Source organism: Bradyrhizobium sp. CFUWI (genome assembly GCF_056429085.1).
In genome coordinates this window covers 1-41,187 of sequence record NZ_JBWJZE010000032.1, presented here as the reverse complement: position 1 = coordinate 41,187, position 41,187 = coordinate 1, and the positions used below count along the sequence as shown (strand labels likewise).

The following is a 41,187-nucleotide window of genomic DNA, read 5'->3' as shown; positions in this document are numbered from 1 at the left end:
CGGGCCGAGCTCGCCGATCGTGCGGCGCGCTCGTTGCGAGATGAGGAACTGCGGGCCGATCGTGCAGCGCGCTCCCTGCGCGACGAAGAGCTGCGGGCCGAGCTCGCCGATCGTGCGGCGCGCTCGTGACGCGACGAAGGGAGTGAAATGGCCGCGCGATCGGCGCGTGAGCTGGGAACGGTGGCCGCCCGATGGTGGCGCGACTTCCAGGCGGTCTAGAATTGTGAAGTAGTGCAGTGCTCACTCCATCCGAGAAGCGAGTCGGATTCCTCCTGAATTTGGAGATCCGACCGCATATCTCGATAAGGAATACTTCGTCCGCCATCGCATCGAGACGACTAAGCGAATCCTTCTCACCGCCAGAATCGATGTGCCGGCCGTTGCTTCGCATGATCGAGGAGGACCACGATAGTAATCGTTTCTAGAGGTCACTACACCACGGAAGAGTTGAACCAGGATATCCTTTATAGGCGGGACCTTAAGCAGCACAGCTAAAGTCAGACGAAACTCCTCCGCTCGATGCGACGGAGTTCAAATTTAGGAGTTATCATGAATCCGTCGGTGGTTAACAGAGCGTGGCTGGAGACCGCGCAATCGATCGATAGCATCGCTACTCCGAGTGCAGAGGAATTTCATCGGCGATTTGTGCGTCCGGCGCTTCCGGTCGTCATCAAAGGCGCGGCATTGACCCTGGGGGCTATCGAACGTTGGACCTCCGGCTACTTAAAGGCAGCAGCAGGCCATAGGCGTGTGCCCATCGAATTCTCTCCGGATAAAGAGTTCGCTGTGCCAGAGCGAATTGGTAAAGATCAAACCCACTCGACGTTTGGCCGCTTCGTCGATTATCTGCTCTATGGCGACGCGGCAAGTCAAACGACCTATTACCTCGCCCAGATTGATGCGTTGCGGTATCTCCCTGAACTTGTGGGTGATGTCGTTCGTCCGCCGTTCGCCCCACTCGCGAAGATCATGAGGCCTCCATACTTATGGATGGGCATTGGCCGTAACGCCTCGAAGCTGCATTACGATTCCTACGATAACCTGTATGCAATGATAAACGGTCGTAAGCATATTACCTTGTTCCCGCCGGCGGATCGCAGGAACCTCTACCCATATAACGACCATCCTAAGTATCGTCACTTTAGTCGTTTAAATCTTCGCCTTCCAGATCTCGATCGGTTTCCGAGATTGTTGAACGCGCGGCCTTTCGAATGCGTATTGTGTCGTGGCGATATTCTTTACATTCCGGAGGGGTGGTGGCACTATCTTCGATCGCACGGCCTGAACGTTGCGGTGAACTGGTGGTGGATAGAAGGGCATGCCTGAGGGCGCTGGCGCAAGCCTTGTTGGCCGCATAGTTGCGGCTGAAGCTCGCATCAGATCACTCGTGAGGGAGACTTTCGTCGACCATTCCCCTATTCTTTCGGCTTTGTCCGGGGGAGGGGAGGTATGGCTCAAGTACGAGAACCTTCAGCACACGGGATCTTTCAAGGTCCGCGGCGCTCTCAACAAAATCCTGTCCCTCTCCAAAGACGATCTCGCCCGCGGCGTCATCGCCTCGTCAACGGGGAACCATGGACTAGGCGTCGCCTACAGCCTTTCCGCGCTAAAGGCACGCGGGACCATATTTCTGCCCACGACTGCCTCGAAATCCAAGATCATCGCTCTTGAGCAGTACAAATCCGTCAAGCTGCAGTTTTTCGGCGCGGATGCGGTTACCTCCGAAGCACACGCGCGCGAAGTCGCGGTCGTCCAACATCGGGCATACATCTCACCCTATAATGACTTAGACGTTATCGTGGGTCAGGGCACTATTGGCATTGAACTTGAGCGGCAATGCCCTAAGCTAGACGCAGTGTTCGTATCGGTCGGTGGCGGCGGCCTTATCAGCGGCATCGCTAGTTATCTCAAGCCCCGCCATCCTGACCTCCGGATCGTCGGCTGCTGGCCTGAGAATTCCCCGGCATTGTATCTTGCGTTAAAGGCTGGAAAAATAGTCGATGTGTCCGAGAACCCTACATTGTCGGACGGCACTGCGGGCGGCATCGAAAGTGAGGCCATCACTTTCAGTTACGCCAGAGATCTCATAGACGAGTGCGTCCTGGTTCAGGAAAACGAAATCGCGGACGCTATTCGGCTCGTGCTCGCTGGCCACAGGATGGCAATCGAAGGAGCCGCAGGAGTAGCGGTAGCCGGCTATCTGAAGACGGCAGAGCGATACGCTGGCCAGAACGTTGCCGTCGTGGTATGCGGCGGTAACATTTCCTATGAGACGCTATGCTCAATCCTCTGCTAACAGAGTGTAGCGAGACCGAACTTTGGACCACCCAGAACTAGAGTTTTGCGCCTTGGTCACGTTGGCGGGCTGGTGGCGCCGGCGTGATTTTGCAGCAAAATCGGCGGCCGATTGCCGATGGCTCCATGGGGCCGCTCCTCGTTGTACAACAAGGCTTGAGAACGCCCAAGGGACCGTATGCCGTGAGGTTCTGTACCGGCATCACCCTTGGGTAGGCCGCGAGGTTTTCGTCCATGGTGTGATCGACAAGGCGGACGGCGTTGTTTTCCGCTGCACGCTGGATGGATCGGAGACGCAGCGTTTTCTGGAGATCCCATCCTGGATGTTCGACCGCGCGGCATGTGCTCGCGGTGGCAGCCTAACGGCAGAGCCGTTTGTCAGCCTGAAGGGCTCAACGCGTTGTCGTCGCTTGTCGATTCGGCGGTCAAGAGCGCGACATCATCATTGAATGAACCGCTTTCCGGTGCATGCGGAGTCTCTCACGATCAGAATCGGGGAGAGGCTCATGGCAAGCAGGACGGCGATATCGGCGAACCCGGTTCGGCGCAACCGGCGGTTCGGCGTGCATCAGATGGACCTGTTCACGGGTGGCATAGCGCACGGCGCCGTCGGTGTACCGGAATGGCGGGAGCTGCCGAAGGAGGCGCAGGATGCGCTGGTGAACTTGATGACGCAGCTGGTGCTGGACCATGCACGAGTAAGCGCAATGCTCGCGAAGAGGGAAGACGGTCATGATCAGTGACAAGGTCCGCCCTCACCATCTCGAGCGCAAGGCGATCCTCTATGTGCGCCAGTCCTCCGCCCATCAGGTTCTGCACAATCGTGAGAGCAGCGCGTTGCAATACGCGATGCGCGACCGATTGACGGCGCTGGGGTGGTCCAAGATCGAGGTGATCGACGATGATCTTGGGCGTTCCGCTGCCGGCGGCGTCCAGCGCGCGGGCTTCGAGCGGATGGTGGCCGAGGTCTGCCTCGGCAAGGTCGGCGCGGTCTGTGCGCGGGAGGTCTCGCGCTTTGCCCGCAATAGCCGGGATTGGCAACAGCTGATCGAGATGTGTCGCGTCGTCGACACGGTGCTGGTTGACCAGGAAGCTGTCTATGTTCCGCGGCATGGCAACGACCGACTGCTTCTCGGGCTGAAGGGGAGCCTCAACGAGTATGAGCTGGACCTTTTGCGACAACGCTCGCTCTCGGCACGCTACGAGAAGGCCAGCCGTGGCGAACTGATTGCGGCCACGCCAGTCGGTTTTGTGAAGGTCGGTGATCGCTACGAGAAGGATCCGGACCGGCGTGTGCAGGACGCCGTTACGCTCGTCTTCGACAAGATCGAGGAACTCGGGACCGCGCAGCAGGCGCTGCTGTGGTTCCATGAGCACGGCCTCGACCTACCGGTGAAGCAGCCGAACGGCGACACAGCCTGGCGGCGGCCCAGCTACGCGACTCTCCACAGGATGGTCGAGAACCCGGTCTACGGCGGAGCCTACGCCTATGGTAGAACAGCCGTAGCGACGGGGTACGGCGTCCATGGCGCAGGCGCGAAGATCCGGCGGAAGGCGCGCGCCGAGTGGCTCGTCCTCAAGCCGGACGCCCACGAAGGCTATGTGAACTGGGAGAGGTTCGAAGCGATCCGTACAATGGTCTCCAGTAACGTGCCCACGAGCCGGCATCATGGCGCGCCCAAGCATGGCGAGGCGCTGCTCGCTGGGCTCATCCGCAGCCGGCGTTGTGGCCGCAAGCTGACGCTGCGCTACAGCGGTATGAAGCATCACATCCCCCGTTACAGCTGCTCGCGCGGCTGGATGGACAACGGCGAACCGCGCTGCATCGCGTTCGGTGGCTTGCGCGTCGATGATGCGATCGAAGGGGCACTGCTCGGCGTTGTCGGACCCGGCGCCGTTGCGGCGGCTACGGCCGCCGCAGCCCAAGCCAGACATCAGAGGGATCAAGTTCGCGAAGCGCTCGGCCGTGATCTCGAAGCGGCCCGTTACGCCGCCGATCGCGCCTTCCGGCAATATGACACGGCGGATCCGGCAAATCGCCTGGTTGCCGCGGAGCTTGAGACGCGCTGGAATCGCTCGCTTGCCCGCGTCGCCGAGGTAGAGAGCAAGATTGCCGCGCATGATGCGACGACCGCACCGACAGCGATCGATCCAACGATGCTCAGCGTGCTGGCCTCAGACCTCAAGTCAATCTGGTCAGGGCCGACCATCGATGCGCGGCTGAAGAAGCGCATCGTCCGTACGCTGATCCACGAGGTCGTTGCCGATATCGATGACGAAGCGTCCGAGATCGTTCTTGTCGTGCATTGGGCGGGCGGCGCTCACAGCGAGATGCGGCTGCCGAAGCGTCGACGGGGGCAGCGTAACAGCACCTCCGGTGACATCATCGCAGCCATCCGGCAACTGGTGCTGATCGCCAGCGACGACCTGATTGCGGGCCTGCTCAACCGCAACGGCCTCAAGACGGGCAACGGCAACCGTTGGACCCGTGAGCGCGTCACAACCACGCGATCTTATCATCGGATACCCGTCTTCCGGCGGGCCGAGGATAGCGTCGAGCCATGGCTCAATCTCTCCGACGCCGCCAGGCTTCTCAAGGTCGCATCCAAGACGCTGCGCTTGGCCGCAGAAGCTGGTCAGATCGAAGCCGTCCACCCTCTGCCGGATGGGCCATGGATCTTCGCGCGCGCGGCCTTGACCACGGATGCCGCCACATCCATCACCGAACGAGCGCGGCAGAACCCAAGATACCCCGCAGGATCGCATCCCGATCAACAAAGTCTCTTCTCTTCAACAACATAGACAAATGGGTGTTCTGATGCGCGGTTGTAGTCGGCCCGCCAATGTCGGAGTTCGATCCTGGCCTGGGCCAGCGAGGTGAACAGCGTCTCGTTCAACAATTCGTCTCGGAGCCGGCCATTGATGGGGAAGACGGCCCCGCTCCCTCGGCGCTGGCGCTATGCTGGCGATATCTGTACCTAACAGGAGCAATCATCATGGAAGTCGTGACAATTGGGTTGGATATTTCGAAGCACGTATTTCACGTTCATGCGGTTGACACTCAAGGTCAAGTGATCAGCCGCCAACGCCTCCGGCGCGGTGAGATCGTCTCCTTCTTCTCCTCCTGTCGCCCTGCCTGGTTGGGATAGAAGCCTGCGCCACCGCCCATTACTGGGCGCGCGCGATTCAGCGGTTTGGACATAACGTGAGATTAATACCGCCCGCATATGTGAAGCCCTATGTGCGGCGGGGAGCAAAGAACGATGCCGCTGATGCGGCCGCAATCTGTGAAGCAGTTAGCCGCCCCAATATGAGATTTGTTCCCATCAAGAGCGTGGAGAACCAAGGCTTCTTAATGCTTCATCGTGCAAGACGCCTGCTGGTCCGCCAGAGAACCATGACGGCCTGCGCCATTCGAACTCACTTTGCGGAGTTCGGAATTATTGTCGGACAGGGCCGGCAAAGGGTGGATAGTCTTGTGGATTTGTTGGATGACGAGGAACTCGCGCTACCTGCCACTGCCCGTATGGCGCTGGATGTTCTTGTGAACCAACTGAAGGAATTGGACCGGCAGGTCGACGCTATCGAGCGTGAGCTGGCTCAGATGCAGAGAGTAAATCCGATGGCGAAGTTGCTGCCCTCGATTCCCGGCGTTGGTCCCATAACGGCCACGGCGCTCGCCGCGACGGTGCCGGACCCGACCATGTTCCGCTCCGGGCGAGAATTCGCGGCTTGGCTGGGCCTGACGCCTAAGCAGAATTCCACCGGCGGGAAGGACCGGCTCGGCCGCATAACGAAGCAGGGCGACTCCTATCTCAGGCACTTGCTTGTCATCGGGGCACGCAACGTCGTTCGGTATCCAAAGGCACGGTCCCGAGTTGGAGGTGGCTGGATCGAAGCTCTGCTTGAGCGGCGTCGGCCCATGGTCGTCGCTATCGCCGTCGCCAACAAGTTGGCTCGGATCATCTGGGCGAATCTCCGCCGCCTCGAAGAACGGATCAGATCCTCGGCATCTGTGAGGGCGCCAAGGAGGACAAATCCGGCTGGTCATCGTTTCTGCGGCATCTCGTCGATCGCGGTCTCGAGGGCGTGCAGTTGGTTGTTTCCGATGCGTGCCGAGGTCTTATCGAAAGCGTTGCGGATTATCTGCCGGAGGCCCGCTATCAACGCTGCATGGTGCATTTTTATCGCAATGTCTTCAGCCACGTGCCGTCGACCCGGGTCCGCGAGGTGAGCCACATGCTCAAGGCCATTCATGCCCAGGAGAGCCGCGCCGCGGCCGACGAGAAAGCCAGGACCGTCATCGCGGATCTGCGGGCAAGCCGTATGGCCAAAGCTGCTGATCTCGTCGAGCAGGCGGTTCACGAAACGCTCGCCTACTATGCCTTTCCGGACATCCATTGGCGGAAGATTCGAACGAACAATCCGCTCGAGCGCATCATGAAGGAGATCCGGCGACGAACCCGTGTCGTCGGCGCCTTCCCCGACGGTCAATCCTGTCTCAACTTGGCGGCGGCCCGGCTGCGGCACATTGCCGGAACGGCGTGGTCGACCAAATGCTACATGAACATGCGACCGCTCTATCAGCCACAACTCTCTGAAACCGGAGCCGTCGCCTGATCAAAAGTGCGAAACATTCTGGACAGTACCCGTCCAGGGCGTCAGCTAGCGTTCAGAACCGACTAATGCCAATCATAGTCGTCAGACAGCTGCCAAGCTGGTAGCCTTGCGACGCAGCGGTTCAGAGCGATGACGCCCGCAAGCGCGGTCGGTTTAGAGTGAATGAGCACGTCTGCGTACTCCTCGAGAGCCAACCTCTTTTGCTCGCTGATCGCGTCGGCGGCATCAAACTCTGGCCCCTCGACCAGTTTTGCGGATATGGAGGCCGCGGCATCGACTTGCGCGCGCAGCTTGCGGTGATGCTCAATTACCTCAAAAATCGAATCTCGTTCAGTCAGCAAGCGGCATTTACATAATGCGATCTTAGATTGCGCCAACCAATCCTCGTGGGTGCTTGCAGTTCTTCCCAACAGATCCCTTCAGTTTCCACGCTGCCCGTCGCGGTGAGGCCCGACGTGCCGCGCACCACTGCGATTGCTTCTCTCCTGCTCCAAGAAGCGCTTTGAGCGGACGGTTCTGATTTGCGTCACCTGCAGATTCTTGTAGTTGACTGCTCGTGTTCTCCGGGCAAGAGTCGCTCTCGAGCTGACCTTATGCCAGTCGCCGGCCCAATCACAACTGGCAGTATGGAGAGCAGAGCAATGTCTCCGCTAAAAGCAATTGCCAATTGGCTGGAATCGCTAGAGTTGGACATGCAGCTTGAGGTCGCTGGCTTCGCGGCATTTTATATATTTGAGCGGTCTGATGCTCTCACGCTAGGCGGATCGGACCAGCTCGAAGCTCTTCATCGGTGGCTGAACGAGCCGGGCCTACCATCATACATCGCCGCAGACCGTGCCTTATCCTTTCGAATATGCTTCGGTAGCTTTGTCGATGATAGAATGATGGAAGCAGGGTGGAAGCGAACTGAGGAGCTAGTTTGCAAAATTCTTAAAGAAGCGAAGCGCAGCGGGAAGTTCGCGGCTTCGCGCAAGGCGCAGAGGATGCTCGCGCTTCTCCCGGCTCGGAAAGAGAGTTGGGAACGTGTTGTGAGATCCTGGAATGAATTGGCTGTGACTTGTCTAACAAACGAGACTGTACGAAGTTGGAGCGCCGCCAGCACGCGCATTGGGTTGAAGGTTATTCCAAGTAGTGGCGTTCCGATTGTTCCGCTCAGGTCGCCTCATCGAGGCACCGGTTAGTTCTGCCTGCCGGCACTATCTCAGGTGCCGCTCTGTCAGTGACTATCGTAAGCGCGTCGCTCCAGTTCTGCGTCGATGTTCGCAATGACTCTTCCAAACCTCGCGCCAATCACCGGTCTAGCATGTGGTCGGTTGTGAAGAACACGCAAGCCGTTGAGAGAGAATCGATTTTTGGCGAACAGACATGGTTCTGTTCGCAGGATTTCGGCGGGTGAGCCCGCAGTTTCTTGCAAATTGCTCTTGGGCGATCGCTGTGATTCTGTCGCGGCGGGCTAATCAACGACGGGCAATTGCAATGCGGCCGAAGGCGCGGCGGGAGAGCGGACAGAACGATCTGTTCAAGGCGAGGCTCGATCAAATCGTCGATCCGGACCATGCGCTGGTCAGACTGTCGGGCTCGATCGACTGGCGGTTCCTCGAAGACCGGTTCGGCGCGGTCTATGACGATGATCCCGGCAGGCCGCCATTGCCGACCCGCTTGATGGTTGGGCTCGCCATCCTCAAGCACATGCACGACCTCTCGGACGAAGGGTTGTGCGAGCGCTGGGTCGAAAATCCCTACTATCAGCTGCTTTGCGGCGAAGAGTTCTTCCAGCACCGGCTGGTGTTCGACCGCTCCTCACTGACGCGCTGACCACGCACTCCTGATGCTGGCGCGCGAGGCGATCGGCCGGGAGGCCTCGCCGACGGCCGGCGTGATCGACAGCCAATCGGTCAAGACCACGGAAAGTGGCGGCCCTCGCGGCTACGACGCGGGAAAGAAGATCAAGGGTCGAAAGCGCCACATCGTCACCGACACCCAAGGGCTCCTGGTCGGAGCGATCGTTCACGCTGCCGACGTCCAGGATCGCGATGGCGCGCCAGATGTCCTGTGCAGCATTCGCTACCGCTTCCCCTGGCTGCGCCATATCTTCGCCGATGGCGGCTATGCCGGCGAAAAGCTCAAGGCGGTGCTGGAAAAGATCGGCCGGTGGACTATCGAGATCATCAAGCGCTCCGATGCCGCACAGGGCTTCGAGGTGCTTCCGCGCCGCTGGGTGGTCGAACGAACCTTCGCCTGGCTCGGCCGCAACCGCAGATTGGCCAAGGACTTCGAGCGAACCATCGAAAGCGCAACTGCCTGGCTCTTCCTCGCCTCTGTCCAACTCATGACAAGGCGCATCGCAGCGATAAAAACAGCAATGCAATTTTGAGTCAGGCTCTTAGTGATGCTGCCACGCCTGACCGTCTCCCCGGTCGATCGCTCGCCCGGCACTAGGCCAAGATAGCCCATGAGCTGACGTGAGGTCTCAAAACGGCTCACGTCACCAACCTCGGTGGCAAATGTCACCGCGACGATTAGATCGACACCTCGCAGTGTTTGAAGCGCCCGCACGAGTGGCTCCAAGGACCAGGCCGAGACGAACTCTTCGATCGTGCGCTCCAGACGTTCGACCCGCTCCTTGGCGATGCGAACTGCTTCGACCATTTCTTGCAGCGCGATCTGATGCGCGGGATGATCGAACTGCTGTTCCTGAAGCCAACGCAGATAGCGCATCGTCCATCCCTTCTTGCGGGGATAGGTGCGGCCATGCTTGAGCATGAAGGCGCTCACCTGCTGGCGGTGGACCCGCAGCGCCTCAACCGCCGCCGCCCGGGCGCGGACGAGATCTCGCATCGCTTCGTGGCTTTCATCGGGAACCCACACCGCCGTTAACTCGCCGGCGCGCAGCAGCCGGGCGAGAGAAACAGCGTCCCGGCGGTTTGTCTTCACGCGATCGCCAGGCTTCCTCGGGATCAGCGATGGCGCAACCACGGTGCATTCATGGCCGAGCGACCGGATCAGCCGATAAAGGCCATAGCCAGTCGGACCGGCCTCGTAACAGAAATGCACACCACCAAACCGGCTGGCGATCCGTTCAACGACCCGGCGCATGCCGGTCGCCGACGCGTCGACCTCACCGAAGAAACGAACCTCTCCTTCCCGGCCTGTTTCCGCGATCGCGATGGCGTTTTTCAGCTTCGCGACGTCGATTCCGACAAATGCTTCCCTATAATCTGCCACGGCTCGTCCTCCTGTGATGAGGATCGGCTCGGTACGCCCGAGTAACCCTCGGACGCGCAGTGTAGGGCGAGCCACCTCACTGGAAGAGGCGGACATACGGCCTTACCGTCGAGCGGCAGCGGCGCACTTTCGAGTGGGCGCGTCGAGCGCGATACGCTGGGTGGCGCAGGCGCGAAGGACGGGCAGGGTAACGGCGAAGCCCGACGCACGCGATCCAACTCACACTTCCACGGGCATCCGCTGGTCCCCTTCAGGTGGGAGGCCTCCTGATCAGGTCGTTTATGATCAGCCAAACCTCCCAGGCCGCATTACTCAGCACCAAACGATCCCCCAAGGCTTCCATCGCGAGACTTAATCCGATTTGCGACCGTACGTTAGAACATGACAAAGACTGTCCGATTTCCGACATGCAGTCGGTCTGGTGCACTTCCGTGAAACAATATTCCTTACTGATCAAGCTTGTCGCAGTTGGCACAGGGTTTGAACAGAGAAGTGCATCCACGGGAGCCGCCTACGAAGTGGCGGCTACACTAACGCTTCTTCGGCTGTGGCCCTTTGGCGCAATGACACGAGCTGCCACATGGAATCGGTCTCAATAGCACGTCACAAAAACTGCCCTCAATGTGGCTCTGCATTGGTCCACCTCGAGTGGCATGAACGCATCGGTGCGCGGAAGGTCCAAGATCTCTGGCGCTGCTGGAACTGCAGGAATGAATTCATGAACGTTTTCACTTCTGACGATACGGATCCTCCCGCCGCTGAGATCACGAAGCTATTCTTTACCAGCCTGTTAGTCTGATCATGACGCTGAGCCGCTAACACTCGCATCCGAGCGGCGCCGGACTTGGCAATCCAAAGCAGGGCGGTGGGCAGCTTAGGCGAAAACGATTGGACCGTAGGCTGCTCAGAAATACGCTGCGCGACCTTCCCGTCATAAATGCAGTTGGAATGTCCTTATGAGGCTCGTACGTGCAATCGTCGGCTTGGCCCTGTTGGCAGTGGCATTGTACGTTATTATTGGTGAGCACTTCGCTGGAACATCGGCGGATGCTACACTCAATGCTCGGCTCTACATCGTTCGCGCCCCGATCGAAGGAGAGGTAACGCTTGCCGTAAAGAGCATCGGCGCGCGCATTAGCCCCGGCGAGCTCGTAGCAGAAATCAACGACCAACGCTTCGATACCGCGAGGCTTCTTGAGCTTGATCGCGATCGCACGAACCAGCAGATCGAGCTCAACCGTCTCGTTGGCCAGCGAGAGGCATTGTCCGCATCCATGTCTCGCTTCGATGTTCAATCAACTGATTACCAGCGCGGAAGGGTTCGGCAGATTGAGGCTCGAATTGCCGAAACGAAAGCAGCTCAAGACGCTGCGGCCACACGCCTTCGTCAAGCGGACGCAGAATTCAAGCGAGCAAACGAACTAAGCACGCGTGGTGTACAGACGGCGGCGAATTTGGATCGCGCTCGCGCAACTTACGACGTAGCGCAGCAAGAACTGGAGAGTGCGCAGCAGCGAGTGAGATATTTAGAGACGGAACTTACGTCTGCTCGCGACGGCGTCTTCATCGGGGAGTCCTATAACGACGCTCCCTCCTCGGCCCAACGTATCCGAGAGCTCGAGCAGCGGCTGGGCGAGCTAAATGTCGACAAGGAGCAGGTGAAAGCACGTATTGTACAGCTCGGCCGGCAAATCGATGCCGAGCGTCTTCGTGTCAATAATTTGAGCTTCGCTACCCTTAATGCCAGCGTCGTTGGTCTAGTCTGGGACATACTAATAGACGATGGCCAATACGCGCGGCGCGGCCAGGATCTCGTCAAGATCGCAGACTGCAGTACACTGATCGTCACTGCGGGCGTCAGCGAATCTCTCTACGACGGCCTCTCGGTGGGAACGGCCGTGCAATTTCGGTTGTTTCGAGATGATCGTATTTTCAATGGAACCATAACCCGCCTTGGCGGATCCGGTGCGGCCTCGCTCTACACCAATCTTGCTGTGGGTCCAAGTGCGCAACATCTCCAGCGCTTTGATGTCACAGTGACAGTTCCGGATCTTGCAGGAGAGGCAGATCTCGGCTGCGCGAGTGGACGCACTGGACGCGTCATCTTCACAGCTGGCCCAATCGCACAATTCCGTCGCTTTATAACGCGGTACGGACTCTGATGCTTCTGCTGTCCCCACTCGTTGCTGCCTTCGCAGGCGCTGCCTTCATAATTGGGCTTCGCCTTACCGTCTTTCCGTTGCTCAATCCGATGAAGTGGTATTGGCGCGCTCTTCTCCTGGGGGCGGCTGCCGTACTGTCTTGGCGTTATATGGTTTGGCGCTTCACCGAAACGCTGGCACCGCTCGACTGGACTGCGGACGCGCTGTTCAGTTGGGGATTCGCCATCCTCGAAGCTCTGACGATGCTTTCCTCTACCATCGCGTTTTTCATACTGTCGCGGGTGAAAGAGCGGTCGACAGAAGCAGACCAGTACTCCGAATGGTGGCTGCCTGGAGAAGCGCCGCGAGTGGACGTTTTTATCACGACTTACAACGAGCCGTCGGAAGTGCTCGAACGCACTATCATTGGCGCGACGCAAATCCGCTATCCACGGCTTCGGATTTTTATCCTCGACGACGGCGCTAGGAATTGGGTGCGGCAACTTTGCGAGCTGCACGAAATCGGATATCTCGCGCGCTCGGATAAAGAGCATGCTAAAGCGGGGAACATTAGGTGTTTAGTCCCAGGCTTTGATGGTGCATTCTTATCGCACGATTCGAAGGATGCGCTATGGGACAAGTTTTACACGGCTGCGCCACCACGACGGAGGCAGTCCGTCGAGCAATACAAAATAGTCAAGAGAGCCTGAGGGCGCTCGCCAAGCGCTACGGGATCAACCAGAAAACTGTCGCGAAGTGGAAGGAGCGCAAGACTGTCGCCGATATCCCGACAGGCCCCAGGGACACCAAGTCGACAGTGCTTTCCATCGAGGAGGAGGCGATCATCGTCGCTTTCCGGCGGCATACGCTATTGCCGCTCGACGATTGCCTCTATGCGCTCCAGCCGACCATCCCGCATCTGACGCGATCATCCCTGCATCGCTGTCTCCAGCGCCACGGCATCAGCCGATTGCCGGGGGTCGAAGGCAGCAAGCCTCCGAAGAAAAAGTTCAAAGCTTACCCGATCGGCTACTTCCACATCGACATTGCCGAGCTCCAGACCGCTGAAGGCAAGCTCTACCTCTACGTCGCCATCGATCGCACCAGCAAGTTCGCCTTCGTGCAACTGGTCAGGAAGACGGGAAGGACCTCCGCCTCGGCCTTCCTCGAAGCTCTGATCGCGGCTGTCCCCTACAAGATCCACACGGTTCTCACCGACAATGGGATCCAGTTCACTTTCCCGCCGCGCTACGCGGACGGCCCGACAGCACGATACGTGACACATATGTTCGATATGCGCTGCCAAGAAAATGGCATCGAACATCGGCTGACCAAGATCAAGCATCCCTGGACCAATGGCCAGGTCGAGCGCATGAACCGCACGATCAAGGAAGCGACCGTCCAACGCTACCATTACGATCGACACGATCAGCTCGAAGCTCATCTCGCCGACTTCATCAACGCCTACAACTACGCTCGACGGCTGAAGACCCTGAAGGGCCTCACGCCTTACGAATATATCTGCAAATGCTGGACTTCCCAGCCGGAACGATTCAAACTTAATCCGCTCCAGCAAATGCCGGGACTAAACACCTAGCACTACTTTGGCAGATTGTGTTTTCGCCGCTGTTTTTCAAGGATTTCCTTCCGGCAATATGGGCACTGCTGAGGCGGCGGCCGAAGGATGAGATCGACGATGGCGTGACGTACGGCTGGCATGGTTGGCTGAGGCGGAGGCCCGTTGATTCTTGTTTTTCCGCTCCGCGTATGCGAGGCAACGATGTTGCAGGAAGGCGTAGGCAATCATTGTCATCAGGCGTGGCGATGAAGGCCTTGCCATGATCGCCCTTCGAAGTGATCAAGTCCAAGCTCCTCCTTCAGCTGTTGAGTCGGTCCGCCTGGTTGAGCAGCTCCGTCTCCAGCGGCGCCGCATCCCAGACACCGTCCAGATGCGCGGAAAGACTTATCACCAGCATCTCGCGGACGCTAACGGGGCCCCCGACGCGTGGCGGCCAGAAGCAGTCGCTTTGGCTCAGGCGCTCCGCTTTTCCGGGCGGTTTGCCACGGCCGATGCATGGCACGACGAGGCGCGCAGGCTGCTCGCACCGCTGCTTCCGGCCGACGGCCCATCCATCAATCAGCGGCTTCGTCGCAATGGTGAGTTGGAGAAGGTGTTGTTAGTCGCGCCTGCATCGGGCCACCCGGCACGGACAATCCATAGCGTGAAAGGTATGGAGTTTCCCGGGATCTGCGTAGTGATGTCGCCGAGCACTGCGAAGGGCATCATCGATTCTCTGGCCGGTGCCGCTGCGGGCGACAACGAAGAAGCTCGCAAAATCTACGTCGGTGCATCAAGGGCGCAGCGTCTTCTGGCGATCGCGCTGCCGCGGTCGCAAGCCCCGCGTCTGCGGGATTTGATGGTAGCGATGGGCGGCGCCGTTGAGCTGTTACGCTCTAGCAGCCGCCGCTCAAGCCCTTAATTTAGTCCCGTCGCTTTCATCCACCTCACCAGAGAGCCGAGCCGTAGACCGGCGCTGTAGTGATGCGATGATGTTGTCCAACCGTCGCAGTAAGTCATCGTAAGTCAGGATGTCGATCATATTGGCGAACTTGCGCTTGATGATCTCCAGATCGAGTTGCTGGCTCCCATCTAGTGGCCCGAGTCACAAGTTCGCAATCGTAGATTCGCGTTAGATTCGCGTCGCTGTGCCAGAGAGGCGGCTGCAACAGTGACGGAGGATCTGATAGCGGCCCAGCGACTTGCACCCCTGATATTGAGCGATGATGAGCGTGCTGAGCTTCAGTCGCTGACAATGCGGCGAAAGACGGCCCAGGCGCTGGCTCTGAGAGCCCGGATCGTGCTGACCTGCGCGGAAGGCGGTCAGAACAAGGAAACGCGGCCAAGCTGGGCCTAGAGCGGGGGACGGTAGGCAAATGGCGGCGGCGCTTTGTGGAGCAGCGCGTGGCCGGGCTGCACGATGAGCCGTGCTCGGGGGCACCGCGCACCATTGACGATGGTCGCATCGAAGCCGTGATCGTGAGGACGCTGGAAAGCTGCCCCGAAAACGCCACTCATTGGAGTTCTCGCGGTATGGCAAAGGCCAGCGGCTTGTCGGTGTCGACGGTGCAACGTATCTGGCGGGCCTTCGGACTCCAGCCGCACCGGCTGGAGTCATTCAAGCTCTCGATCGATCCGAACTTCGTGGCCAAAGTGCACGACGTTGTTGGTCTTTACGTCTCGCCGCCGGCACACGCCATCGTGCTGTGTGTAGACGAAAAGTCTCAAATCCAGGCGCTGGACCGCAGTCAGCCGATGTTGCCGATGCGTCCCGGCCAGCCGGCCCGAAGGAGCCACGATTACAAAAGACACGGCACCACCTCGCTGTTCGCCGCCCTCGACATTGCGACCGGACGGGTTATCGGCAAGTGCTACGGACGGCACCGTGCCGCCGAGTTCCGCAAGTTCTTGGACGAGATCGAGGCCGCTGTGCCGCGCCAACTCGACGTCCATCTCGTCATGGACAACTACGCCACCCACAAAACCCCGCTGATCCAGAAATGGCTGGCTAAACGGCCGCGCTGGCATGTGCACCTGACCCCGACCAGTTCGTCATGGCTCAATCAGCTCGAGCACTTCTTCGCGCTTCCTACCGATAAGAAGATCAGGCGCGGCGTCTATCGCAGCGTAGCCGCCCTCAGGGCGGACATCGCCTCGTTCATCGAACGACATAACGCTGATCCCAAGCCGTTCTGGTGGACCAAGTCAGCCGACGACATCCTTGCTTCCATCGAGCGCTTCTGCCGTTACAATGCCCCGGTACAACGCGACGCGATGTTGCGAACTTCTGGTTCAGGACACTAGCGCCGAGGAACCATTCGAACGCCGATCAGGACCAAGAATGATCATGGCCTTCGGGCTTGTGACATGGATTGCCATGCCAGGCGGAAGCTTTGCAGAGTTCCTGTCGACGTAGGGGTACCAACCATGGCCTAAGTCGCGCGCGACCGTCCCAAATCATGCCTTCATAAAGGACAATCGGGAGATGCTGCCCCCTGGAGCGCATGTTCTCGAACAGCAGCTCATAAAAGCTTCTTCAGGCTTGCGCAGTTGCGCTGCCAGCGGATGGATTTTGCATGTGAGTCATTCGTTGAAGCCACATTGCCATACAGCCGTCGCGAATCGCGATCGGCATAGCGCTCATCTTAAATTCTGCATCGCAGGTAAGCGAGGCGGTTTGGTACCGGGACCGTCCAAAAAGACCGGGCCACGGGCCTTACGTTGCCCCGGATGCGCAAGCCGGAAGTTCATCCAAATATGCCATCTCCTCGCGGGTGATGCGATTGAACACCTCTGGGCACGAGATGAGCCATGATCTGCCATTCGGGCTCGCCCTCGAGGCAGAGATTACCTTCCGCGGCCGCCTTGGCACGCTCGATATGTTCGCCAACCTTGCCGTTCAAGAGGCCGTGTTGATTACTATGGCTGAGAAGGATTCGATCAGGAGAGCGTAGCGCTGCATCTCCTCCACGCTATTCAAGAGCGTGTTTAGCATGGCGCGGATATTGTCGTGCCGCGTTGCATAGTTTCGGAAGTGCCCGTTTGCGGCCGATATCACGGTAAAGACGATGGCGATCAGACGGCGATCTCTTCTGCTTCGCCGGGACCATACGAGGAGATGACTCCAAAGCGATGGCTTAAGGCCGCGATCGCATGTTTGACCGCTGGTGCGCGGACGATAGTCCATTCCCAATTGTCGCGGTAAGGCTCAAGCGCCTTGAACCAAGACGCTCTTTGCGCGCCGATCTCCGCCTTAAGATTGGCTGTTATTCGCTCTTCGAGAGAAGGAAGGCCTTTCCCTCGAAACGTCAGCGCGTCGATCCGAACCAGTTTCGGCGGCTTGTACGCGTCCTCGCCGTCCTTCAAATAGCATTTCAGGACGATCGTCTTTTTCGTGGGATGCCTGGACCCCTTCGTGGTCTAAGACAAATGCATTGCCGCGGTGCCGGCGGAATACGTCGCGAAAACTTTGCGGGATATCATCGGTCGTCGGATCGACTCCATAGAGCACCCAGATCAGGTTGCCCCCTTCACGCTCATAATGGTGGGCAGCGGGCGGAGATTTCCGTTTGGAAGGTATTCGAGAGCTGGATTTCGATCGCAACGGTGCAAGGCCTTGCATTCGATATACACGTCGGGATACCTGCCAAAGCTGTTCTCTGTTGGCGGTAGGTACTGCGCGACTGTACTGCGGACATAACGCACGTCGGCCTTGGCGAGCTCGTCAAACGTTCGCAGAGCATCCGATGGGTGTGGGATTCCTGGTGGCCCTGGTACTGGGCTGCTCGCGCCTCGTCGATCGAAAGTGATCGTGGTGCCATGGGCAGCTAGGATCTCGCCTCTGTAGTGCACAAAATAGGGAAGCCCGCGCTCGCCCTGCTTTCTTGTCTGGATAAAGACACGACTTTCGCAGCGCAGGCACCTAGCTGTTAACCCGTCCTGGCGGCCACGGGCGCCGTCCGTTAGCCGATCCCGAAGGATGCCCCATGTATCTTCGGACAAGGACAGGAGTTCGCGCGCCGACGCCGGGCCGATCGGCGGGGTAAACATGACTGCCTCGATGATGCGCCTTGGTGGGCGGTGCGTGGGAGACTCACTCAGCATTCTCCAAGGATTCCCGGAATGCATGTAACCGCCTGTCTCAGGAGGTCGGTGGTTCGAACCCACCCAACTGTACCAGCGAAATCAATAGCTTATTGTAGTCTTGCGCGAAGCAAATGGCCGTTAGCTACCAAATAGCTGCCGCGGCGACGGAAACACGTGGTGATTCTAAAAGCAGTCATTCGTAGTGACGGGGTCAAAGTTCGAGTGCTATTTGCGACATCACTCAACCTAATGAATTGCTCCCGAGTCCTTGCGTGATTCGCGGTGTGATAACGTCAGTCCCGGCGACCGAGGGCAGGCCAATTCCCCTCGCTGTCGTACCGGCTGATCGCCGCGGCCTGCAAGGCCAGCGTTCGGCCGGTTCGCAATGCGCAATCGGTATCGAGCCAAAGACGTTCATGGATAAGCAAAGGTCTCCACCGGATCGAAGTCCAGGATAGCAAAGGCAATCCACACCAGGCTGTTCTTGAAATCCGGTATCGTAAAATCCGTATTTTGCCACCGATAGGCAAGCAGTCGCGGTATCCAGCTTTGACTTTGACAGTGATCCACGCTGATGAAAGAGGAGCGCCAAAGAACAGAAAGAAGATCGAGCTCACCTCGTCCCCTCTAGAAGCGCGCGTATGCGAGCAGCGATCTTCCGTGCCTCCTCCGCCCCGGGGCGAGTTTCACGCAATCGAGTATGCCTAACACTTCCTGGGCGTCCTCAGCATCAAAAGTCGCGACTTGGCGATCTGCCAGGCTCAAAGACTGATCGGCCGCCGGGGCCTGATTGGCTGCAAGCACCGCAAGCCGCAGCGAGGTGATGTGCCGCTCGAACGTGTGTATCCGTTGGCCGGTAGCACCTTGTAGGGTGGTCGCAAGCGGTGGTAGCCAGCGCGGCCCCAGGCTGGCTACCTTTGCTCGTGAGAGGGTCACATTCTCCAGGCGCCACCAGAAAATGGCGCAGACAAGTAACCAGGGCACCTACCAGAATCGGCCGGTTCATCCTCCTCGACCATTCTCTAAGCTGGTCCGACAGCTTGCATAGATGGGAGACACCCGCATGCCCAAACGCCTGCGCATTCGTTGCATAAACAAGACTGACAGGCGAAACGCACACGAGAGAATCAAAAATGTCGGCGGGGTAAATTCAGACGGAACGCGATGGAAGCTATCCGTTAAGAAGACTATCCGAGACCTCGAAAGCCGCGAGTGGGAGTACTACGTCGAACAATCAGGCGTCACCGTCGAGGTCATCGTCGCCACCGACGGCCGACACAAGTACATCAAGACAACAGTGGACGGAATTCAACCGGACAATCTCCTTTCCCTCCCTGAGTGTCCGTGAAGCTTATCGTATCCTAGATCGCCGGTAGTGCGGGCGCAACTCGGCGCCGTTCGGCCGCGCGGCGTCAGGCGCTGTCCCCGCCACGCCCGCACTACCCTTTGAAGTTAGCGGCAACGTGACTCGGCGCTTGAAAGCCCCCGCGCTTACCCTGGGGGAAGCGCTGTCCCTGCCACATCCGTTAACCCCAAGCGCCCTGTAGCTGCGCTGGCTTACTGAAAGCTGACGAGACCGCGCGGCAATCCATAAAACGAAAAGCGGCCCGCGTGGGCCGCTTGCCGTCGAGAACAACAACTCATTCAAGGGCCCTTTGTCGCTCTCGAAGTGTCTCACCGGCCCGCACGTTTAGAGGCCAGCCAGTCTGCTAACTAAGCCGAGGCGGAACTGCTTCAGCTGGATGCAAAGCATGAGCACGGTGATCGCGTCGGGCACGGGATCAGGCGACGATTGCGAGTTGGTTTCGTTCGTAGCCCACGGGTCGCCCCGTCTCCGAATGGCTCGAAATAGAGTGAGATTGACGGCCTGCCGGCCATTCCCTGCTGAACGCATCCAGCAAGGGCTTTACGTCTGCCTCGTGCGGCAGCTCTCGGGCGCGCAAAGCAATGAGGCCGCCGCGGCGATCATGCAGCGTGCCGCGCGTCCAATGCGCTGTGATCCCTCGCTCAAGCCGCGTTCAGCGCCTGCGCGAGGTCCGCGATCAGATCGGACGGGTTCTCGATCCCGATCGACAGCCGGATGGTGGAATCGAGCACGCCGATCTTTTGGCGAATGTCGGCGGGAACGCCGGAATGGGTCATGGTCGCGGGCAGGCTCGCGAGCGACTCGGTGCCGCCGAGGCTCACCGCCAGCTTGAGGATTTGCAGCGCATTGAGGAATTTCACCGCCGCCTCCTTGCCGCCGACGATGTCGAACGAGAAGGCCGATCCCGCGCCCAGGCATTGCCGCGCGAATACACGGCCCGACGGCGAGGCCTCCTCGTGATGACCGAGATAGTGAACCCTGGCGACCTTGGGGTGGTCGCGCAGATAGCTCGCCACCAGGCGCGCATTCGCATCGGCCTTTTCCATGCGCAGGCTCAGCGTCTCCAATGAGCGGTTGATCATCCAGCACGAATGCGGATCGAGCTGGGTGCCGATGGCGCCGCGCAGCGCCTTGATGCCCTTCATGATCGCCTTCGATCCGAGTGCGGCGCCCGCAATCAGGTCGGAGTGGCCGCCGACATATTTCGTCAGCGAGTACAGCGACAAGTCGGCGCCGTGCTCGATCGGCCGCTGAAACACCGGGCCGAGCAGCGTGTTGTCGCAGGCGATGATCGGAACGTGTCCCTGGGCCTTGCCGATAGAATCGGCGATGCGGCGGATCATCGCAATGTCGACGAGGCCGTTGGTCGGATTGGCCGGGGTCTCGATCAGGATCATCGAAACCCGCCCCCTACCCATCGCCTGCTCCGAGGCCTGCCTGACGGAGGCTTCATCGATGCCGTCGGCAAAGCCGACCGCACCGATCGACAGGCGCGCCAGTGTGTTCGTCAGCAACGTTTCCGTGCCGCCATACAGCGGCTGGGAATGCAGGATCACGTCGCCGGGGCGGACGAAGGCGAGGATCGTGGTCGCGGCCATGCCGGATGAGAACAGCGCGCAGCTCTCGGTGCGCTCGTAGACCGCGAGCCTGTCCTCGACGATTTCGCTGTTGGGGTGGTTGAAGCGCGAATAGACCAGGCCCGCGCCCATGCCTTCCGGCGGCTCGCGCCGGCCCGCGACATAGTCGAAGAAGTCCTGCCCGTCTTCGGCGGTCTTGAACACGAAGGTGGAGGTCAGGAACACCGGAGGCTTGATGGCGCCTTCCGACAATTGCGAATCGTAGCCATAGGTCAGCATCAGGGTTTCCGGATGCAGCATATGGTTGCCGATATGGGTCTTCGACGGGAACGGTTTTACCATGGCTGCCTCGCTGTTCTGATGCTGGCCGCACGTTGCGGGCCGAATCGGTGGTACACCGCGGTGGTCACAAAATCGAGCCTGTATGCAGGTTCGTCAGCACCTGCTCCGGCAGCGGATTTCCAGGCAGTTCTAACTCGGCACCAGCGCTCAACTGCGTCAGTAGGTTCTCGGGTAGGCTGGTTAGCTGGTTGCCGCTAACGGCGAGAGTATGGAGCATAGCGGGGAAGCCCTCCGGCAGACTCGTCAATTGATTGTCGCTGACCTCGAGAACTGGAGCGAATCAGGGAGGACCTCCGGCAGCTTCGGCACTCATTGTAGCTGACGTCGAGAAACTGACGCGCAGGAGGAAGGGCCTCAGGAGGCCCGCTAGTCGGTTATCACTCGCGTTGAGATAAGCGAGCACGGCCGGAAGGGCGGGCAAGTTGCTCAGCTGGTTGTGACTGACGTTGAGCGACCCGAGGGTGGCGGGCAGGCTATCGGGCAGTCTGGTTAGCCGGTTGAAGGAAACGTCGATTTGCCTGAGGTCGGTCGAAAATCTGGGCAGACTGGTCAGGGACAACGATCCGAGATCGAGATGTTGATCTCTCTCGGAGAAATTTAATCGCGTTATGGCTTCTTCTCGATCCTCGAGCGGGCCCACGTCCCGTTCGGCAGCCCAATTTTCAACCGTCTGGTCTTGGTCGTCCTCCGCATGAGCTGAATCTGCCGCGTCATAGCCTGTCAGCACTAGGTCCCACTGCGCCCCGGCCTCGTTTTCCTGCCCCTCTCGTTCGTTCGAAGAGATCCCATCTCAGCGCAGAATCTGCCCTGCCTCAAAAGGATCCATTCCCTACTCCCTTGCCAGGACTGAGTAGACTCAGTTCACTACGATACGTTGTAACCTCTGGAGCACTTACCTGTCGGTGAGCTGACGAAGAAGCTATCGCCAGGTGGCGACGATCGGAGTTGGAAAGGCGGTGATGGTTGCGCCTGCCCCAAGCTGCGCGACCATTTCGGCACGATCATCATATGACAGGGACGTATCCGCGTGGAGGCGCCTGATTTCCTCCTCGCGGTCCCACCGTGCCACGCCGCCTTGGTCTGCGCGGCCGACCCCTGTCGCTGCCTGAACTGTTCGGCTGCCCGCGCCGCACACATCGCGCGCTGGCTCTCGGCGAGGTGTCGACGCTTCAAGTTCAGGCTGATGACGTATCCCAGCGGATCGTTACCATAATAGCGCGTCGGGCAATCGGTGCCGGTCTCGACGGCGGCGCGATAGCGGTTGCGGCCGTCGAGGATCTTTCTCTCGAACACGCTGACCGGTTCGCGCACGCCGTTTTCGCGGATGAGGTCGCACGCTACGATAGCGCGCGCGGCTTAAACCTGCCCGGCGACCTCACAGAACCCTCAAGATTCCCGAGTCCCGATGATTCACGGGTGGTCGGCTCTCGGAGGGCTGACCATGGCGGAGTGGGAAGACGAACCCGAACGCTGGCTGAAGCCGTTGCTGGATCGGTTGGGTCATAAGACCCGGCGGCAGATGTGTCCATTGTACGTTGCGGGATTGATCGGTCCCGGCTACCGCCAAATCGTTCAGCCGATGGCGGAGCGCCTTGCCGCGGGCAACTACGATCAGCTGCACCATTTCATTGCCGACGGTGTCTGGGATGCGACTCCGTTGGAATCTGAACTGTTAAATCAGGCCGACCGGCTTGTCGGCGGCAAGGATGCCGTGCTCGTTATTGACGACACGGCAATGCCGAAGAAGGGCGAACGCTCGGTTGGTGTCGCTCCTCAATATGCGTCCTCTCTTGGCAAAACGGCAAATTGCCAAACGCTGGTGTCGCTGACACTCTCGCGCGGCGCAGTGCCGGTAATGGTCGCGCTGCGTCTCTTTCTGCCTGAGAGTTGGACAGGCAATGTATCTCGTTTGAAGCGTGCTCGCGTGCCGATCGAACACCGAACCGGCACGATCCAAGCCGGAAATTGCTTTGGCCGAGGTTAACCGAGCGATGGCAGCCGACGTGCGCTTTGGATGCGTGCTGGCGGATGCAGGATACGGGCTCAGCGCACCGTTTCGACAAGGGCTAACAGAACGCGGCCTGGTCTGGGCCGTCGGATCCCTCGGCATCTTAAGGTGTATCCGGTTGATGTACAGCTCATTGGCCGATTACCAAAGTCCGCGGGAAGCGAAAGCACCACGTACCAGAAATCTTACCGATTGCGGCAGAACAAATGCTGACCAGAGCCAAATGGAAAAACGTGAGTTGGCGCAGCGGAAAGAAAGGTCGTCTGAGAGCCCGATTTGCTGCTGTCCGTGTCCACACCGCCGACGGCCCTCCGCAGCGGATATGGGATAAAAGGTCAGCAGCATCTCCCGGGCGACGAAGCTTGGCTGATTGGCGAGCACTGCCTCAGGGGAGAAGAAATACTATCTCGCCAACCTTCCAGCGGCGACGGATCTGCGCACACTGGCCACCACCATCAAGGCGCGATGGATTTGTGAGCAGGCGCATCAGCAGTTGAAGAAGGAGCTTGGACTTGATCACTTCGAAGGGCGATCATGGCAAGGTCTTCATCGTCACGCCCTAATGACCATGATTGCCTACGCCTTCCTGCAACATTGTCGCCTCGCACACGCGGGGCGGAAGATTAACGGGCCTCCGCCTCAGCCAACCATGCCCGCCGTATGTCACGCCATGGTCGACCTCATCCTTCGGCCGCCGCCTCAACGCTGCCCGTATTGCCGAAAACAAATCCTTGAAAAACAGTGGCGCAAACACATTCTGCCAAAGTAGTGCTGGAGGTCCCGGCTCATGGCCGGATGGGTGCGGTTCTTGATCTTGAGCCATTCGCGCGTGCGGCTCGCGATGTAGCGGCGATCGCGGCGCTTGGAGATGATGCCCTCAAGGCGGCGGTCGCAGGCCGCGCGAAAGACGTCGGGCTCGATGGCGCCGCTCTCGAAGGGTTCGATGAACATGCCGTCGGGCCGGCCGCGCAGCAGCCGGGCGAGGTTGGTCTTGCGCATCTCCAGGGGCAGCTGCCGCAGATCCTCGCCGCCAAGCGCGAGCAGATCGAAGGCATAGAGCTGCACCTGCCGGCGCGAGTGGAGCGCGTTGAAGTCGGAGACGCCGTCAACGCCGAGCACCACGGCCTCGCCGTTAATGACGAATTCCTGCTCGCGGTTGCGCAGCGCGGCCTTTACGATCCAAGGGGAGCGGTCGGTCCAGTTGTGCCCGTTCCTGGTGATCAGGCGCACGGTGCGGCCATTGAGCTCGAGGCGCAGGCGATAGCCGTCACACTTGATCTCGTGGAACCGGTCGGTGCCGTCGGGGGCGGCCTTGGCGGAAGTGGGCAGGCAGAACGCGAACGCAGGCGGTATGAGAACGAGATAGTCACGCGGCCGCGAATATGCGAATGTCGCGCTTGATTTGAGCGTCGGGATTTCGTCGGTCAGGGACCGATCACAATTGCATTGCCATACCTTGGAATTGCTGTCTGCTGCTCGCTCGCGGTTTGGTTGGTAAGCCTAGTGGTTTAGGACTGGAGCGGAAGCGCCAGCTGAACGCCGATCGCGGCCGAGCTGGCTCTTAACGAAATCCTTCAACGCGGGAGAGGTATCGAGGCTGTCGGCGGCGATGCGGTGCTCGAGCGCGATGTCGTCGGACGCGTCGCGCGACCAGCCTTCGGCCGGGTTGAAGGCGACCACGCGGAGCACCCGGTCATGTTGGCCGGTGAGCAGGTCGTCGACCAGCGTGGCATGGTCGATGCCTTCGTCAGTCTCGCGGAATGCCGCGCCGTCCCGGAACTCCTCGAGGACGACGTAAAAGTCCTTGTCGAGGCGACCGTTCGGAATGATGGACGGCGAGGCCATACGCGAGAACTCCACTGACCGGAGTCCAAGATAGGCAATGTTCGGCGGGAGGCGAATCGGAACCTGCGAATTCCTCCTCGCGTCGCCACGGTGCCAACATGGAGGAACGAGCATGGCAAGGTCGAAAAAGCAGACCTCTCGGGACAATCTCGCGTGTGCTTTTGACGCACATGACTTTGAGATTTCGGCATCCCGCGGGTCACTCAGTTCAGTCAATTTTGAGAACTCATTTTTGTGATGCATTTGGAACGCCATGTCGTGTGAAGCGATAGTCTCAGCTTACGTACGCTTAAGGAACCAGCAGGCGCTCGAAGATATGAGAGATATTCGGCACGAACTGCTGCAGTCCATGTCCCGCCCTGCAGCCAAGTACGTTCACGATGATCTCCGACTGATCGAAGATGGGCTGGAACAGCTCCGCCAGCTGCATATCAGCGCTCCTTTTGAGCGTGCTCGGCCTCCACGGCGCGGAGCAGGGCGGCAAGGCTGGGATTAGCGGGCCGATCCGTCGGCTTGCCGCGCCAGCTGAACAGCAACACGGCGCTGTTGTGCTGGCGCAGAACGTGGCCGGCGCCACTACCGAAATACTTGCTCATGGCGCTTCATGGCCGACCTCCAGAACAATAGGAACGTCCCCGTCCGGGACACTCATCCGGAAATGGACCAGTCGGAGCTGGCGAAGCTTGATTCGGCGGGGGTGAGCAGCTTCACACTTCTTGGTTTTCAGGTGGGTTGGAATAGGCTGACAGCTGCACAGGTCGGGAGCCTTCCATGGGAACAGAGCTCACTGTCCGGCATGCCAGGCTGCCTCGGCGTCGGGAGCACGAGCTCCGGGCTGCGCAGTACATCCGGATGTCGACGGATCGGCAGCAATATTCAATCGCAAACCAGATGGCTGTCATCGCCGGCTACGCAGCCGAGCATCGGCTCACGATCGTGCGCACTTATATTGACGAGGGCATCAGCGGATTGAGGATCAACAACCGACTGGGGCTCATCGGTTTGATCAACGACGTTCAGTCGGGTGCCGCCGATTTCGGGAATGTGTTGGTGCGGGACGTCAGTCGCTCGGGTCGATTTCAGGACACAGACGAGAGTGCATATTACGAGTTCATCCGCAAGTTGGCCGGTGTGAAGGTGCTCTATTGCGCCGAGGTCTTCGGGAACGACGGAAGCCCGATGTCGGGCCTCTGGAAGAACATGAAGCGCCTGATGGCAGCGGAGGACAGCCGGAATCAATCGGCGAAGGTTTTGCGGGGCAGAGCCCCATTGCAGGGCTCGGCTATTGGGTGGACGGTCAGCCCGGTTTCGCGCTGCGCGGAGAGCTGATCGACACAACCGGCAAGTCGCGGGGATTTCTCGAACATGGCCAGCAAAAGGCCTTGCAGACTGACTGGGACTTGCTGCGGGCCGGGCCACCCGATGAAATAGCGATCGTGCGATGGATATTCGAAAGCTTCGTCGGCGGAAAAGAGGACTGCTATCGCGCGCGAGCTGAGCGCGAGAGGCGTTGCCAACCATCGCGTCGTTCCGTGGAATCTTCAGATGATTGGTCGCATCCTTCGCAACGAGAATTACACGGGCAACACTGTCTACTTCCGGACATCGAACTACTTGCGAGGGCGCCGTGTGATCAACGCCAAGGCCAAGTTGATACGAGCGTTTGACGCACTTGAGCAGATTGTGTCGCGGAACGTCTTTGATGCCGCACAATGGATTATTGAGCGACAAATACGGCAACGGCTGTCCTCGGATGAGCTGCTTAAGAGACTGCGCGTTCTTCAGCACCGGCTCGGCACACATTCTCTCTCAACGCGATCAGTCGAGCAAAGGGAGCCCCAGCGCGGACCTGTACGAGCGGAGGTTCGGTAGCCTTCGCAACGCCTATGCGGTGATCGGATACGTACCTCCAGTTGACTACAGTTACCTTGAGACGCGCGGCGAGCGCATCAGTCTCATCAAGGATCTCGCCGCTGAGATCGCTACGGCCGTGCCGAATGTGAATCCCGATCTCATTGCGGAGCAGGCCGGGGGCTGCCTGGCCGTCAACGATGGGTCTTTCATATCGTTGCGTGTAGTACGGTCCTGGCAGCACTCCCAGAGGCACTGTTCCGCCTGGACGCTGCGGCGCGGCTCAAAAACCCGTCCGAGTATCGCCGTCTTGGTCAGGTTGGATGAGCAGAACAAACGCCCTCTAGACTATATTGTGGCGCCGACCGATAGCCTTCCAGAGCGGCCTCTGATCAGACCGAGGCGGTCGTGAGAAAACGGTATCGTTGTCATTCGGCCCTTTAATTGCGGTTTGTTGTCAAGCTTACATTTCTGAACTCGCCCATGGCACGGTGGTAGCGTCCGCGCCGTCGGAGCTGGTCGGGGTTGCGGAGACGGCGCGGGCGCGGCTGATACATGCTCTGCTGGCCAGGCATTGGATCGTACGGGCTGGTTGATGTCTTCGCTGGGGTCATGGTCCCTTCCGAGGTCGCGCAGCGCCTCATGATGATGTCCGGGTCGGACGCCTCAACGTCTGCAGCGGAGTACAGTCAAGCCGCCACCAGCCGAATGAACGAGGTCGCCACAACACCGTCCCAGCGGGATATCGCCAGTCCGGCAGACCGGACCAGGAACTTTACAAAATCGGATCAGGCTTCCTTCGCGCGGCCCCAGTCGAACGATGTGCCGTCGACCCAGATGCAGTGCAAAACGACGGCGATCTTGCGCGCGATGGCGACGTTCGCCTTCCTCACGCCAATCCTCTTGGCGAGCTTTATTCCCGAGGCCTTGAGGGACGACCATTTCTTCGTTCGATAAAGCAGGACGGTCGCGGCCTCAAACAGGTAAGTTCGGAGAAGACGGTCGCCCCATCGTGATATTTTGCCATTGATGTCAGTTTCGCCAGATTGGTTGCGCCGAGGTGTAAGACCCAGATAGGCGCCAGCGCTCGATGCAGATCGGAAGCGCGATGGGTTGTCGATCGTGTGGCGGAAGGTCAAGGCGGTCACCACGCCAACACCAGGAACCGTCATCAGGCGGCGCGTCGTCTCATCCGACTTTGCCAACTGGCGGACTTCGTTGTCGAAGTTGCTTTGCTGCTTGCAGATCTGTTCATGGATCGACAGAAGCGGCGCGATCACCCCGAGGAGCTGATGATCTTTGCCCAATAGCTCGCAGACCTGATTGCGAAACTGCAGTCCGATCGCGCGTGGCAACAGCAAACCGTATTCTTTGATGAGGCTGCGGACCTGGTTCTCGATATCTCGACGTATGGCCACGAGCCGAGATCTCGCGACGAGTATAGCGCGGATCTTCTGACTTTCCTCGCTCTTGACTTTGACTTCTCGATACCAGCCGACCCGCACCAGTTCGGCCAAACCTCGAGCACCATTCTGATCGCTCTTGTTCATGCGCAGGGACAAAGCCGCGTGGGCATGACGCGCGTCGATTCAGACCACCGGAAGATCAACTCTACGAAGTTCATGCCATAGTCGCCATCGCCCCGGTCTCAAATCCGATGCGCTCCGCCTGTGGCGCCCGCTTGCGAAGCAGTGCCGTGAGCGCCCCCGGGTCGGACTTGGCCTTTCCCTCGAACAAGACCTGACCTACTTCGTCGACCACACACACTGATGTTTCTTTTTGCGAGACATCCAGCCCAACATATTGCTTTATGGCCTCATCCGATTCGTGAGATTGCGGGAAGGCTTAAGATAGCGGACCTTTCGAGCCGCGGGCGCCCGACCGCAATTACGTCATCGTCTGCAATATTGCCCCCCGTATTGCCTCACTTGCAGATGTTACCCGGGTGGCGCCGTGGCCGATGACGATCCGAGGTCGACTGATGCGCGCCAAGTAGTTTTCCCCGCTTGCTCGGCGAGAGGGGCTGTGGGCGGGTCGGGCCTTACATAGCCCGAGCCGTCCACAACCCCGGGCAACGGGGCCACAGTCGCGGCGTCGCCAAGCAGCTTCTCCGCGACCAACTGCCTAGCAGTCATCCGTCGAAGCCCCCTCAGCAGACGCTGCACAATAGAATGCTGTCTCGGCCCGAACTCCTCAGGGCATTTATCACTCAGCCGGCCGACAATGGCGAGCGCAGTTAGCTGCGGCTCTTCAGCGAGCCAACCCTCGATCACAGCAATATGCGGGTCGAGCTTGGACGGCTTATAGAGCCGACGGGGGCGACGGTGCGTGGCACGCGGCTCGCCGGCAGTCACCGTCTTGCCGAGCGTCTTCGCGAACGTTGCCGCGGTCGCTGGCAGGGTGCTAGTGTGAGCGGGTTGCAGGCCGCGCGCCTGTCCGGCACGACGATCGACGCGATTGCCGAGTTCCTCTTGGGTTGCGCGAATCTCCGCCAACAGCGCGACCGGATCGAGCGAGCGATGCTGATCGCGTAGCCGTTTCTTCACGGCCGCGGTCACCTTGGGATGCGCCAATGCACGCTTATAGGGCGTCGATGGGAGATGATAGCGCTTGATCACTTTAGCCCCTTCGCGGCGCTTCTCCTTCAGCTTGAACGACGGCTGGGAGAAGTTGACGTAGAGCCGTGCCGCCGCATAGAGGCGGCCCATCATACGCGCCGTCTCGACGCCATCGAAGCGGCCATAGCCCATGAGGCGGCGGACGACGGCACCATTCTTCTGATCGACAAATGCCTGGTCGTTCTTATAGGCGCGCGAGCGAGTGACTTCGAACTTCTGTTCGCGACACCAAGGCACGACGACATCGTTCATGAAGGCGCTGTCGTTGTCGAAGTCCAGGCCGCGCAACAGCCAGGGGAACAGGCTCTGTGCGTGGTTGATCGCCTCGACGACCAGCGAACCTTCTCGCGTCACCAACGGCAGACACTCCGTCCAGCCCGTGGCGACATCGACCATCGTCAAGGTCTGGATGAACGAGCCAGCCACCGACGTGCCGCCATGGGCGACCATGTCGACCTCGCAGAAGCCAGGCGGCGCGCTGTGCCAGTCATTGAACGTGCGGATTGGGACCTCGCGCCGGATTGCCGAATCGAATCCGGCACGGCGCCGCCTGCCGCCGCTCGCTGCGACCTTCACGTCCACGAGCAGGCGGTCGATGGTTGCTGGGCTGATCGAGAGAACACAGTCACGATCCGCCTGGCCAAGCTGCAATCGGCCATGTCGCTCAAGGGCCGGCAGCAAGGTCGTGATCATCACCTTGAGCCGCTTGCCGCATACTCGATCCGACGCCTCCCTTAGCGCCGTCAGCGCGTCCTTGATCGTCGCGCCATATCTGCGTCTCCGCTTTCTTGTTGCCTCGACCTCGCCCGGTCCAACCGTCTCGCGTCGCCGGAGCGCGCGCACCGCATGCTTGCGATGCCAGTCCGTCGTCGCGCACAGCTCGTCGAGAATCCGCCCCTTTTCCGCTCGTTTGGCCAACCGGTAACGCTCCGTTACCGCCGACACCACCTCGCGCCGCGCGCCCATGCTGATCTTTCCCGCTATAGACGCCACCGAACCAATTCGATGGCACCGACCCATCATCGGCGAGAAGTTGTCCAGTAACATTCTGGATGCGGCAATGCGCCCCTACAGGGTTGGTCTGTTGCGCTGCCTGCTTCGTAACAAAGCAGGTGGTGGAGGATGCTGGTCGTGGAGACGATTGCGCGGATTCGGCGCGAGCACTTCATCAAGGGCAAGACGATCAAGGAGATCGCACGTGACCTGAAGGTGTCACGGAACACGGTCCGGAAGGTTCTGAGGTCGGGAGAGACCTCCTTCGAGTATGAGCGGCAAGTGCAGCCGCGGCCCAAGCTCGGACGATGGGCAGTAAAACTCGACGGATTGCTGGCGGCGAACGCGGCTAAATCGGCTCGTGAACAGCTGACGTTGATCCGGATCTTCGAAGAGCTGCGCGGCCGCGGCTATGACGGCGGTTACGATGCGGTGCGCCGCTACGCCAAGCGGTGGAGCAGGGAACGCGGGCAATCGACCGCGGCCGCTTATGTCCAGCTGAGCTTTGCCCCAGGCGAAGCCTACCAGTTCGACTGGAGCCACGAGGTGGTCTTGCTGGGCGGCACCGCGGTCATGGTGAAGGCTGCCCATGTCCGGCTCTGTCACAGCCGCATGCTGTTCGTGCGGGCCTATCCGCGGGAGACGCAGGAGATGGTGTTCGACGCCCACGACCGGGCGTTCGCCCTGTTCAAACGCACCTGCATCCGCGGCATCTACGACAACATGAAGACCGCCGTAGAGACGATCTTCGTCGGTAAAGGGCGTCTCTACAATCGCCGCTTCCTGCAGATGTGCAGCCACTATCTGGTCGATCCGGTCGCCTGCACACCAGCGTCGGGCTGGGAGAAGGGGCAGGTGGAGAACCAAGTCGGGCTGGTCAGGGAACGCTTCTTCACGCCGCGGCTGCGGTTCAAAACCCTCGACGAGTTAAACGCCTGGCTGCTCGACAAATGCATCGCCTACGCCAAGGCTCATCGCCACCCGGAGCTGGTCGATCAGACGATCTGGGAGGTGTTCGAAGCCGAACGCCCCAAACTCGTTCTCTATGCCGGCCGCTTCGACGGCTTCCATGCGGTGACGGCATCGGTTTCGAAGCCCTGCCTGGTGCGCTTCGACAACAACAAGTACTCGGTCGAAGCCAGCGCAGTCGGACGACCGGTCGAGGTTCAAGCCTATGCCGATCGCATCGTGATCCGACAGGATGGACGCATCGTCGCCGAGCACCCACGATCCTTTGGCCGCGGCGATACCGTCTACGACCCGTGGCATTATGTGCCGGTGCTCGCCCGCAAACCCGGCGCCTTGCGCAACGGTGCTCCCTTCGAGGACTGGGTGCTGCCCGCCGCGATCGAGCGGATCCGGCGCAAGCTTGCCAGCACCGACGACGGCAATCGTCAGATGGTCGACATCCTCAACGCGGTGCTGACTGACGGTCTGCCCGCGGTGGAAGCGGCCTGTGCCGAAGCGCTCAGTCACAGCGTCCATTCCGCCGATGTCGTGCTCAATATCCTGGCCCGTCGACGTGATACGGGGAGGTCAGCTCGCCGTTCGCGTCGGCCTGATCGTTTTGCAAGACCGATAGGCTGAATTACTGACAGGTTGAGCGGCGTTAAGTCGCTCAGTCTAGCCTATCAATTTAGGTAGGCCACTCGCGGCGGCTTTCTCGCTAAAACCGCACTTCAGCCCCCGTGGGTAAGGGTTCACGGGAAAGCTGGGTGTGGGTTAGCCTTTTGATCCCAGGGCTAACTTCACGGGGCAGTGCGGATGCGGCAGGGATAGCGCCTCTATCCAAGGCCCCCCAGCCGATAAGGGCGCCGAGTCGCATCCGCGCGGCTTTTGAGCCGACGAGGAAGGCGTATGCTCAAGGACAAATCATGGCACCAAAAGCTAAGCCTTTAAGGCATTTGCGCGCGCGGAAACGGAACCCGACAGCGCGGGACCTTGCTGAAGCGGTCCATTTCGCGACGCGCGTATCCTACAAAAGGTGGCCGACAACGGGCGTGTGGTTTGAGATAAGAGACCGGATGGTCAGAACAGCCGATGGGCAATTCTATCTTATCGAAGATCATCCCATTAAGCTTGGCGGCCATGAAGTCGCACGGCCTTACAGTCTAGCGGGCGTCTTTGCTTGGCTGCAGGATTGCCCGGAGCAGATTGCACGCACTGTTGTTATAGGCCGCCCGGCTTGAACGGCCCACACGGGTCGCATTTCGTTTGGTCGATGGGCGCGCAGTCTCGTCAGCTTTTGGTAAGCTAGCACGGATACAGAGCCGCTGTGGTTAACGGGCCGTGGCAGGGACAGCGCAATGGCACCAGAACGGTCGGCGCCGAGTCACGTCGCCGCTAACTCAATTTGGCAGTGCGGATGCGGCAGGATAATGCCTGATCATGCCCCCAGGCCGTCAGGCGCAGAGCCGCGTTCGCACTGCTTCCGGCTCACGGGCTAAGCCCGTTATGACGGTTATGCCCATTCTGCGAGCGATACGCTCCCGGTCGGCTTCTTCCGCTGCTTTGAGGCTGGCCAGCGCTTTTCCTCTGTGTATGCGTGGGCGATAAGCGCCGAGTCACGTGGCCGCTAACTTCAAATGGTAGTGCGGGCGTGGCAGGGGTAGCGCCTGACGCGCGCAGCCGAACGGTGCCGAATCGCGCCCAAGTGTGGACGATCCAAACGGCGGTGATCACCAGAGGTGAGGACCCTCGGGGAGTGTAAGTCACCGCACGCGCTGCCACTCGCTAATCTTCTCCGGTATGCCCAGGTTTGATGGGTCTCCGGCCGAAGGCCAAGAGCATGTTCCGTTCGCCAAGTCTCGGCCGCTGACGCTGGCGAAGCATAATGCCCCAATGTCTCACCACGAAACGTGACCGCAAAAGCCTTCCCAGTCGGAACGATCTGAGCCACCCCCTGCTTGAGTTTTGTAGAACCACTTCACCATCTGCAACCTTCCATAGAACGTGTAGTGGTTCACGTCGGAATGTACCTCGATGGCGCGAGGGCGCTCGCACTACCTTACATTCTCGTCCCCACTAATTTTGATAGGTGTTCCGCATGCTTCTCAGCAATATAGGATGCTGGCGTCCAGAGAATTTCAGCCTCTCGGGAGCAAAGGTGGCCAGCCTCAGTCTTCGAGGACGGGCTGGCCACCATCGCTTGCGAAGCGTACCTACGGGTAGCACAGGCCAGTGGATGCACATTTTTGAGCGGTACATCGCGTCCCTGCGGTCGCAAGCGTTTGAGGGGCGGCCACCTCTGCACCGGCAATAGCAATCCGGAAGTTTCCCCGATCAAACTGCCACAGCTACCGCTCAGTCGCAGCACCTGCAGCGCGTCTTCGGCCTACCTGTTCCGACGGCCGCAGTGGTCGCTGAGCTTGCCTTCGTCGGAGGCGAGCGAAGAGCAAGGTCGCCCATCAGATCGCCACGGCGGCTGCCGGCGGCGTTGTTGGCGCAAGCATCGCACGCGAACGCACTGACGGCACCGCCCGCTGGCAGGTCACCGCAGCCGTTGGTCGACGCAATCGGCAACTGCGTCGTCAAATTCCACAGGGCAGAATCGCGAAAAAAAATAATCAGCGATTGTGCCGTAAGGACAAAGCGCCAAGCCGTGCAATATGTCCCGGTGAACAACGGAGACGTTCATGGCCGGCAAGACCTCGCAGATCGCCAAGCTGGAAGCCAAAGGTCTGGAAACGCCCAGTGAACTTGCCGCGGTCGAGGCCGCGTTCGCCAGCGCCGTCCACTCAATGGAAGCGCCGCCGATCGAGTTGTCTGACGACCAGATCGGTGACCTCGTCGGCATCAAGAATTTAGCTGAAGTTCGCTTGGTGAAAGCTCGTGCGGCTCACCGGCGAGCCGACCATGCTTTGACGGAAGCAAAGACTGCTGCCGCCGAAAAGGAGCGGAAAGACAATTTGACGCGCGTCCACTCGCTCGGCGCGGCTGCTCAGAAACAGATGCAGGAAGCCGTCACCACTGCGATCAAGCAGCTCCGCGCTGCGATGCGCGCGATGGCCGAAGCCGAGATTGAGTCGCGAAATTCTGAACCGGCAACTTCCGGACGATCAGCAGATCCACAGCTTCCAAGTCGCAATCATGGACATGCCCGGCGTGCCGCGGAAAGAACTTTCCCGAGTGCGCGAGCTACCCTGGCTGCGGCCTGGTGGCCGGCCCTATGACCCCGAGTATGCGGCCAAGATCAAAGTCAATCCGAACGGCTCCGCCGATCTCTCACATGGTGGTCAAACGACGAACATCACCAGCCGGCGCTATTTCGATCGCGTCACTTACGCCGATTGGATCGGTCGTAGCGGTGTGTCGTCGCTTGCATCCGCGCTCGCCTTGCCCGGCTTGAAGGGTGCCCCTGCTGGTTGGACTCCGATGCGCTACGTCTCGCCGCAGGCTGTTCTGACGGTACTCGACCGCGTCGAGGGTTACGTGCACAGCGACCTCGCTCGGAAATCAAAGTCGAGCTGGAACCTATCTCTAGATCTTCGAAAACGCAGAACAGCTCAAAGCTTGGTAAGCCGAGAACAAGCCCGCGACCGACAAGGCTGCGTGATCCGACGCGAACAGAAGGACAGGACTCAAACCATGAACCTGTCCGCCAATGAAATCTATGCCCGCACAAAGGCAGCAGCACAGGCGCTGGCCTCAGCTACGACCGTGCATTCGATGTCGGCCCGGGCGAAATCACCGGCTCGCTCTGAACAGCATGTCGAGACCGCCTCAGAAATCTACACCCGTCGGCGCGCTGAAACCCGGCAGCGCGGGCCTGTATACTTGAGATGCAAGTCACGGCTTAGGCCTGAGGCATGGTGCGGGCGCGCGCCGATGCCTTACGGCCTGAGTGCGGGGTTTGTGCTGATGAGTGAGTGTTTTCTCCGCTGCTCTCACTCCGGAGACCAGCGCCGGCCCAATTCCCGCCGCCGAGCGTTTTGACCGGACGCTCGGCGGCGACACAGAGGAGCTTGGTCGGATGGCTACACTCACGACGATAGCACGCCGCAGCAAGATCATGGCTAGCGTGTTCGTCACACGCGAGATCAGTGCGCTCGCCAAGCACCTCTCCAATACCGATCATGTCTCGACTGATGCTGCCATTGCCTGCCTCAACGAGGTCGGCAGGAGGTCGAAGGGTCACTCGACGTTCATTTTGGAGCGGGATCCTAGCTAGGCGGGGCATGCTTCGATGACCGGCAATTCGACGCCCTCAGACGACCGCACCAAGGCGATCCTGAGCTCGCCCTTGGCCTCAGGTCAAGAGCCGCTCGCCGCTCATCTAGCCGCCGAGACGGAACTCTCTGGAGGCGGCTCTCCAGATCATGGCCATCTCGGCGCGTAACAGACCTGCAGTCGATCCGAGGGCAATGGGAAGATCTTTCGCCAGTGAAATCGCGGGTCCTTTTTCGGCGTCAGAACCAGTGCGGGGCAACTTTGCGCTCGACTTCGCTAGAGGCAGACCTTCAAATCCGTGCACCAGACACGACGTAGGCACCATGCACCATGATGGCACCCGTCAATCCGAGCGAGCCTCCGTTCGACGAGCATGACCCGATTGAGGTCGGCGAGGCGTTGATCTGTCTTGGCCTGGATATCCTTGAGCAAGAGCTGGAGCGCCGCCGGGAGGCCGGGATCATATCTGCGAGGGACAAACGCCATGGCCAAGGGTAAGAGCGAGGATTGCGCAAACCAAGCGCCTCAGTTCGCGCGTGACCGATAGCTCGCAATCTTGCGAGTGAGCTGCCAAAGCTCGACCCTATTGGTCTCGGCTAATTGCTGTGCTCGCTGCTTAGCCCTTTCCTCATCGGCGCAAATCAGTCTTGCGGAGTGCACAATATTCCCGTCAGGCCCGAACAAGTACACCATGAACCCCTCGATCGAAGGGCTTCCAGTCACGCGCCGTCCGTGATTTTGAAGGTTATTGCTTGGTCCGATGGCGCTGCGTGCATGTCTTTGCTGGAGGTCGTCGCCTCTCATGCTTATCTGCTCGCGACCAACGGCCGCCGTATTGCCCGGTTGCAAGCCTGCATGGACATCGCCCGGATCATCCTATTCCCCGCCGGTTGCGCTCGACGATAGCTATAATCAATTCTTCGGTGGCGATCAGAGCCAGGTCCATTTTTTCCTCAACAATGGTCGACGTATCTCGACGAATACTGTCCAGGTGGTTCAGGGTCATCTCTTTGAAACTATGGGCTAGGCGCTCCTCGGCATCGTCGCGCGCATAGTCTACAATAGTATCCAAGTGGGCGACGATTTCAGTCCGTTGCTCGGTCGGTTTTGGACCGTCAAGCAACGTTACCGCTCGAATAAAGGACTCCTCTATAGGAATCATATCAGGTTTCCTTTGTTGCTGGATTGGAAGCCGCAGTAGCTCGCGCCGGTGCTGCAGATTCAGCGAGGCCCGACACGCAAAGGCAACTCCTCAGAAAAGGAGTTGATGTTGCGAAATTTGAGGGGCAACCATCTTCGGCATTGATCGGTATGCGGCGGGGGGCGAGGCAATGCCTCTATCAAAGCGGGGGGCTGTCCTAATTAGGACATCCGCGATGGCAGATTAGGACACTTGCGCGGCTTCGATGATTGAACACCGCATTCTTGCGGACTCCACATTACACCGGGAATCAGTAGTAATAAGGCGGCCGGGACTGGCATTTCAGCACGATCAACATTGCAACCGGCAAGAGGCTACCGAGAGGCGGCCTCTTTTGATTCCAGATAGGAACGCCGCTTTGCTTCCTAGCTTGCGGATTCCGGGGATGGCGATCAGGTGTTCCAGGCGGTGGTGATCACGGATTCCAGTGATCGCGATCAGTTTGGAGACGAACACGACTGACGGGCTTATGTGTGCCGGAAATTGTCTCTGGTCAAGGCTGGCGGGTTGGTTCGGAGATCGTTCCGGCGGTCCATAGGAGGGCCCCGTGCGGGGCGCGGAGTGCCCCCCGAGCGACGTAGCGACGCGCACGAGGAGGGGCCTGTGGGCCGGCGGGGCGATCGTGCGCGAGGTGCTTACGGTTTTTTCTTTTCGCCAGCCTGACGCCTTAGACTGTCGCCTCTTGAGTTCGAGGCGGTGCGCATTGTGAATGATGCGGTCCAATATCGCATCGCCGAGGGTGGGATCGCCGAACACGTCAGAGTACCCCTATTCTTGAGCGGGTCGTGTCTCACGTCACGATCACCGACCCGCATCATTTTCTGTTTGGGCACCGGCTTGAGGTGCTCAAGGAGCGGTCGGGGCGCGGTCCTGCCTACGTCGTTGTTGCGCTGCCGGACGGCCGGCCGCGGGCGGTTCGGATCGCGTCGACGGATCTTGCCGAGACGCCGATCACGCCCCACCCGAACGCCGCCGATCTGCCGCGCATCAGTGCACGTACGCTGATCCCATTGATGCAACATTTGAGCGCGAGTCTGGGCCTTCTCGACGAGAAGGTGATTCGCGATGACCCACCGACCGCTTCCAGGTCGCGTTGCGTATCGACCGCTGCCGACGTTGGCAAATCCACCCGGCCGCCCGACGGCCGACATTCCGCGCCTGTGGCCGAATCTATCGACCGCGACGCAAACCCAGATCGCTCAAATCCTCGCCACGCTGCTGCGGCGAATGCAAGCGGTTGCCGGCACGCCCGGAAGGGGACTGGGTCGTGCTGATCAGCTCGACCGTCGCTGACGAGCGGCTCACGACTGCGCACCGAGCCAAGTTGGCCTATGTCTACGTGCGGCAGTCATCCGTGAACCAGGTGCGCCAGCACCAGGAGAGCACCGAGCTGCAGTACCGCCTCGTCGATCGCGCCATCGGTCTGGGCTGGCCGCCGGAGCGAGTCCAGGTCATTGACGAGGATCTGGGCAAATCCGGTGCTGGCGCTGTGGATCGTCATGGTTTCCAGAAGCTCATTGCCGAGATCGGCCTTGGCAACGCCGGCCTTGTGGTGAGCCTCGACGCTTCTCGCTTGGCCCGCAATAACCGGGACTGGCATCAGCTTCTCGAGCTGTGCTCGGTGTTCGGCGTGCTCATTGCGGATGGCGAGCGGCTTTACGATCCGCGCGCCTACCACGACCGCCTGCTGTTGGGCTTGTCCGGCATCATGAGCGAGGCGGAGCTGCATCAGCTTCGGATGCGCCTTCACCAAGGAGAACGCCAGAAGGCGGCACGGGGCGAACTGCGGCTGCCCCTGCCGGCCGGGCTCGCCTATGATCGAGCCGGCACAATTGTTCTCAATCCCGATGAGGAGGTGCAGGCCCGTCTTCATCTCGTGTTTGCCAAATTCCGGGAACTGCAAAGCGCTCGCCGTGTGATGCGGTACTTGGAGAGGAACGGATTATCCTTGCCGGTTCGACCGCTGCTTGGACCATCTCCACACGAGATCGTCTGGCGTGCGCCAGATAGTGCACGCGTCCTTAGTATCCTTCAAAATCCGGCCTATGCTGGGGCGTATGTTTATGGCCGTCGGCAAAAGGATCCGAGCCGATGCCGGCCGGGATCGCTGACGGGAACGGTCAAGGTGGCGATCGGGGATTGGGCGGTTTGCCTCCACGCCGCTCACCCAGGCTATATCAGCTGGGAGGAGTTCATGGCCAACCAGGGGCGACTGGCAGATAACATCTTCCGCTATGAGGCAGGACACTCTGGCGTACCGCGCAAGGGGGCAGCCCTGTTACAAGGAATTGCGATCTGCGGCCGTTGCGGACGGCGCATGAGCATGCGCTACACGGGCCCGAATGCCGACTATCCGGTCTATTGCTGCCGCTCGGATCGGGACCAGCAAGGCAGTGCACTATGTCAGGAAGTCCGGGCCTTGGCGGTTGACGCGCTGGTCGAACGGATGCTCCTCGATGCCCTGGTGCCGGATCAGATTGAGATCGCACTCGCGGCGGCGGGCCAACTGGAGCAAGAGAGTCGTCAGCTCGAGCGTCAGTGGGCGCTTCGCGTGGAGCGCGCCCGCTACGAGGCCGAGCGCGCCCGGCGTCAGTATGACGCCGTCGAGCCCGAGAACCGTCTTGTGGCGCGCTCACTTGAGCGGGCTTGGGAAGAGAAGCTGCGTGTCGTCGAGACGGTCGAGCAGCAGCATGCGCGTTGGCGCGCGCAAGAGCCGCTTCTGATTGGCCCGGCGGAACGCGCAGGGCTACAAGCGCTCGGCGCGAACCTGCCGCGGATTTGGAATGCGGCCACCACGTCGGCAGCCGATCGCAAGCGCATTCTGCGATTTGTCATCCGCGAAGTCGTTCTTGATCAGAAGCGGACCCGAGGTCAGGTGTGGCTCAGGATCGTCTGGCAGACCGGCGCAACCAGCGAGCATCACGTACAACGGCGCGTTCATACCTACCGCAACTATATCGACATTGATCGGTTGCGGCGACGGATCGTCGAGTTGAATGCTGAACACAAAATGGATGGCGAGATCGCGGCAATACTCAATCAGGAAGGCTTTGTCGCGGCCCGAGGCTGCGCCTTCAAAGGCGAGAACGTCTGGCTGTTGCGCACCCGCTGGGGCATTCCCACCGTCAAAATCAACGGCGTGGACAAGAATCCGATGCGCTGGCCCGACGGCAGCTTCTCGATTCAGGGCGCAGCGGCTGAGCTTGGAGTAACCCCGCAAACAATCTTCGATTATCTTGCGCGCGGAATGCTGGCAGGTCGTCAGTTAACCAAAGGCCAGCCATGGCAGATCGAGCTCTCAGACGAACAAATCGGTCAGCTTCGCAATCGGGTACGACGCACCAAGCGTTCGAAGAAGGAGGCATCATGAAGTCATCGGCTCGCCGATCAGCGCGTGCCATTGATCGACGGGAAGCTGGCTGGTGACGATGGTGGAGCGGTGGCCGTAGCGGTCCTCGAGGATCTCCAGGAGGTCGTGGCGGGCCGCGGCGTCGAGCGGCTCGAGGCCCCAGTCGTCAAGGATGAGGAGATCGACGCGGCCGAGCGCGCGCAGCAGGCGGGGGTGGCGGCCGTCACCGCGCGCCAAAGCCAGATCGCTGAACAGTCGCGGGACGCGCTGATAGAGCACGGAGCGATTGTCGCGGCAGGCTTTGTTGCCGAGCGCCGAGGCGAGCCAGCTCTTGCCGACGCCGGACGGGCCACAGATCAAAAGATTGGCGTGGTCGGCGATCCATTGGCCTTCGACCAGCATCGTCAAGAGGCTGCGGTCGAGGCCGCGCGGGGTGCGATAGTCGATGTCCTCGACGCAGGCCTGCTGGCGCAGCTTGGCATATTGAAGCCGCTTCGACAGTCGCTTGTCGCGTCGCAGCGACGCTTCACGTTCGAGCAGGAGCGCAAGCCATTCGGCGTGGCCGAGGCTGGCGGCCTCGCCGCCGGCTTCGATGTCGGCGAAGGCCTTGGCCATGCCGTGAAGGCCGAGCTGATGGAGCTGATCGAGGGTCGGATGGGTGAGCAAGGCGTGATCTCCTAATTGTAGTAGCGCGGCCCGCGGATGTTGGGATGGAGGATCGGCGCGTCGTCCGCGGAGCGCTTGGGTGAAGGACGCCGATCAAGATTGTTGGCGAGGATCGATTTGAACGAACCGTAAGTGCGCGCGCCGATATCGTGAAGTGGACCCCATGCTGAGGACCACTGGGTCCGGTTTTTTAAGTGGAGCTGCTGCCGTTCGTTCTTCCCAGTAACTTTACGCTACTCTTGCCTGCTGCTGTTGTGGCTGTGGGGATGTGGGTAAC

The 41,187-nt window shown here is 60.0% G+C and carries 31 protein-coding genes and 12 pseudogenes; 27 read left to right on the top strand and 16 right to left on the bottom strand.

Annotated elements, in window-relative coordinates; all coding sequences use genetic code 11:
• The first annotated feature begins 549 nt into the window (after positions 1-549).
• From AC066S_RS35625 to AC066S_RS35610, 4 genes are all read left to right on the top strand, one after another.
• Positions 550-1,326 carry a cupin-like domain-containing protein gene (locus AC066S_RS35625; RefSeq protein ID WP_164719166.1) on the top strand — a complete coding sequence of 259 codons (777 nt, stop codon included), beginning with the start codon at positions 550-552 and terminating at the stop codon, positions 1,324-1,326.
• Positions 1,319-2,296 carry a threonine/serine dehydratase gene (locus AC066S_RS35620; RefSeq protein ID WP_126262224.1) on the top strand — a complete coding sequence of 326 codons (978 nt, stop codon included), beginning with the start codon at positions 1,319-1,321 and terminating at the stop codon, positions 2,294-2,296. Before AC066S_RS35625 ends, AC066S_RS35620 begins: the two co-directional genes overlap by 8 nt.
• A gap of 505 nt (positions 2,297-2,801) precedes the next feature.
• Entirely contained in the window at positions 2,802-3,038 is a 237-nt protein-coding gene (locus AC066S_RS35615; protein ID WP_126262223.1) for a hypothetical protein, read from the top strand.
• On the top strand, positions 3,028-5,097 hold the full coding sequence (locus AC066S_RS35610) for a recombinase family protein (protein ID WP_135167580.1): 2,070 nt from the start codon (positions 3,028-3,030) through the stop codon (positions 5,095-5,097). The genes AC066S_RS35615 and AC066S_RS35610 overlap by 11 nt, the downstream gene beginning before the upstream one ends.
• Positions 5,098-5,105: 8 nt before the next feature.
• On the opposite strand, the pseudogene AC066S_RS35605 reads toward AC066S_RS35610, so the two are convergent.
• A pseudogene (locus AC066S_RS35605) lies at positions 5,106-5,216 on the bottom strand (integrase core domain-containing protein); the annotation flags it as partial.
• 75 nt (positions 5,217-5,291) lie between these two features.
• Between AC066S_RS35605 and AC066S_RS35600 the strand changes: the two are divergent.
• Positions 5,292-6,280 (top strand): annotated as a pseudogene (locus tag AC066S_RS35600) (IS110 family RNA-guided transposase); the annotation flags it as partial.
• Positions 6,262-6,915 (top strand): IS256 family transposase, encoded by a 654-nt coding sequence (locus tag AC066S_RS35595; protein WP_478271806.1) that lies wholly within the window; start codon positions 6,262-6,264, stop codon positions 6,913-6,915. The pseudogene AC066S_RS35600 and the gene AC066S_RS35595, both read left to right, overlap by 19 nt.
• Before the next feature lie 62 nt (positions 6,916-6,977).
• Here AC066S_RS35595 and AC066S_RS35590 read toward each other — a convergent pair whose 3' ends face one another.
• Positions 6,978-7,292 (bottom strand): hypothetical protein, encoded by a 315-nt coding sequence (locus AC066S_RS35590; RefSeq protein ID WP_245481536.1) that lies wholly within the window; start codon positions 7,290-7,292, stop codon positions 6,978-6,980.
• A 1,099-nt stretch (positions 7,293-8,391) separates the two neighbouring features.
• Between AC066S_RS35590 and AC066S_RS35585 the strand changes: the two are divergent.
• Positions 8,392-8,727, top strand: a pseudogene (locus tag AC066S_RS35585) (transposase); the annotation flags it as partial.
• A 1-nt stretch (position 8,728) separates the two neighbouring features.
• Positions 8,729-9,289 (top strand): annotated as a pseudogene (locus tag AC066S_RS35580) (IS5 family transposase); the annotation flags it as partial.
• Here AC066S_RS35580 and AC066S_RS35575 read toward each other — a convergent pair.
• Positions 9,286-10,236, bottom strand: a pseudogene (locus tag AC066S_RS35575) (IS110 family RNA-guided transposase); the annotation flags it as partial. The pseudogenes AC066S_RS35580 and AC066S_RS35575 sit on opposite strands and share 4 nt — an antisense overlap.
• Positions 10,237-11,123: 887 nt before the next feature.
• Here AC066S_RS35575 and AC066S_RS35570 point away from each other — a divergent pair.
• Genes AC066S_RS35570 through AC066S_RS35560 form a run of 3 tightly spaced genes read left to right on the top strand, consistent with a single transcriptional unit; the run spans position 11,124 to position 13,878 of the window.
• Positions 11,124-12,302 (top strand): HlyD family secretion protein, encoded by a 1,179-nt coding sequence (locus tag AC066S_RS35570; protein WP_164719153.1) that lies wholly within the window; start codon positions 11,124-11,126, stop codon positions 12,300-12,302.
• On the top strand, positions 12,302-12,991 hold the full coding sequence (locus AC066S_RS35565; RefSeq protein WP_235884912.1) for a glycosyltransferase family protein: 690 nt from the start codon (positions 12,302-12,304) through the stop codon (positions 12,989-12,991). Before AC066S_RS35570 ends, AC066S_RS35565 begins: the two co-directional genes overlap by 1 nt.
• The gene (locus AC066S_RS35560; protein WP_126262138.1) at positions 12,913-13,878 is read left to right on the top strand and encodes an IS481 family transposase; all 966 of its coding nucleotides are present in this window, start codon (positions 12,913-12,915) and stop codon (positions 13,876-13,878) included. The genes AC066S_RS35565 and AC066S_RS35560 overlap by 79 nt, the downstream gene beginning before the upstream one ends.
• 36 nt (positions 13,879-13,914) lie before the next feature.
• Here AC066S_RS35560 and AC066S_RS35555 read toward each other — a convergent pair.
• A pseudogene (locus tag AC066S_RS35555) lies at positions 13,915-14,168 on the bottom strand (IS701 family transposase); the annotation flags it as partial.
• Here AC066S_RS35555 and AC066S_RS35550 point away from each other — a divergent pair.
• The 3 genes and pseudogenes from AC066S_RS35550 (at position 14,120) to AC066S_RS35540 (ending at position 16,793) form a co-directional block, all read left to right on the top strand.
• Positions 14,120-14,761, top strand: coding sequence for a 3'-5' exonuclease (locus AC066S_RS35550; RefSeq protein WP_126262139.1), 642 nt, complete (start codon positions 14,120-14,122; stop codon positions 14,759-14,761). The pseudogene AC066S_RS35555 and the gene AC066S_RS35550 overlap by 49 nt on opposite strands.
• Positions 14,762-15,025: 264 nt before the next feature.
• Positions 15,026-16,143: pseudogene (locus AC066S_RS35545) on the top strand (IS630 family transposase).
• A gap of 500 nt (positions 16,144-16,643) precedes the next feature.
• Entirely contained in the window at positions 16,644-16,793 is a 150-nt protein-coding gene (locus tag AC066S_RS35540) for a hypothetical protein (protein WP_164719105.1), read from the top strand.
• Between the two features lie 121 nt (positions 16,794-16,914).
• Here AC066S_RS35540 and AC066S_RS35535 read toward each other — a convergent pair whose 3' ends face one another.
• Entirely contained in the window at positions 16,915-17,205 is a 291-nt protein-coding gene (locus AC066S_RS35535; protein WP_126261830.1) for a hypothetical protein, read from the bottom strand.
• Positions 17,206-18,988: 1,783 nt separating this feature from the next.
• Here AC066S_RS35535 and AC066S_RS35530 point away from each other — a divergent pair.
• Entirely contained in the window at positions 18,989-19,273 is a 285-nt protein-coding gene (locus AC066S_RS35530; protein WP_235884911.1) for a DUF3892 domain-containing protein, read from the top strand.
• Between the two features lie 659 nt (positions 19,274-19,932).
• On the opposite strand, the gene AC066S_RS35525 is transcribed toward AC066S_RS35530, so the two are convergent.
• Both AC066S_RS35525 and AC066S_RS35520 read right to left on the bottom strand, forming a co-directional pair.
• Positions 19,933-21,210: a cystathionine gamma-synthase family protein gene (locus AC066S_RS35525; RefSeq protein WP_126261828.1), complete on the bottom strand. Its 1,278-nt coding sequence runs from the start codon at positions 21,208-21,210 to the stop codon at positions 19,933-19,935.
• Positions 21,211-22,074: 864 nt separating this feature from the next.
• A complete protein-coding gene (locus AC066S_RS35520) occupies positions 22,075-22,521 on the bottom strand; it encodes a ParB N-terminal domain-containing protein (RefSeq protein WP_126261827.1) in 447 nt (148 codons plus the stop codon).
• A 130-nt stretch (positions 22,522-22,651) separates the two neighbouring features.
• On the opposite strand from AC066S_RS35520, the gene AC066S_RS35515 reads away from it, so the two are divergent.
• From AC066S_RS35515 to AC066S_RS35505, 3 genes are read left to right on the top strand one after another with little or no spacing between them, the layout of a single operon-like run.
• Positions 22,652-23,194, top strand: a complete 543-nt coding sequence (locus AC066S_RS35515; RefSeq protein WP_430642566.1) for an IS701 family transposase — start codon at positions 22,652-22,654, stop codon at positions 23,192-23,194.
• 7 nt (positions 23,195-23,201) lie between these two features.
• Positions 23,202-23,549, top strand: a complete 348-nt coding sequence (locus tag AC066S_RS35510; RefSeq protein ID WP_430642565.1) for a transposase — start codon at positions 23,202-23,204, stop codon at positions 23,547-23,549.
• A gap of 39 nt (positions 23,550-23,588) precedes the next feature.
• On the top strand, positions 23,589-23,987 hold the full coding sequence (locus AC066S_RS35505; protein WP_430642564.1) for a transposase: 399 nt from the start codon (positions 23,589-23,591) through the stop codon (positions 23,985-23,987).
• Here AC066S_RS35505 and AC066S_RS35500 read toward each other — a convergent pair.
• The 4 genes from AC066S_RS35500 to AC066S_RS35485 form a co-directional block, all read right to left on the bottom strand.
• Positions 23,918-24,547 carry an ATP-dependent DNA ligase gene (locus AC066S_RS35500; protein ID WP_235884913.1) on the bottom strand — a complete coding sequence of 210 codons (630 nt, stop codon included), beginning with the start codon at positions 24,545-24,547 and terminating at the stop codon, positions 23,918-23,920. The two genes, AC066S_RS35505 and AC066S_RS35500, sit on opposite strands and share 70 nt — an antisense overlap.
• 171 nt (positions 24,548-24,718) lie before the next feature.
• Entirely contained in the window at positions 24,719-25,063 is a 345-nt protein-coding gene (locus AC066S_RS35495) for a hypothetical protein (protein ID WP_235884910.1), read from the bottom strand.
• Between the two features lie 289 nt (positions 25,064-25,352).
• Positions 25,353-25,493, bottom strand: coding sequence for a hypothetical protein (locus AC066S_RS35490; protein ID WP_164719104.1), 141 nt, complete (start codon positions 25,491-25,493; stop codon positions 25,353-25,355).
• Position 25,494: 1 nt separating this feature from the next.
• Positions 25,495-25,659: a hypothetical protein gene (locus tag AC066S_RS35485; protein ID WP_164719103.1), complete on the bottom strand. Its 165-nt coding sequence runs from the start codon at positions 25,657-25,659 to the stop codon at positions 25,495-25,497.
• Positions 25,660-25,834: 175 nt separating this feature from the next.
• Here AC066S_RS35485 and AC066S_RS35480 point away from each other — a divergent pair, with 175 nt between their 5' ends.
• Both AC066S_RS35480 and AC066S_RS35475 read left to right on the top strand, forming a co-directional pair.
• A complete protein-coding gene (locus AC066S_RS35480; RefSeq protein ID WP_126261825.1) occupies positions 25,835-26,392 on the top strand; it encodes a recombinase family protein in 558 nt (185 codons plus the stop codon).
• Between the two features lie 141 nt (positions 26,393-26,533).
• Positions 26,534-26,935 (top strand): annotated as a pseudogene (locus tag AC066S_RS35475) (recombinase family protein); the annotation flags it as partial.
• A gap of 767 nt (positions 26,936-27,702) precedes the next feature.
• Here AC066S_RS35475 and AC066S_RS35470 read toward each other — a convergent pair.
• Both AC066S_RS35470 and AC066S_RS35465 read right to left on the bottom strand, forming a co-directional pair.
• Positions 27,703-28,726: pseudogene (locus AC066S_RS35470) on the bottom strand (IS110 family RNA-guided transposase).
• A gap of 125 nt (positions 28,727-28,851) precedes the next feature.
• Positions 28,852-30,498, bottom strand: coding sequence for an integrase catalytic domain-containing protein (locus tag AC066S_RS35465; protein ID WP_478271805.1), 1,647 nt, complete (start codon positions 30,496-30,498; stop codon positions 28,852-28,854).
• Positions 30,499-30,654: 156 nt separating this feature from the next.
• On the opposite strand from AC066S_RS35465, the pseudogene istA reads away from it, so the two are divergent.
• The 5 genes and pseudogenes from istA to AC066S_RS35440 form a co-directional block, all read left to right on the top strand.
• A pseudogene (gene istA, locus AC066S_RS35460) lies at positions 30,655-32,052 on the top strand (IS21 family transposase); the annotation flags it as partial.
• Between the two features lie 2,108 nt (positions 32,053-34,160).
• Entirely contained in the window at positions 34,161-34,697 is a 537-nt protein-coding gene (locus AC066S_RS35455; protein ID WP_126261822.1) for a hypothetical protein, read from the top strand.
• Positions 34,615-35,460, top strand: a complete 846-nt coding sequence (locus tag AC066S_RS35450) for a hypothetical protein (RefSeq protein ID WP_164719101.1) — start codon at positions 34,615-34,617, stop codon at positions 35,458-35,460. Before AC066S_RS35455 ends, AC066S_RS35450 begins: the two co-directional genes overlap by 83 nt.
• A 37-nt stretch (positions 35,461-35,497) precedes the next feature.
• The gene (locus tag AC066S_RS35445; protein WP_126261820.1) at positions 35,498-35,695 is read left to right on the top strand and encodes a hypothetical protein; all 198 of its coding nucleotides are present in this window, start codon (positions 35,498-35,500) and stop codon (positions 35,693-35,695) included.
• Positions 35,696-36,024: 329 nt separating this feature from the next.
• Positions 36,025-36,192, top strand: a complete 168-nt coding sequence (locus AC066S_RS35440; RefSeq protein WP_164719100.1) for a hypothetical protein — start codon at positions 36,025-36,027, stop codon at positions 36,190-36,192.
• 373 nt (positions 36,193-36,565) lie between these two features.
• Here AC066S_RS35440 and AC066S_RS35435 read toward each other — a convergent pair whose 3' ends face one another.
• Together AC066S_RS35435 and AC066S_RS35430 are read right to left on the bottom strand one after the other, a co-directional pair.
• Positions 36,566-36,856 carry a hypothetical protein gene (locus AC066S_RS35435; protein WP_126261818.1) on the bottom strand — a complete coding sequence of 97 codons (291 nt, stop codon included), beginning with the start codon at positions 36,854-36,856 and terminating at the stop codon, positions 36,566-36,568.
• Positions 36,857-37,530: 674 nt separating this feature from the next.
• Positions 37,531-37,651: pseudogene (locus AC066S_RS35430) on the bottom strand (ATP-binding protein); the annotation flags it as partial.
• Between the two features lie 29 nt (positions 37,652-37,680).
• On the opposite strand from AC066S_RS35430, the gene AC066S_RS35425 reads away from it, so the two are divergent.
• Positions 37,681-38,169 carry a hypothetical protein gene (locus tag AC066S_RS35425; RefSeq protein WP_164719099.1) on the top strand — a complete coding sequence of 163 codons (489 nt, stop codon included), beginning with the start codon at positions 37,681-37,683 and terminating at the stop codon, positions 38,167-38,169.
• Positions 38,163-40,265 carry a recombinase family protein gene (locus tag AC066S_RS35420; protein WP_135171818.1) on the top strand — a complete coding sequence of 701 codons (2,103 nt, stop codon included), beginning with the start codon at positions 38,163-38,165 and terminating at the stop codon, positions 40,263-40,265. Before AC066S_RS35425 ends, AC066S_RS35420 begins: the two co-directional genes overlap by 7 nt.
• Before the next feature lie 6 nt (positions 40,266-40,271).
• On the opposite strand, the pseudogene istB reads toward AC066S_RS35420, so the two are convergent.
• Positions 40,272-40,910 (bottom strand): annotated as a pseudogene (gene istB / locus AC066S_RS35415) (IS21-like element helper ATPase IstB); the annotation flags it as partial.
• Between the last annotated feature and the right edge of the window lie 277 nt (positions 40,911-41,187).

Excerpts from the sequence above, each read along its gene's own strand:
- AC066S_RS35625 (WP_164719166.1), top strand. The coding sequence starts at position 550 with ATGAATCCGTCGGTGGTTAACAGAGCGTGGCTGGAGACCGCGCAATCG.
- AC066S_RS35620 (WP_126262224.1), top strand. The coding sequence starts at position 1,319 with ATGCCTGAGGGCGCTGGCGCAAGCCTTGTTGGCCGCATAGTTGCGGCT.
- AC066S_RS35615 (WP_126262223.1), top strand. The coding sequence starts at position 2,802 with ATGGCAAGCAGGACGGCGATATCGGCGAACCCGGTTCGGCGCAACCGG.
- AC066S_RS35610 (WP_135167580.1), top strand. The coding sequence starts at position 3,028 with ATGATCAGTGACAAGGTCCGCCCTCACCATCTCGAGCGCAAGGCGATC.
- AC066S_RS35565 (WP_235884912.1), top strand. The coding sequence starts at position 12,302 with ATGCTTCTGCTGTCCCCACTCGTTGCTGCCTTCGCAGGCGCTGCCTTC.
- AC066S_RS35560 (WP_126262138.1), top strand. The coding sequence starts at position 12,913 with ATGGGACAAGTTTTACACGGCTGCGCCACCACGACGGAGGCAGTCCGT.
- AC066S_RS35550 (WP_126262139.1), top strand. The coding sequence starts at position 14,120 with ATGATCGCCCTTCGAAGTGATCAAGTCCAAGCTCCTCCTTCAGCTGTT.
- AC066S_RS35540 (WP_164719105.1), top strand. The coding sequence starts at position 16,644 with ATGAGCCATGATCTGCCATTCGGGCTCGCCCTCGAGGCAGAGATTACC.
- AC066S_RS35530 (WP_235884911.1), top strand. The coding sequence starts at position 18,989 with ATGCCCAAACGCCTGCGCATTCGTTGCATAAACAAGACTGACAGGCGA.
- AC066S_RS35525 (WP_126261828.1), bottom strand. The coding sequence starts at position 21,210 with ATGGTAAAACCGTTCCCGTCGAAGACCCATATCGGCAACCATATGCTG.
- AC066S_RS35515 (WP_430642566.1), top strand. The coding sequence starts at position 22,652 with ATGGCGGAGTGGGAAGACGAACCCGAACGCTGGCTGAAGCCGTTGCTG.
- AC066S_RS35510 (WP_430642565.1), top strand. The coding sequence starts at position 23,202 with ATGGCAGCCGACGTGCGCTTTGGATGCGTGCTGGCGGATGCAGGATAC.
- AC066S_RS35495 (WP_235884910.1), bottom strand. The coding sequence starts at position 25,063 with ATGGCCTCGCCGTCCATCATTCCGAACGGTCGCCTCGACAAGGACTTT.
- AC066S_RS35490 (WP_164719104.1), bottom strand. The coding sequence starts at position 25,493 with ATGCAGCTGGCGGAGCTGTTCCAGCCCATCTTCGATCAGTCGGAGATC.
- AC066S_RS35485 (WP_164719103.1), bottom strand. The coding sequence starts at position 25,659 with ATGAGCAAGTATTTCGGTAGTGGCGCCGGCCACGTTCTGCGCCAGCAC.
- AC066S_RS35480 (WP_126261825.1), top strand. The coding sequence starts at position 25,835 with ATGGGAACAGAGCTCACTGTCCGGCATGCCAGGCTGCCTCGGCGTCGG.
- AC066S_RS35465 (WP_478271805.1), bottom strand. The coding sequence starts at position 30,498 with ATGGGCGCGCGGCGCGAGGTGGTGTCGGCGGTAACGGAGCGTTACCGG.
- AC066S_RS35455 (WP_126261822.1), top strand. The coding sequence starts at position 34,161 with ATGGCCGGCAAGACCTCGCAGATCGCCAAGCTGGAAGCCAAAGGTCTG.
- AC066S_RS35450 (WP_164719101.1), top strand. The coding sequence starts at position 34,615 with ATGGACATGCCCGGCGTGCCGCGGAAAGAACTTTCCCGAGTGCGCGAG.
- AC066S_RS35445 (WP_126261820.1), top strand. The coding sequence starts at position 35,498 with ATGGCTACACTCACGACGATAGCACGCCGCAGCAAGATCATGGCTAGC.
- AC066S_RS35440 (WP_164719100.1), top strand. The coding sequence starts at position 36,025 with ATGATGGCACCCGTCAATCCGAGCGAGCCTCCGTTCGACGAGCATGAC.
- AC066S_RS35435 (WP_126261818.1), bottom strand. The coding sequence starts at position 36,856 with ATGATTCCTATAGAGGAGTCCTTTATTCGAGCGGTAACGTTGCTTGAC.